The 57671-nt window shown below is 69.0% G+C and carries 44 protein-coding genes and 1 pseudogene (1 of these 45 running past the window's edge); 22 read left to right on the plus strand and 23 right to left on the minus strand.

The annotated features are described in order from the left end of the window. Window positions 1-8: 8 nt before the first annotated feature. From ACFOWZ_RS33785 to ACFOWZ_RS33830, 10 genes are all read right to left on the minus strand, one after another. Window positions 9-1547, minus strand: a complete 1539-nt coding sequence (locus ACFOWZ_RS33785) for a hydantoinase/oxoprolinase N-terminal domain-containing protein (RefSeq protein ID WP_382378010.1) — start codon at window positions 1545-1547, stop codon at window positions 9-11. 15 nt (window positions 1548-1562) lie between these two features. Continuing rightward, entirely contained in the window at window positions 1563-2882 is a 1320-nt protein-coding gene (locus ACFOWZ_RS33790; protein WP_382378011.1) for a purine-cytosine permease family protein, read from the minus strand. 115 nt (window positions 2883-2997) lie between these two features. Then, window positions 2998-3609: a hypothetical protein gene (locus ACFOWZ_RS33795; RefSeq protein ID WP_382378012.1), complete on the minus strand. Its 612-nt coding sequence runs from the start codon at window positions 3607-3609 to the stop codon at window positions 2998-3000. Window positions 3610-3706: 97 nt separating this feature from the next. Further along, the gene (locus ACFOWZ_RS33800; RefSeq protein WP_382378013.1) at window positions 3707-5395 is read right to left on the minus strand and encodes an NAD(P)/FAD-dependent oxidoreductase; all 1689 of its coding nucleotides are present in this window, start codon (window positions 5393-5395) and stop codon (window positions 3707-3709) included. 317 nt (window positions 5396-5712) lie between these two features. Further along, window positions 5713-7035 (minus strand): DUF2786 domain-containing protein, encoded by a 1323-nt coding sequence (locus ACFOWZ_RS33805; RefSeq protein ID WP_382378014.1) that lies wholly within the window; start codon window positions 7033-7035, stop codon window positions 5713-5715. A 40-nt stretch (window positions 7036-7075) separates the two neighbouring features. Continuing rightward, the gene (locus ACFOWZ_RS33810) at window positions 7076-8290 is read right to left on the minus strand and encodes a TIGR02679 family protein (protein WP_382378015.1); all 1215 of its coding nucleotides are present in this window, start codon (window positions 8288-8290) and stop codon (window positions 7076-7078) included. After that, window positions 8287-12336 (minus strand): TIGR02680 family protein, encoded by a 4050-nt coding sequence (locus ACFOWZ_RS33815; protein ID WP_382378016.1) that lies wholly within the window; start codon window positions 12334-12336, stop codon window positions 8287-8289. Before ACFOWZ_RS33815 ends, ACFOWZ_RS33810 begins: the two co-directional genes overlap by 4 nt. Further along, on the minus strand, window positions 12333-13655 hold the full coding sequence (locus ACFOWZ_RS33820) for a TIGR02678 family protein (protein ID WP_382378017.1): 1323 nt from the start codon (window positions 13653-13655) through the stop codon (window positions 12333-12335). Before ACFOWZ_RS33820 ends, ACFOWZ_RS33815 begins: the two co-directional genes overlap by 4 nt. Continuing rightward, window positions 13655-15109: a TIGR02677 family protein gene (locus tag ACFOWZ_RS33825; protein WP_382378018.1), complete on the minus strand. Its 1455-nt coding sequence runs from the start codon at window positions 15107-15109 to the stop codon at window positions 13655-13657. The genes ACFOWZ_RS33820 and ACFOWZ_RS33825 overlap by 1 nt, the downstream gene beginning before the upstream one ends. A 33-nt stretch (window positions 15110-15142) precedes the next feature. Next, the gene (locus ACFOWZ_RS33830; RefSeq protein WP_382378019.1) at window positions 15143-16546 is read right to left on the minus strand and encodes a plasmid pRiA4b ORF-3 family protein; all 1404 of its coding nucleotides are present in this window, start codon (window positions 16544-16546) and stop codon (window positions 15143-15145) included. 61 nt (window positions 16547-16607) lie between these two features. Here ACFOWZ_RS33830 and ACFOWZ_RS33835 point away from each other — a divergent pair, with 61 nt between their 5' ends. Beyond that, the gene (locus tag ACFOWZ_RS33835; RefSeq protein WP_382378020.1) at window positions 16608-17306 is read left to right on the plus strand and encodes a helix-turn-helix domain-containing protein; all 699 of its coding nucleotides are present in this window, start codon (window positions 16608-16610) and stop codon (window positions 17304-17306) included. Between the two features lie 72 nt (window positions 17307-17378). Here the strand turns inward: ACFOWZ_RS33835 and ACFOWZ_RS33840 are convergent, their stop codons facing one another. Beyond that, window positions 17379-17933, minus strand: a complete 555-nt coding sequence (locus ACFOWZ_RS33840; protein WP_382378089.1) for a hypothetical protein — start codon at window positions 17931-17933, stop codon at window positions 17379-17381. Between the two features lie 433 nt (window positions 17934-18366). Then, window positions 18367-18600 (minus strand): annotated as a pseudogene (locus tag ACFOWZ_RS33845) (YbaB/EbfC family nucleoid-associated protein); the annotation flags it as partial. Between the two features lie 594 nt (window positions 18601-19194). Here ACFOWZ_RS33845 and ACFOWZ_RS33850 point away from each other — a divergent pair. From ACFOWZ_RS33850 to ACFOWZ_RS33910, 13 genes are all read left to right on the plus strand, one after another. Further along, the gene (locus tag ACFOWZ_RS33850) at window positions 19195-19638 is read left to right on the plus strand and encodes a DUF6346 domain-containing protein (RefSeq protein WP_382378021.1); all 444 of its coding nucleotides are present in this window, start codon (window positions 19195-19197) and stop codon (window positions 19636-19638) included. Next, the gene (locus ACFOWZ_RS33855; protein WP_382378022.1) at window positions 19635-20525 is read left to right on the plus strand and encodes a hypothetical protein; all 891 of its coding nucleotides are present in this window, start codon (window positions 19635-19637) and stop codon (window positions 20523-20525) included. The genes ACFOWZ_RS33850 and ACFOWZ_RS33855 overlap by 4 nt, the downstream gene beginning before the upstream one ends. Before the next feature lie 105 nt (window positions 20526-20630). Beyond that, complete coding sequence (locus ACFOWZ_RS33860) at window positions 20631-21272, plus strand: hypothetical protein (protein WP_382378023.1); 642 nt, start codon at window positions 20631-20633, stop codon at window positions 21270-21272. Then, the gene (locus tag ACFOWZ_RS33865; RefSeq protein WP_382378024.1) at window positions 21269-21505 is read left to right on the plus strand and encodes a hypothetical protein; all 237 of its coding nucleotides are present in this window, start codon (window positions 21269-21271) and stop codon (window positions 21503-21505) included. Before ACFOWZ_RS33860 ends, ACFOWZ_RS33865 begins: the two co-directional genes overlap by 4 nt. 118 nt (window positions 21506-21623) lie before the next feature. Continuing rightward, window positions 21624-22709 (plus strand): SPFH domain-containing protein, encoded by a 1086-nt coding sequence (locus ACFOWZ_RS33870; RefSeq protein ID WP_382378025.1) that lies wholly within the window; start codon window positions 21624-21626, stop codon window positions 22707-22709. A gap of 2 nt (window positions 22710-22711) precedes the next feature. After that, window positions 22712-23803 (plus strand): hypothetical protein, encoded by a 1092-nt coding sequence (locus tag ACFOWZ_RS33875; RefSeq protein WP_382378026.1) that lies wholly within the window; start codon window positions 22712-22714, stop codon window positions 23801-23803. A 56-nt stretch (window positions 23804-23859) separates the two neighbouring features. Then, a complete protein-coding gene (locus ACFOWZ_RS33880) occupies window positions 23860-25380 on the plus strand; it encodes a TIGR02677 family protein (protein WP_382378027.1) in 1521 nt (506 codons plus the stop codon). Next, entirely contained in the window at window positions 25377-26540 is a 1164-nt protein-coding gene (locus ACFOWZ_RS33885; RefSeq protein WP_382378028.1) for a TIGR02678 family protein, read from the plus strand. The genes ACFOWZ_RS33880 and ACFOWZ_RS33885 overlap by 4 nt, the downstream gene beginning before the upstream one ends. A 5-nt stretch (window positions 26541-26545) precedes the next feature. Further along, complete coding sequence (locus tag ACFOWZ_RS33890; protein WP_382378029.1) at window positions 26546-30484, plus strand: TIGR02680 family protein; 3939 nt, start codon at window positions 26546-26548, stop codon at window positions 30482-30484. Next, window positions 30481-31644: a TIGR02679 family protein gene (locus ACFOWZ_RS33895; RefSeq protein ID WP_382378030.1), complete on the plus strand. Its 1164-nt coding sequence runs from the start codon at window positions 30481-30483 to the stop codon at window positions 31642-31644. The genes ACFOWZ_RS33890 and ACFOWZ_RS33895 overlap by 4 nt, the downstream gene beginning before the upstream one ends. A gap of 35 nt (window positions 31645-31679) precedes the next feature. Next, window positions 31680-33071: a TIGR02677 family protein gene (locus tag ACFOWZ_RS33900; RefSeq protein WP_382378031.1), complete on the plus strand. Its 1392-nt coding sequence runs from the start codon at window positions 31680-31682 to the stop codon at window positions 33069-33071. After that, window positions 33068-34144, plus strand: a complete 1077-nt coding sequence (locus ACFOWZ_RS33905) for a TIGR02678 family protein (protein WP_382378032.1) — start codon at window positions 33068-33070, stop codon at window positions 34142-34144. The genes ACFOWZ_RS33900 and ACFOWZ_RS33905 overlap by 4 nt, the downstream gene beginning before the upstream one ends. Further along, window positions 34137-37919, plus strand: coding sequence for an SbcC/MukB-like Walker B domain-containing protein (locus tag ACFOWZ_RS33910; protein ID WP_382378033.1), 3783 nt, complete (start codon window positions 34137-34139; stop codon window positions 37917-37919). The genes ACFOWZ_RS33905 and ACFOWZ_RS33910 overlap by 8 nt, the downstream gene beginning before the upstream one ends. Here ACFOWZ_RS33910 and ACFOWZ_RS33915 read toward each other — a convergent pair. Genes ACFOWZ_RS33915 through ACFOWZ_RS33930 form a run of 4 tightly spaced genes read right to left on the minus strand, consistent with a single transcriptional unit; the run spans window position 37916 to window position 42535 of the window. Next, window positions 37916-38431 (minus strand): hypothetical protein, encoded by a 516-nt coding sequence (locus ACFOWZ_RS33915; protein ID WP_382378034.1) that lies wholly within the window; start codon window positions 38429-38431, stop codon window positions 37916-37918. The genes ACFOWZ_RS33910 and ACFOWZ_RS33915 overlap by 4 nt on opposite strands. Next, window positions 38428-39036, minus strand: coding sequence for a DUF6218 family protein (locus ACFOWZ_RS33920; RefSeq protein ID WP_382378035.1), 609 nt, complete (start codon window positions 39034-39036; stop codon window positions 38428-38430). The genes ACFOWZ_RS33915 and ACFOWZ_RS33920 overlap by 4 nt, the downstream gene beginning before the upstream one ends. Before the next feature lie 47 nt (window positions 39037-39083). Continuing rightward, complete coding sequence (locus tag ACFOWZ_RS33925; protein WP_382378036.1) at window positions 39084-40229, minus strand: exonuclease domain-containing protein; 1146 nt, start codon at window positions 40227-40229, stop codon at window positions 39084-39086. Window positions 40230-40261: 32 nt separating this feature from the next. Continuing rightward, complete coding sequence (locus tag ACFOWZ_RS33930; RefSeq protein ID WP_382378037.1) at window positions 40262-42535, minus strand: LuxR C-terminal-related transcriptional regulator; 2274 nt, start codon at window positions 42533-42535, stop codon at window positions 40262-40264. 249 nt (window positions 42536-42784) lie between these two features. On the opposite strand from ACFOWZ_RS33930, the gene ACFOWZ_RS33935 reads away from it, so the two are divergent. Next, the gene (locus ACFOWZ_RS33935; RefSeq protein WP_382378038.1) at window positions 42785-43837 is read left to right on the plus strand and encodes a cytochrome P450 family protein; all 1053 of its coding nucleotides are present in this window, start codon (window positions 42785-42787) and stop codon (window positions 43835-43837) included. On the opposite strand, the gene ACFOWZ_RS33940 is transcribed toward ACFOWZ_RS33935, so the two are convergent. From ACFOWZ_RS33940 to folP, 3 genes are read right to left on the minus strand one after another with little or no spacing between them, the layout of a single operon-like run. Further along, the gene (locus ACFOWZ_RS33940; protein WP_382378039.1) at window positions 43794-44078 is read right to left on the minus strand and encodes a hypothetical protein; all 285 of its coding nucleotides are present in this window, start codon (window positions 44076-44078) and stop codon (window positions 43794-43796) included. The genes ACFOWZ_RS33935 and ACFOWZ_RS33940 overlap by 44 nt on opposite strands. Before the next feature lie 48 nt (window positions 44079-44126). Beyond that, window positions 44127-45065 (minus strand): hypothetical protein, encoded by a 939-nt coding sequence (locus ACFOWZ_RS33945; RefSeq protein ID WP_382378040.1) that lies wholly within the window; start codon window positions 45063-45065, stop codon window positions 44127-44129. Between the two features lies 1 nt (window position 45066). Beyond that, on the minus strand, window positions 45067-45903 hold the full coding sequence (gene folP, locus ACFOWZ_RS33950; RefSeq protein WP_030468385.1) for a dihydropteroate synthase: 837 nt from the start codon (window positions 45901-45903) through the stop codon (window positions 45067-45069). A gap of 62 nt (window positions 45904-45965) precedes the next feature. On the opposite strand from folP, the gene ACFOWZ_RS33955 reads away from it, so the two are divergent. The 5 genes from ACFOWZ_RS33955 to ACFOWZ_RS33975 all read left to right on the plus strand — a co-directional run bounded on the left by ACFOWZ_RS33955 (window position 45966) and on the right by ACFOWZ_RS33975 (window position 50169). Beyond that, complete coding sequence (locus tag ACFOWZ_RS33955; RefSeq protein ID WP_382378041.1) at window positions 45966-47003, plus strand: DUF2786 domain-containing protein; 1038 nt, start codon at window positions 45966-45968, stop codon at window positions 47001-47003. A gap of 61 nt (window positions 47004-47064) precedes the next feature. Next, a complete protein-coding gene (locus ACFOWZ_RS33960; protein ID WP_382378042.1) occupies window positions 47065-48279 on the plus strand; it encodes a TolB family protein in 1215 nt (404 codons plus the stop codon). 49 nt (window positions 48280-48328) lie between these two features. After that, window positions 48329-48811 (plus strand): hypothetical protein, encoded by a 483-nt coding sequence (locus ACFOWZ_RS33965; RefSeq protein ID WP_035910469.1) that lies wholly within the window; start codon window positions 48329-48331, stop codon window positions 48809-48811. Between the two features lie 62 nt (window positions 48812-48873). After that, on the plus strand, window positions 48874-49146 hold the full coding sequence (locus ACFOWZ_RS33970) for a GlsB/YeaQ/YmgE family stress response membrane protein (protein ID WP_382378043.1): 273 nt from the start codon (window positions 48874-48876) through the stop codon (window positions 49144-49146). 690 nt (window positions 49147-49836) lie between these two features. Further along, on the plus strand, window positions 49837-50169 hold the full coding sequence (locus ACFOWZ_RS33975) for a hypothetical protein (protein WP_382378044.1): 333 nt from the start codon (window positions 49837-49839) through the stop codon (window positions 50167-50169). Here ACFOWZ_RS33975 and ACFOWZ_RS33980 read toward each other — a convergent pair. Continuing rightward, entirely contained in the window at window positions 50166-50993 is an 828-nt protein-coding gene (locus ACFOWZ_RS33980) for an SWIM zinc finger family protein (RefSeq protein ID WP_382378045.1), read from the minus strand. The genes ACFOWZ_RS33975 and ACFOWZ_RS33980 overlap by 4 nt on opposite strands. Next, complete coding sequence (locus ACFOWZ_RS33985; protein ID WP_382378046.1) at window positions 50986-53961, minus strand: DEAD/DEAH box helicase; 2976 nt, start codon at window positions 53959-53961, stop codon at window positions 50986-50988. Before ACFOWZ_RS33985 ends, ACFOWZ_RS33980 begins: the two co-directional genes overlap by 8 nt. Window positions 53962-53991: 30 nt before the next feature. On the opposite strand from ACFOWZ_RS33985, the gene ACFOWZ_RS33990 reads away from it, so the two are divergent. Both ACFOWZ_RS33990 and ACFOWZ_RS33995 read left to right on the plus strand, forming a co-directional pair. Further along, window positions 53992-55458 (plus strand): aromatic amino acid ammonia-lyase, encoded by a 1467-nt coding sequence (locus tag ACFOWZ_RS33990; protein ID WP_382378047.1) that lies wholly within the window; start codon window positions 53992-53994, stop codon window positions 55456-55458. 48 nt (window positions 55459-55506) lie between these two features. Beyond that, entirely contained in the window at window positions 55507-56307 is an 801-nt protein-coding gene (locus tag ACFOWZ_RS33995) for an alpha/beta fold hydrolase (protein WP_382378048.1), read from the plus strand. A 410-nt stretch (window positions 56308-56717) separates the two neighbouring features. On the opposite strand, the gene ACFOWZ_RS34000 is transcribed toward ACFOWZ_RS33995, so the two are convergent. Together ACFOWZ_RS34000 and ACFOWZ_RS34005 are read right to left on the minus strand one after the other, a co-directional pair. Then, window positions 56718-57002, minus strand: coding sequence for a MoaD/ThiS family protein (locus tag ACFOWZ_RS34000; RefSeq protein ID WP_382378049.1), 285 nt, complete (start codon window positions 57000-57002; stop codon window positions 56718-56720). A 34-nt stretch (window positions 57003-57036) separates the two neighbouring features. Next, a protein-coding gene (locus ACFOWZ_RS34005) for a WD40/YVTN/BNR-like repeat-containing protein (protein WP_382378050.1) crosses the window boundary here: on the minus strand, window positions 57037-57671 show its 3' portion. It continues 445 nt past the right edge of the window; only the last 635 of its 1080 coding nucleotides appear in the window; its start codon lies off the right edge, out of view; its stop codon occupies window positions 57037-57039.

A 57671-nucleotide genomic window follows, 5' to 3' on the forward strand; every position in this document is an offset into this window, starting at 1 on the left:
GCGAGAAGTTACGGGAGCACCAGGTCGCCGACGGCCCTCGCGCGCACGCGGCTCGCATTGCCGGGCAGATAGGCCAGCGGGATCTCCTCGACCTCGACGATCCGCACGGTGTCGGCCTTCGCGCCCGCGGCCACCGCCTTGTCCACGGCCTCCTGCCGTGCCGCGTCGAGCACCTCGTCGCGCCGGGCCGGTTCCATCGCGAACACGCGGTCGACCTCGCCGCCGACCTGCGCGATCGCGGCGCCGATGGCGTTGGCGAACGCGTGGTGCGCGGGCCTGATCAGCTCGCTCACGCCCTCGATCTCGTCCGGCACCAGCACGCTGCCGCCGCCGACCAGGACGACGGGCAACGGCGCGGGACACGCGCGCATGCGGTCGACGTGGCTGGAGATCTGGTCGCGGACGTGGCCGAGCACGGAGCCGACCAACGCGCGGTCGAGGTGGCGGACGCGGTCCGGGTCGCCGATGTCGGCGAGGCCCGCCGCGACCGCCACGTCCGTGACGGTGAGCGTGTCGCCGCCGAACACCAAAGCCTGCTGGGACAACCGGAATCCGACGCTGTCCGGGCCCACCTCGATCCCGTTCGTCTGGTTCACGACGCTGCCGCCGCCGAGCCCGAGGGACAGCACGTCCGGCATCCGGAAGTTGGTGCGCACGCCACTGATGGCCACCTCGGATGACGCCTCGCGCGGGAAACCGTTGTGCAGCATGCCGATGTCGGTCGTCGTGCCACCGACGTCGATCACCGCGCACTCGTGGAGTCCGGACAGGAACGCGCCGCCGCGCATGGAGTTCGTCGGTCCGGAGGAGAACGTGGCGACCGGGTAGCAGCGCGCGTACTCCAGCTCCATCAGCGTGCCGTCGTTCTGACTGAGGAAGAGCGGCGCGTGGATGCCTTGTGCCGTCAGCGATGCGACGAGCCCGTCGGCGATCTGGCCGGCGAGCTCGCGCAGTGCGGCGTTGATGATCGTCGCGTTCTCCCGCTCCAGCAGGCCGAGGCGCCCGATCTCGTGCGAGAAGCTGATGACGAGGTCCGGCACCTCGGCGGTGAGGATCTCCGCCGCCTGACGCTCCAGGTCGCCGTTGACCAGCGAGAACACCGACGAGACAGCCACCGACCGCACGCCCTTCGCGGCGATGTCCACGGCCACCCGGCGCAGCTCGTCCTCGTCGAGCGGTGAGATGGCGCGTCCGTCGTACTCGTGCCCGCCGTGGCAGAGGTAGCCGTGCCCGCCGACGACCTGCAGCAACCGCTGCGGCCAGTCGACGAACGGCGGAAGCGCTGTGGTGGCGGGAAGTCCGAGGCGCACGGCCGCGGTCCGGGTGAGCCCTCTGCCCTCGACGACGGCGTTGACGAAGTGCGTCGTGCCGATCATGACGGCCTTGATCGCGGCCGGGTCGAACGCCTGCCGGAGCCCGCCGACCGCCTCGACGATCCCGGTCGTCACGTCCGCGGTCGTCGTCCGCTTGCACTCGGCGAGCACGCTGCGGCCTTCGAGGAGAACGGCATCGGTGTTCGTGCCGCCGACGTCGATGCCGATGTGCATGTGCGGAACCAACTCTCAGGCGGCCGACGCTTCCCCGACCACCTTACGGTTGGTCGCCCGGCGCGTCCGCATGCGCAGCAGGTCCAGTCGTCCGGCCGCGACATAGAGGGCAAACGCGAGCACGAGAGCGTTCACACTGGACTGCCCGAACGGCAGCAGCTCACCGGCGACGGCGGCGACCGGCCAGATGACCACCGTGGCGGGCACCCACGAAGGCGCCGACCGGGGCACGCGCGGCCGCGTGGAGATGATCTCGTTGCGCCAGCGCCGCACGACGTAGTACTCGGCGATCATGATCCCGGCGACCGGCGGGAACACCACGCCCAGCACCGCCAGGAAGCCGCTGAACTGGTGCACGATCCCGGCTGCGGCGAGGAAACTGCCCGCACACCCGACCACGACGGTCACCTGCGCCCGGCTGATCCGCACGTCGAAGACGGCGTCGAAGAAGTTCACGAGCCCGAGCGAAGCCGAGTAGAGGTTCCAGTCGTTGATCTTCAGCACCGCCGTGACGACGACGAGCGCCCCGATCCACCCGCTGGACCGCCCGATGACGCCCATGACGTCGGTGCTGCCCAGGCCGTGCGCGATGACCACCCCGGCCAGGCTGATGACCCACTCGCCGGCCGTGATCCCCAGAACCGTCTGCTTGACGACGTCGGCCTCGGAGCGGTTGAAGCGCGTCATGTCCGGAGCGATGGCCGCACCCACGATGAAACTGCCCGTGACCAGCGTGATCGCCGTCAGCATGCCGATCGGCGGCCCCGGCGCGGGACTCGCGAGGGTCGAGGCCACGTCACCGACGCTGGTCAGCACGAGCCAGACGAGCAACAGCAGAAACGCGGGCACCGCCACGTGAGCGGCCCACGCCATCCACCGCACACCGCAGGCGGCGATGACCGTGACGGCGAGCCCGAAGATCAGCGACCACACCGGCGAGGGCAGCACTCCGGCGACGCCCGCGAGCGTTCCGCCGGCCAGCCCGGTCTGCACTCCGAACCATCCCGTGCACGACAGCGCGATGATCAGCCCGAGCATCGCCGACCCGGCGTGCCCGAACCCGGTCCACCGCGACAGGAGCGCCGTGGACAGCCCCTCCCGCTGCCCGATGACACCGACCGTCACCGCCAGAACGTTGAGCAGCACCGCCCCGATCGTGATGGCGACGAACGCGCCCCAGAAGGTCATGCCGAAGCCGAGCGTCGCACCGAGCAGCAACTGGCTCAGCGCGGTCGTCTGCCCGAAGCGCTGGGTCGCGACCGACCACCACGAGTGCCGGGCCTGGTCGGGGACACGGCTGAGGGCCTGATCATCACGCCCGAGAAGAGCGGCCACTTCTCGTCCCTCCGCCCGTGATCGACATCCCGGACAGTAATGGCCACCCCACCATCGAGCTACAGACAATGTGCACAGTCGGATGAATCAGCACGTTGCGATTCGCACAGCCCACTCAATTCATCGCAAGCCTGATCCGCCTCCGCGCCACCAGCCGAGTCTGGTGCACATCCAGGCTCGCCCCGAGCCCAGGCCGCCGCTCGAACCGGTCGTAACTGCGGCTGAGCAGCCAATGAGCGGCCTCGGCGGTGATCAACTCCAACCGCACCTGCTGCTTGAGCCGCCCGAGCGCCTCCTCGACGTGCCGCGTGAGAAACGCGTGCCGCGTCAGCCCACCACTGATTTCATCGATCATGAAAACCATGGCGTGCGGCGCGTCGTTGTACGCATAACTGCACAGCAGTGCCAGATATCCGGCGTCGATCGACCGGTCCCCGATCCAGCACTCCCCGAACGTCAGTCCGCCGAGATCCCACCGCGGCTGGTCCTGCTGCCGCGCCGCCTCTTCCGCCCACTGCCCAGGCCGACCGGGCAACAGGTGCCCGAGCGCCGTCAGCAGAGCCGCACTGCGCCGGCTAGGCACCTCCCGCAGGTGCCCGACGACGACCTCCCACAACTCCTCGTTGTCCGCAAAAGGCCCGACGAACGCACTGACCTGCAGCTCGACCTCCAGAGGGTCGGTGAGCTGCGGCAACGGGCGCCCGGCATCCACCACCGCCTGCTGCATGGGGGTCAGCCTCGTCCGCACGGGCGGGAGGTTAGCCCGAACGGCGCAACGTGAAGCCTTTCTTGATCGACGCCGCCGCGCGGATCACCCCATCGAGTCAGCGCACCACCCTGCCCAACCCCGGAACCCGCGCCAGCACCTGCTTGACCTCCTCGGCAACACTGAACTCGGCCGGGTGCAACCGGATTGCGGCGAACAACTTGATCGCCTGGGTGAGGTTGCGCCCGATCTCCTCAGGTGCCTCCCTGGCGGCCCACCGCAGCACCCGAGGAATCCGTCCAGGCGTGGCGGTGAAGAACCGGTTGGCAGGATCGACGATGCCGAACTCGGGCGGTGAGAAGTTCGACTCCGCCATGCCCTTCAGCAGTTCAGCGGCCACTACCTGTGGGGATGCGCTTCCGTCGCCGACCGCCCCGGCCCGTGCGTAGGCCCAGGCGAAGAACCGCCGTACCTCAGGAATGTCCGGCAACGACCCGTGCGGCGCCACGTCCTCCAACCGCTGCAGGACCGCCGGATCCCTCGTAGCGCGGAACAGGGCGTAGCTGCGGTTGCACTCGAACAACGCGAGCTGCTCCCCCAACGCCCAGATGCGCACCCACGCGTCCCACAGCTCGAACGACCCGAAGGACGTGAACGCGTTGGCGACCAGCCCGTCGTTGTAATCAAGCAGCTCGCGCGTGAGCCTCTCAACGGGCTCGAAGCGCTCAACGGAGAAGTCGTCCTCCTTGAGCGCATCCAACAGCCGCCAGGCAAAGGCGTTGATCCAGTCCATCGTGAACGACAACCCGCGGGAGAACAGCGGGTCGAGGAACCCGGCGGCGTGCATCGCGAGAGCCCACCGATGCCCGGTCGTTCGCGACGACGAGTACTGCAGCCGATCGGTGGCAACCCAGTCCCGAACCGGCCGCGCTGCGGAGAACTGATCCCGGATGTCCGGATATTGCTCGATGAACTCGGCGAACTCCTGCCCAGCCGGCACATCACGACGGGGATGCTTCCGCGGATCCACGGTCATGCCGACGCTGACGAAGTTGCTGCCCGCCCTGGGGTGGTTGTTGAACGGGATCACCCAGATCCAGCCACCGTCGAAGATGTGGTGCAGCGTGGACTGACTCCCCCGCACCGGCCCAGGATTGCTTGCCGCGACCCGTTCCCACGGCACCACGCCTTCCATGTGCGTGAACATGGACCGCGAGTGGTGCCGAAACCGGCAAGGCTTGTCCCGAAGGTCCAATGTGGACGCCAACACGGACCGGAACCCACTGGCGTCGACGATGTAACGAGCACGCACCGAGCCACCGTCGGTCTTCACGGTGACACCATCCTCACCGAGATCAACACCGGTGACGCGAACCCCTTGCCGGACAACAGCACCGTACTTCTCGGCCACCCGCATGACCCAGTGGTCGAGATCCGCCCGCAGGAAGTGCGTCTCGGTGTGCATGATGCTCGGAATGGGCAACTGGTGCGCCAGCTCAGGATCCTGCCTTTTGCCCGGCTCGTGCCAGTGGAAGTTGAACCCGCGCTTGATCCCGTGGTTGGCCGACACGTTGGCGCGAGCACCGTGGAACGTGGCCAGGTACTTGATCTCCGGCACGTCGTACCGCTCGGCGATGAGCCGGAACAGCGTCGAGGTGTGCGGAATGGTGGACTCGCCGATGGCGAACCTCGGATGGTGCCCGGCGTCCAGCACCTCAACCTTGACGCCGCCGCGCGCCAGCACGGCGGCCAGGATCGTGCCGGCGATGCCGGCGCCCAGAATGACGACGTCGGTGTCCTCGCGCACGGCGCTCCCCCCGATTCATCGGCCACCGAAATGTTCTCAGCGCCCAGGCCCAGGTCAAATAGGCCGGAAGGGGGTCGCGTGCTCACCGACCGTGCAAGCCAGGGCCCCGGCAAAGTCCCAGCCCGCCCGGTCCGCCCGATGAGGGCGTGCACACACGCCAGGTGTTGTTGATGAACGGAACTTTCATCGACCTGAGGTGGATGAAGGTTCCGTTCATCCACCTCCACAGGGCTCATTTCCCGCAGCCAGGTCACGAACGGCCGAGCGACTTTGCCGGGGCCCTGGACCGTGCAGGCCGCGAACCAGGTAGCTCGAAGTCAGGCGTCGACAGCCTGGCGTCCGACGGTGATGTCGGCGCGATCGGCCGCAGCGCGACCCGCGTGCCATCCCGCGCCGTTGGTGACCGCCGCCGACTTGTGGGTGAGGTTGCTGAACATCGTCTCGAACGTCTCCTCGACCAGCCGGGACCGTTCGGCCAGCACCGGAAGCAGTCGCTCGTCCTCGACCGGATCGTGCGCCCGAACGCCGGCCTCTTCGAGCCGTTCCCCGATGCGCGTGGCGTACGAGACCAGGAAGGACTGCCGGAACGACCGGGTGCGCGACGTTCCGCCTCGGGTGACCTGAGTTCCTTCCGCGACCATCGCACGGGTGGCCTGGACCAGCAGTGAGGTGGTGAGCAGCTCGGTGATCTCCACGTCCATCGACTCACCGACCAGCGCGACGAACCCCATCCTGGAGTAGTACACCGACCGGCACCGGTTCGTTCTGGCGATCGCGTCGACCAGATGCGCCTTGCCGTCGACGTACGGCGCATCGAGCCACAACCGCGTCGAGACCGCCGTCTGTTTGCGGTGCTCGTCGGCATCGAGGACGGCACGTTCGAAGGCATGCCGGTTCATCAGTTCCTGCGCCTTGGCCGACAACGCCTCGGCCTCTTCCGGGAACTGAGTGGACTCGGCCTTGGCCAGCAAGGCCCGCACCCGCGCCAGCACCTTCTGGTCCACCCCGCTCGCCGACGCGGACGAGCGCGCGGACGCCGACCCCGGCACCGGAACGATGTGCGGCAGCTCAGGCAGCTTCATCAACCCGGCCAGCAGCGTGACTGCGGTCCGCAGCGCCGAATCCAGGCCCACCCCACGACGGTCCGCCCACTGCAACAGCTGCGGAACGCCGGGCTCCCACCAGACCTCGGCGCCGAGCTCACGCACCTGCGCCGCCCAGCGTTCGTCCACAGTGGCCGCCGAGTACTTCGCGGTGTCGGCGGCCACCACGTCGATCACCAGGCTGCCGACCGCCGCGTCACCGGCCCGGCGAAGGTGCTCACGGACGTCGACAGGCGTCCAGCCCCGCTTCCACGCCAGGTCGATCGTCGCGGCCAGAGCGATGCCGGCACCGATGGCCACGGTCCGGACCGGGGCGACAGGCTCGCGGCCCGCCAGATCCGCCACGGTCCCGTCCACGAACTCCGAGTCGACCTCGTGGGCGTGAGCGGCCTGCACCAAGCCCTCTGCCACCATCTCCGGCGACACGACCGGAGGAGGCGCCCACGGCTCGTCGAAGTCGTACCGGGGTGGAGTCGGGCCACGACTCGCCCTGACCTTCTTCTTCGCAGCGCGCTTCTCGCGGTTGCGCTTGCCCACGCCAACCCTCCTGTCGACCCGCCGCCGCAATTGCTCCCGGTCAGGTGACCAGATCCTCCAGCAGGCGGGGAATGAGTCGTTCCTCCATGATGGCCCGGCCCTGCTCCCTCATGGCGATGGCCAGCCCGGTGTCCCACGGAGAGTCCGCAGGCGGCCCCTTCAGCGGTTCGGAGTCCCCGGTTTCCAGTGCACGCAGGTACTCGTCGACCGTCATGCGCCAGGGCTGCGCCTCATGACGCGCGGCCGCGGCCGCGGTGGTGCGCAGTCCGGTCCAGTCGAAGTCACCGCGCCAATGCACCTGACCTCGAGCCGCGGCGAGGAGCCGGTGACACGCGGCCGACGGCTGACCTTCCGTGCAGACGAGCGTAGCGGAGCGGTCTGACAACTCGCTCGCGGCAGCCCGCAGCACCGCCGGGTTCTCACACACGTAGAGGTCGCACGCCTGGGGCGTCAGTGGATCGACGGTCAGCTGGTGCAGGGTGAGCCGGAACGGGATGCCGCAGGCGGCGGCCTCGTTCAGCCATCCGGCGACCACGTGGTCGTCATCGCTGCGCAGGTTCAGCACGAGCACCTGACTCGCGAGGTCGTCGACGATCACACCTGCGGACTCCCAGCGAGCACGTTGCTCGGCGCGGTTCGTCGGAGCAGGTGCACCGTCGCGCTTCGCCAGTGCGCGCAGCACGAGCGAGGCCAGTGGCGTACCCGTCAACGCCTTCGTGTTGCCGGTGGCCCACTCGGCCAGCACCGGCAGCGGCTTGTCGCCGGTGGGCAACCTGTTCAGCACCTCGCCGGCCCAGCCGAGCACATCGGCGTCACCACGCCGTACCAGGCGGGTGACCGTGCCGTCACCACTGATCTCGTCGACCCACTGCTCGAACCACCGCTCGCCCCGATGGGAGTCGCACCTGGCACACAGGTCCGCCACCGCCGCCGCCTTGGCGAGCTCCTCATCGGCCCGCTCGGCCGCGCGGTCGCGTACCGGGCCGTCCCGGCGTGCGAGAACCGCGAGCAGCCCGATTCCGTGCGCACCGCGGATCGCCTCGTCCACGTCCACCAGCTGGATGCGCGGTGCCGCGACGTCGGCGGACCGGTACTTCCCGGTGATCCCGATGATCAGTCTGCGCTCGGCGTCGGTGGGCTTGCTCAGACCGATGGTTCCGGTCAGCTCACCGCCGTCACGTTCGATCTTGCGCCGAGCGGCGGCCAGAATCCGTTGCCACGCCGGGTCCTCCAGCAGATCGTCCACTGTGGTCACGCGAAGATGTCCGTCCCGTCGGCGAAACGACGACGTGTTCCCGGCGAACCCAGCTCGGTGGCGAGATCCCCGGCCGGGGAGTCGGCGAGGATCTCACTGCCGTCCCACACGACCAGCAGGGCGCTGACCGTGTGCTCGGCGGCCGAGTGCGACAGGTCGTAGTGCGCACACGCGGGCACGGTGGCGTAGGTGGCCCAGAGGTCGTAGCCCGTCATGAACAGGTCGAGGTCGAACTGTGCGGTGAGCTGCAGCAGCTCGCTGCGCCCCTTGTCGTCGACTCCGGCGAACGCCTCGTCCAACGCCAGCAGCCGGGGAGCGTGCTCGGCGGCAGAGCTGAGCAGCACGTGTGCCGCGGCGAACAGCGGCAGGTGCAGCGAGACCGACTGCTCGCCACCGGAAAGCGTGCTGTGGCGCGCCTGGGTGAGGCGTTCCTCCGTGCCGTCGCTCGCCACCAGCGTGAACGCGAACGTCCGCCACTTGCGGTAGTCGAGCACCTCGGTGAGCAGGTCGGTGTAGGTGCGGTTCCCCGGCATCGCGCGGGCGGTCTTGATCCGGCTCGCGAAGTGGGCGCGCATCCTGGCCAGTTCGTCGGGACCGAGGCGCGAAGCGTCCCGTTCGAGCAGCTTGCAGATGTTCCGCTGCCCTTCGTCGAGGGTGTCCGCCAGCTCCCAGCGCACCCCGACGCCCGCTCCCGACGACATCTTCCTGGCTCGCATCTCGGTGTTCATCCTGCCGATCAGGTCGCGGGCATCGACGGTGCGGTCGTGGATCTGCTGCGCGAGGCGGCCGAGCAACGCGTCCTCCAGGATGCGCCGCTCCGACTCGGTCAGCAGCTGCTCCTGGTCACGCCGCGCCGCCGTGATCCGCCGCGCGAAGTCGCCGATCGGTGCGAAGCCCTGAACGTCGGCGACCCGGACGGTGATGACGTCTCCGTCGCTGCCCCACTCGGGCTGGTAGTCGTGGTTGGCCGCGGACAGCTGGGCCTGCAGCTCGCCGAGCGCTGTCGACACCCGTGTCTTGCTCTGCTTGAGCGAGGTCTCGGTGGGCCTGAGGTCGGCGGTGACCGTCGTGATCGACTCGATGAGCCACCGAACCGGCTGCGGCAGGTCGTCGGAGAGCCAGTCCTCCTCCGTCGCCGGCCACAACGGACCCGCCGGAACCTTCAGCAGGTCCAGCAGCTCGGGCCGCGCGTACGGCTCGAGCCTGCGAGCATCCGTCCGTGCCTCGGCCACGGCGGCGGAGCGCTTCGTCTCGGCGTTTCGAACGTCACCCTCTGCCAGTGCCGCCTTTTCGACCGCCTTGTTCTGCGCCGCCCGCGCACCGCGCAACGCGGAGTCGAGTTCGCTGATGTCCTTCTTCGTCGCGGCAACGTCGGCGACGACCTGCACCACGTCGGCACCGACCGACTCTCGCAGTGTCCTCAGGCCTTCCGCGTGCTCGGCGTGCTGCACCTCGGCTTCGGCTGCCTCCTCGCCCAGGCGCTCGGCGTCGCTCTCGGCGACCTCCAGCCGCTTCTCGGCCGCGGCGGCGAACTCGGCCCTGGTGGACTCCTCCCGGCGCACCGAGATCAACCGGGTTCCGGCATCGCGGAACCGGCCGACCGCGAGCGCGACGCGATCGACGTCCTCGGGTGCCAGCGACCGTTCCGCGGCGATCTTGCTCAGCCGGCGTTCGCGGTCGGCGACCGTCGCGATCGCCTGGTCGAGCGCACGCCGGGCGTCGTCCAGCGCGGTGCGGTGGACCCGCAACTCGACCGCGAGCTCCGTCTGCCGCCGCAACGCGAGCACGATGTCCGTCGTGGCGGGCAAGTCGTTGCGGGCAGCGGAGAACGCGTCGATCCCGGCGACCGCCGCGGCGATCTCGGCGACCAGCCCGCCGATCGTTTCCTCAGCAGCGGTGATCGTGCGGTCGATCTCCGCGAGCCGGGCCGCACGCCGACGGGCACGGGCGGTGGCGCCGATGTACTCGGCGTCGGCCTTCTGATGCGCGCCGATCTGCACACCCTGTGCGAACTCACCGCGCTCCGAAACCGTTGGCACGTCAAGCAGTGGCGTGATGTCGGCGATCGCGATCGAGCTGAGCACGGCGGTGATCCGCGCGGCGCTGACCGCGACGTCGTCCTCCGGTACGAGCACGTCGGCCAGCGTCCGTCCGGAAGGCCTGCGGTTCTCCGGCAACGGCACGAGCCACGCGTCGGACGCGGGCGGCTCCGCAGTGTTCTCGTCGAGCCAGGCGTCGAGAAGGTTGGCCGCCTCCAGCGCGGCCTCGACCGAGGCCGCCAGCTCAGCCGGAACGTCCTCGGCGAACCGCACCAGCCGCCACAGCGGCGCACCTGGCCGATCCTCGCGGGAAGCGGTGCGCGCGGCGAACAACGGCGGAGCGTCGTCGTGCTCGTCCGCGACCCGCTGCCGTTCGGCACGCAGACCGTCCAGCCCGCCCTGCGCCTCGTCTTTGCGAGCCTCCAGCTGCCGTGCGGTCTCCCGCAGCTGTTCCACCTGATCGCCGACGAGGTCGTCAAAGGTGGACACCAGCGTCGGCGCGTCCGGCTCACCCACAAGCCGCAACGCGGCGACCAGCTCGGCGGCGTCGAGGCCGTGCCGCACCGACCAGTCCGAAAGCCGTTGCTCCGCAACGGTTCTGGCTGCGGTAACGAGAGCGGCCGCCTGTCGTTCTGCGTCTTCGGCCTGCCCCGCCTTCAGCTCTGCGGCGTCGAACACCTCCTGCTTCTGCCCGCGCAGCTGGTGTGCGTCGCGCACGGCCTGGCGCTCGGCCCTGACCGCGTCGACGTCGTCCTGGCGCTGCTCTACGCGCGCAGTCAGCCGGTCGGAGAATCCTTCGTCGGCAACCGCATCGTTCGCCGTCCAACCGATCGACGCGTCCTGGGCCGCTTCGGCGAGCTGAGCGGCGCCGCGCGACACCTCCCGTTGCGCATCGCTCAGGCTTTCCCGCGCCTTGGCCAACTCATCGGCGCGATCGCCCGCAGCACGACGAGCCCGGTCGGCCTGCTGCTGTTGCAGCCGGGCGGCCTGCGCCAGCCGTTCGACCAGATCACCGAGCTGGTCCAGCTTCTCCCGGTCGTCGGTGTAAGCCTTGCTGCGCTGCAGGGACTCCAGGTGTGCTTGCCGCGTGCGCACGGCCGTCTCCAGCCGCGTGACCTCCGCCTCCGCGTCGTCACGCGCTCGCGCTGTCGCCACCCGTGCGGTTGCGGCGGCGGCGAGTTCGGCATGCGCCGCATCGACCTCGGCCAGCCTCCTCGCCACCACGTCCACCGCGGCGCGCGCGTGCGTTCGCAGATATGTCGTGTAGCTGCTCAGGAACGAGGAAGCGGCCTCATCGGCCCGCACCAACCCGTCCAGGGTGTGCTGCACGCTCTCCATGTCGTCGAACGACCGCGCAGCCTCGGCGATCATGTCCTCGTCGATCGGCCGCAGCCCGTCCGAGAGCGTCCTGGACAGTCCTCTGGGGTCGAGGTTCTTCGCGAGCTGGGGCCTGCGCAACGTCAGCACCAGCGTGAGCAACTGCTCGTACCGCTCCGCGCCGAGCCCGAACAGCCGCTCGTCGATCGCGGCCCGGTGCAGCGGCGGGCTGTCGGTGACTCGGCCGGCACCGATCTGGTCGACGAGTTGCTTCTTCGTCAGCGGCCGGTCGTCCGGGGCGAGCAGGGAGAAGTCGACCCCGACCCGGCCGTCGACCACGAAGTACCAGCGGGCGACCTTGTCGTTGTGCTTCTGCGCCCGCATTCCGACGCCGACCGTGACCGCCTCGCCGCCCCGGCCGAACTCCAGCCACACGTAGGCGTGCGCGGTGTCCTGGCCGCGGTAAAGGAGGTTGGACTTCATCGTGCGCTCTTCGCCCGCGAACGGGTTCAGCCTGCGCGGGTCGATCCGGCCGTCGAGCACGAACGGGAAGAGCACCTCCAGTGCCTTGGTCTTGCCGGAGCCGTTCGGACCGCGCAACACCAGCCGCCCGTCGGCGAAGACGAACTCCTCGTCTCGGTAGTCCCAGAGGTTGATGATGCCCGCGCGGGTCGGCCGGAACCTCGTCACGGCAGGTCCAGATCGAACAAGGTGGGCTCTGCCTTCCGTTTGCGCACTTGCACGACGACGTTGCGGTACCGCGCGAGCAACGGCAACGCGAGCACGCCGCCCTCGACCCGCACCACCATCCGCATCTCGGCGAGCAGGCCGAGCGCGGCGTCGAGCAGTCGCCCCGGATCGGCCCGCCACTGCGCGGCGAAGGTCGAACCGTACCGGTCGACGAGCCCGGACATGGTGGCCGCCAGCCATCCGTTCTCCAGCAGCGGGCAGGCCGGCGGATCAGGTGCCCCCGCCTCGGCGCGGTCCTCGGCATCGGCCAGTTCGTGGAACACGCCGGCTGCAGGCAGCCCGGCGTCCACCTCGCCGGCGAGGTGTCGCTCGTCCGGCGGGACCAGCTCGGCGAGCGGAGGCGAGTCCGGCGAGTCGACGCGGTCGGCGATCTCGCCGATCAGCAGCAACGCGGTCTGCGCCACCGTGCCGGAGCCGGGGAATCGCCGATCCGAGAAGGAACCGGACGTGTCGATCAGCGCGATGCCCTCGGCGCGGCGTTCCACCGCGAGCCCGGTGAGCCGTTCGACGTCGGCGACGGCGTTGCCGTTGCGCAGCACGTTCGCGACGTCCTCGTCGACCTCGGCGAAGTACACGACTGGCCGTTCGATCAACGCCCGCCGGGCTCGCTGACCGATCTCCCGGCGGCGGGTGTCCCGACTGTCCGCGGTCGAGGTCGTCAGCAGCGACGTCACGCCGGGCAGGTGCTGCAACACCCTGGTCGGCCGGTAGACGGCGTGCACGATGTCCCGGTCGATGTCGTAGAGCGCCTCGCCCGCGTCGGGATCGTCAGCCCAGCGGCGCGCACTGCCGTCCGCGAGGGTGAGCGCACCGCGCACCTCCAGCCAGGCGACGGCGTCCACGAACGCGCTGCGGTCGGCGGCCTTCTCAGTGGAGAACGAGAGTCCGTCGATGCGTCCGGCGTCGGCGGCCACGCTGTCGGCCAGCTCGGACAACGACAGCTGGTTGCCACCACGCCCGAGCGCCGCGAGGGTGAGCGCCAGGTAGGCGTAGCGACGCCGGTCGAACGGCCGGTCGGACGCCGTGCGCGCGGGTTGCGTCGCGTCGAGCCGGTCAATCACCCGGATCAGGCGTGCGCTCGTCGCGGAAAGCTCCATCCGGTAACCGAAACTGGCGACGAGGTCGTTCCGCAGCTCGTCCGCCCAGCGCCGGACGAGCGGGAGCGCGTGCACGTCCGGGTACGTCTCGGTGATCAACGGGCTGCTCAGCAACGTCCGCACAGCACGCTGGTAAGAGGCGAGCTCGAACTGGGAGATCATCACTGCACCTGCACCATCAGCCGGTCCAGATGCAGCCGTCCGCGCACGGTCGTCACCGTCGTCGACTCCGGATGTGGCCGCAGCGTGAGCTTGACCCCGTGTGCGGCGCCGCTCGCCGTGGTCCCCGAGACCGGCACACGAGCGCTCAGCGCGAGATCGAGCAGGCTCAGCAGCAGGTCGGTTTCGGCGTCGTCGAGCACGCGGTCGTAGACGCCCTGGGAAAGTCCTTGTGCGGCAACACGTTTGGCCTCTTGCTCGGCGAGCTGACGTTCCCGCAGCCTGCGACGCCCACCGTCGTTGCGGTCGACCTTCGCGGGCGCACCGGGCGCCGCCGGTTTACCGGTCTCCACCAGCGTCCGCGAGATCTCGACGGGCTGCGCCTCCCACCACGAGCGCCGCACGGGGATCAGTTCCTGGTCGGGGTGGGCGACGCTGACGTGCCGCGGCCGGGCCAGGTTGAACGTCGCCGCGTACAGCGCGTGCGCCGCCTCGTCGCTCGGCACGCCGGAGAACCACGCGGCGAGGTGCCGCAGCTGGCTCTCCCTGCTCACCCCACCCCGGCGTGCCTCGGTGACCCGGCGCAGCAACGCGAGCACTGCCGAGATGGCGCTCACGGTGCCCGCCTGCAACCGTTCCGCCTCGCTGTCCGTGGCGTCGGACCGGAACCAGTGCACCAGCCCGTTCCAGCGCTGCCGCCAGTCCGCCAGCCGTTCCGAGGGCGTCCGGAACACCCGCTCGTCCGCAGAGGCCGCGAACTCGACGAGCCGTTCCACGCCGGTGCTCTCGACGTGGGCGATCGCCGCGGCCAGCTTCGGCGTGTAGCGCGCGAGCTCGGTGCTGAACTCACGCATGTGCGCGAGCAGACTGTCCTTGTGCGCCAAGAAAACCTCGGCGCTGGTCTCCTGAGTGCGTGCGAGATCACCGAGCAACAGGTAGAACCGCGCCGCCCGTTCCGCCATGTCGTTCAGCGCGGCATCGAGGCGGGTCAGCTTGCGATACACGACCTCCGCGTCGCCCTCGATGTTGGCCTGCGCCAAGGCGTTCAGGTCGTCCAGCAGCTCCGGGAACACCAGCCGCGAGAGCGTGGCGTCGTCCAGGCGCGCCCCCAGCACGTCCTCGACCGCCCGGTAGGCGCGATACCCGGCCTGGGTGAACTGGTACACGTAGTGCCGGTTGCGGTACTCGGCCAGCGTCGCCGCGCGCGTTCCGTCGTAGCTGCGGTCGAGCACGTTCCAGTGGTAGAGCTGGTCGAGCAGCGGCGTGACGTCCTCGATGCCCGCGTCCACGTCGCCGGCGTGCAGCAACACGACGTAGTTGGCTCGTGCGCGGTCGAACGCCCGCAGCACCGCCAGGTACTCCAGGCGCTTGTCGACCGTGGCGAAGGTGAACAGGCGCAACCGGTCGTCGAGCGCGAACGCGTCGAGCCCGAACGCCTCTTCCGGTTCCACTGCCACGCCCACATCCAACCAAGTGCCCGCCGGCCACGCTCAGTTCGGCCAGGCCCAGTCCGGCCGCGGGGTGGCGGGGAACGGCTCGAGCCCCAGAAAGTCCCGGTAGGCGGCGTGAATCCAGGCCGCCACCGTGTCCGGCGGGAAGCAGACGTCGACGAGCGAAACCTCTCCCTCGCGACACTTGACGAACACACCCCGCAACGGGTCGGCGTAGTCGAACTCCAGCACCTCGATCGGGTGACCGAGCACAGTCGCCTTGATCGGGACCTCGGCCGCGTCCTCGAACACGGTCTGGAACGCGCCGAGTTGCTCGTCCTCGCCGTACGCGTCGACGATGATCATCTCGATGACCTGCTCGAGCATCGGATTCCCGTTCTCCTCCGGTAGCCCGGCCAGCCGCTGGTTGATGTCCTCCTGATCGAACTTGATCGTGCGGTGCCTGCTGTCCTCGACCGGCACGGCTCCGGCACCAGCCACACAGACCGGGTAGGTCATTCCAGGTTCGGCGTCCAGCACCCGTTCGAGCTTGATCTCGTGCCGCCAGTCGTCTCCGAAGTCGTAGACGTACCGGACTGTCTTCCGCGACTTGGTGAACACCTCACCCACCGCGACCTCGTACTCGTCCTCCATGTCGAAGCCAGGATCGCCGTACCGGTGCGACCCGACGTAGAAGGCGTGCAGGTGGTCGTCGTCCCACCGCATCACCGCCTGGATCACCCGGTGCAGCTCGCCCAGGTCGTCGCCCGCCGGAACCAGCACCCGCCGCCAGCACGGCGGCGACATGCGTTCCAGCGAGATCTTGAGCTGGCAGATCCGTTCGGCGGGGATGACCTCCTTGCGCACGACGTCGTCGCCACGCTCGCCCACCTCGTCCAGCAGCCATTCACCCAGCTCGGTGAGCTCGGCGCCCCCACGCACGATCCCGAAGCCCCGGAACAGGTCGAGCAACGCATCCCCCGACCTCTCGTGGCCCGCCGCGTCCAGCAGCTGCCAGTGACCGCTGCCGATATCCCGATGGCGGAGAAGGTGTTGGTACAGCTCTGGACCACTGCTCGGCCCGTGGTCCGAGAGAAACGCCAGCGCCCGTTCCCCGATCCGTGCGGCCCTGACCGATTCCTCGTCCTGACACAACGCCGCCAGCGCCGCCACGAACCCGGCCAGCCACACTTCCCGCGTGACCTCGACGGGCCTGGCCACCACCCGGCCTCGCTCGATCACCAGCATCCCGGCGCCGAGCGCCGCCGACCACGGCACGTGCCAGCCCGGTACGTCGGCCCCCGACCGGAACCTCTCCGGCAGCGCCATCCCGAGCGCCGCGGCGGCCTCGCGCAGGTCGCCAGGCTTGAGCACCCCCTTCGGCGTGACAGGCTTGCCGTCACCGACCCACCCGGCGATCTTCCGCGCGAGTTCGATCATCACGGCCTCGGTGTGTTCGGTCACGCCGCCCATCCAAGCCGACACCCGGAAGGCCGGACGCTGTGCACCCCCTACGATCGGCCGGGTGCAGTCTGATGAGTGTCTGGACCGTGTACGGGCACTGCGGGAGCAGGGACACACGCCCAAAGAGATCGCCCGTGCACTGGGGATCAAGCCCTCCGAGGCCTCTCGCCTCGTGCGCGCCGCCGCGATCCTCGCGCAGGCCGAGGCGCCCGAGCCGCTACTGGTCGGCTGCTGGGTCAGCCCGAACTGGAACATCGGTCTGACCTTCGATGATCGCCCTGACTGGCCGGTGCAGGAGGACCCGCAGCCTGGAATCGATGGCCTGGTCTCCGTACTGATCGCCCGTCGACACCGGCACGACAAGGTCTCGGTCTGCGGCTACCTGGCCGACGTCTTCTGCCTCGGCGTGAAGAACGCGCTCGGCCCGGAGATCATGGACGAACTCGCCCTGCGCGAGTTCGTCGGACAGTACTTCTCCAGCTACAACGACGACCCGCTCGAGGCGCCCGTCGAGCTGGCGCGTCAGCTGGTGTTCGGGTCCCTGGACTACGCACGCGGCCTGGGTTTCGAACCCCATCCCGACTTCGCCGCTGCCGCAGGCCACCTCGGGCCGTGGACCCCGCCCAGCGCCATCACGTTCGGCAGGGACGGCAAGCCCATCTACGTCTCGGGGCCCTACGACAACCCGCAGCCCATCATCCGCAAACTCGAACGCGCCGTCGGGGCGGGCAACTTCGAGTTCATTGCGTCCTTCGGGTAGACCCAGCGCCTGGCCAGATACCGGCACAGTCAACCGCATCGTCGCGACAACTCTCCCGGTGGCGGCGCTGGGTCAGCTCGGCTGGACCGCGACGTAGAACGTCCTGGCCAGGTCCTTGAGCCTGCCCCGGCACTCCTCCGATCTCGGATTCGTCTTTTCGGACGGCTTGTTGTTGAGCAACAGCACGGCGTTGGCGTCGAGGATGATCAGATAGCAGCTGTCGTTGTCCTTGGCGTTCTGCCATTTGGCCTGTTCGCCAACGCCCACATCGGCAGGCCCGTCGTCAACCGGATCCGTGAAGTCGTCGAACCGCTCGCGCGCCTTCGCCTTGCCCGGCTCATCGCGCCACACCGAGATGTCCAGCCCGATACGCGGGAAGTCGGGAATGTTCTGGAACTCGCACCCGGTGAACATGTCGACGAACGGCGACGGATTCTCGTTGCCCGACCGGAACTTCGGCAACCCCTGCACCTTCTGCTCGATCTGCTTGCAGGTCGGCACCGCCTTGTACTTGGCGGCCGGGGGGCTGGTCGGTGTGGTGAACGTCGGCTGCTCGATCGGCCGCACGTTCGTGCCTCCGCACGCGCAGGCACTCAGCGCGAGCAGCAGCACGCCCGCGATCTTCACTGACCGATTCAACTGCCTCCCGGCCCTTTCCACAGGTCCTCTTCCAGGTCTTCCTCGACCTGTGGCAGCCTGCGCGACGGCTTCTTGAACAGCCCGCCGGCGTTGCTGAACGCCTTCGTAAGCCGGCGGCAGGCCTCCAGTGCCTTGTTCGCCCACTTGACTGCGACAGGAATGCACTCGGCGATCGCTCCCGCAAGGCCCGCACCGGCTGCCGCGACGGTGGAGGCAGAGGAGGTGGCGCTTCGTCCTCGATAGCGCCGAGCCGCGGTTGGCCGCTGCCGTACCCACCGCCTCCCGGTACGTACTGCGGCGGGGGTGGCGGCTGGGCGCTGCGCAGTTTGTCCATCATGAAGTGCATCGCCTCGGAGTCGGCACCCAGCATCGGCGCCATGGCCTCCTGCACCGTCGCGGCGACTCGGCTCTGTGCTGCCTGCACCACGCGCAGGACCTCCTGCGCCACACTGTCGCCGTCCCTGCGCTGCAACGCATTGCTCAGCTTCAGATCCACGAGGTTGCCTGCATCGTTGACCGTCACGACGATCTGGCCGTCCGCGCTGCGTTCCATGACACGCAGGTTCGCCAAGCTCTCGCGGAGCGCGTCGCTTTTGCGTTGAGCCTGAGCCAGCTTGCCCTCGTACTGATTGAGGATCTGATCCGGGTCAGTCATCAGCCCACTTGGTCCTTCTCGTTGTGCCGCAATCCAAAGCCGGCCGAACGCTCTGCTTCGGCCGGCAACCGGAGGTGACTCTCTATGCCGCTACGAAGTCATGGCCCAGGTACCGAACCGCAGGCCGACGACGAACACCCCCGCGCATGACCTCACACCCTCGCTAACGCACCGTCGCCGAACGGTAACAAGTAGTTGCAGTCCTGGCTGGGTGAATGCGACACATCGCGCACGCTCCAACCGACGCTCGGCCATGCACGCATTGTGCCGAACCGTGCGCGGAGAGTCCGACCGAATGGGATCATTCGCCCGTGACCGATCCGCTCCAGTACCACGACGACTTCCCCGCTCCAATCTCAGAGCGAAGCGACTCGGTCATCGTCACCGTGGGCTCCGGCAGCCGCATCGAGGTCGCTCCAGCTGACGCCACGCGGACGACCTGGGCCATGCCGCCCTGGCCGCACGATCATGGACACCACGCGCCGTGCCCAGGTCGAACAGGGCATCGCCGTGATCGACCCGGCGGGCACGGTCGAGGAGCCGGATGAACAAGGCCGAAGGCGGCGGCCACAAGGACCCCGAGGAAGGCCAATGATGAAGACGAGGCGCGTCGCCGTCGCCGCAGTCCTGTGGATCGTCGCCCTCTACACCGCCCATGCGGGCACACTGTTCTTCGACGGCGAGGCGGGCTCAGGCGGAGAGCCGAAGGGCTACGCGGAGAACGTCTCGTGCAAGCGCAACTGGTGGGCCTTCGGCGCCCTCTGGTACTGCGACGCCACCATCGTGGCCGATGACGGCAAGCGCTATCCCTACAGCAGCAAGAACTCCGGTCTCACACCCGCGGACATCGGCAAGCAAGTCCCGATGACCAACAACCTCGTGCGATCTGGAAGATCGTCACAGGCAAGCCCGACATGGGCACTCGCCGAACGCAGGGAACCGAACAAGGTCGCGTACGCGCTGTGCCTCATGGGCCTGCCCGGGATCGCGCTGTTCATCACGTTCCGCCTGTTCCGCGACAAGAAACCGGTGCCGTGAAAGGACATCACCAGCGCTGGCTGGCGCTGGCGTGGCTCGCCCTGTGCGCGTACGGCGCGGCGTTCCTCATGCTCTTCTGGGAAGACCACGGCCCCAGGGGCAGCCCCGTGGCGCGTGCCGACGACATCCACTGCGAGCGCAACTGGCTCCTCCTCGGGACCCGCTGGAGCTGCACCGCGATCGTCACCGACCAAGGCGTACGGCACCGCCACACCAGCGACTCCTCCCTGCTGACTCCCGCCGACACCTCCGTCCCCATGCAACGTCTCGCCCCGCACCACTTCGCCCCTGCCCGCGCATCCTTCAACCCCACACCGTGGCCCACCATGGGCGCTGTCACCCTCGTCGCCCTCGGCCTCGTCGGCGCCGGTGTGCTGTGGCAGAACAGCCGCGCGAAACGACCGGCCGCCAAGGCTGAGGCGCGGCGCCTGCGCGCCCAGGCTCGTTGGTACGTCGGCGCGGGCATGCTCGCCTTCCTCGCTGCCCACTTCACCCACGGCCTGTTGATCACCGCCCGCGCCGACGTCTGGCCGCGACGGGCCGAAGGCACGGGTGTGGCCACATCGTGTGAGCGAGATTGGCGCTACCTGGGAGCCCAACGGCGTTGCGATGTCGAAATAACCGCGGGAACCGGCCAGAAGCTCACGCAGACGATGAGCCACTCGCAGTTCACTCAGGCGGACATCGGTGTTCCGAAGCCCGTGACCGCCATCGGTGTCAGGTGGGAGGCCGTCGACCAGCCCTATGAACACAGGTTCGCCAAGGCGCTGTTCGTCCTGCTGCTCGCCGGCGGCATCGCGTTGCTGACCAAGCCGACTTACGACCTGGCGAGGATCCGGGAGCTGGAGAACCCGGACCTGCCGGCGCGGTTCCTCCGCGTCAGGTAACCGGGTGGTGGCCGAGCGAGCAGGAGTCGCTCGGGCAACATATGGGACCGGCGACGGCGGTTCGACCGCTCGCCGCTCAGGGTCACCGTCCGGGGAAGGTTCCGCATGCCGGCCACCACCAGCCAACTCGACCGCGCCGCCGAGCTGAAGCGTCTGCTCGTCACGTTCGGGCGGACCGGCCGTCTCGAGCGGGAGTTCGATCGCACACTCGCCGAACGCCAGGCCGAGACCGACCTCGATGCCGTGACCCTCACCGACAGGTTCCTGTTGCAGCACAAGCTCGACGACGGGCGCACGGTCGTCGAGCACTTCGTCGGTGCGCATCCCGAACTGTCCGAGGACGACAGGGCGATGGTGCTCGCCTGGCAGGACGTCGTCGAAGGCATCTTCGAGATCGAGCAACGCGACGGGGAAGCGCTCGTCGCGGTCAACCTGTCCGACGACCTGACCTACCGGATCCGCTCCAACAAGGGGGCCTCGCTTTTCGACCCGATGCCCGAAGGCTCGTTCCTGGCCTGCCGCATCGTGCCGATGGCCGACGAGTGGATGCTCAGCGGCGTTTCCAGGCCGATACCCGCGTCGAGGCGGCGCGAGATCTACGAAACGGTCATGCACTCGTTCGCGACCCACAAGGCGTCCATCTTCCGCAACAAGGAGAAACTGGAACTCGCCTGGAAACTGCAGCGTGAGGACCGCGAGTACTTCCTGTCGTTCTTCGGCACCGACGCACACACCGCAACCGGGTGAGCCTCTATCTGAAGGACGACTCCATCCCGCCGGTGGTGTTCCGGCGTCTGGCTGACCGCGATCTCACGAAGGCGGACCAGGTGTTCCGGCATCTGCTGAACAAACCCCGCTTCTCGTGGGAACGTGACGGGGAGTCGCTCCTGCGACGCAACAAGCGCGCCCACTTCGAGAGGCCTGCCTACCCGAGCATCACACCGGCGAGCGAACGACTCACGAAGTACCTGCGCGGCTGAGCACTCGGGCGTCAGGTCCCGGAGACGGACGTCAGGTTGATGCTCTCGCCGCGAACGCCGTGCGGCGAAGTAATGTTGCCGTCGTTCGAGCCAGGGGACACAGGAGCCGGGGACGCGCATGGGCATCATGGACAAGATCCGCGGCGAGTTCATCGACATCATCGAGTGGACGGACGACAGCCGCGACACCATCGTGTGGCGCTTTCCCCGACACGACAACGAGATCAAGATGGGCGCCAAGCTCACCGTGCGCGAGTCGCAGGTGGCCGTCTTCGTCAACGAGGGGCGCGTCGCCGACGCCTTCCCTCCTGGGATGTACACGCTGCAGACGCAGAACATGCCGGTCCTGTCCACGCTGAAGGGCTGGAAGTACGGCTTCGACTCGCCGTTCAAGGCCGAGGTGTACTTCGTGAACACCCGGCAGTTCACCGATTTCAAGTGGGGCACGCAGAACCCGGTCGTCGTGCGCGACGCCGAGTTCGGCATGGTGCGGCTGCGCGCGTTCGGCGGGTTCACCGTCCGCGTCGTCGAGCCGGTGGCGCTGCTGTCCGAGCTCGCTGGGACGGATCCGCAGTTCCGCACCGAGGAGGTCTCCGAGTACCTCCGCCGGATCGTCGTCGGCAAGCTGGGCACCGCGCTCGCGACGGCCGGGGTGCCGGTGCTCGACCTCGCGACGCACCAGGAGCAGATCGGCGACAAGCTGGCCGGTGTGCTGAGTCTGGAACTCTCCTCGGTCGGCATCTCGATCCCGAAGTTCGTCATCGAGAACATCTCGCTGCCGCCGGAGGTCGAGGCGGCGATCGACAAGCGCAGCCAGATGGGCGTCGTCGGCAATCTGGACCAGTACACGCAGTTCCAGTCTGCGCAGGCGATCGAGGTGGCCGCGCGCAACCAGGGCGGCGCTGGCGAGGGTTTCGGCATCGGTCTCGGTGTGGCGCTCGGCCAACGCGCGGCGGGAGGCGGGCAGCAGCAGGTGTCCCCGCCTCCGCTGCCGCAGGGCGAGCAGTGGTTCATCGGCGCGGGCGGCCGGCAGCTCGGGCCGTTCGACCGCGGGCAGCTCGTGCAGCAGGTCTCCGGAGGTGCGCTGGACCGGGACACGCTGGTCTGGAAGGCGGGCATGCCGCAGTGGACGCCGGCCGGGCAGGTGCCGGAGGTGGCGCAGCTGTTCGCCGCGATCCCGCCGCCGCTTCCGCCGCAGGCCTGACGATGACCGACCCGAGAGGTGTCGCCTCTCAGACGTATCCGTGCGGTGGCTGCGGCGCACGCCTGGAGTTCGCGCCCGGCTCGACGGCGATGCGCTGTCCGTACTGCGGGTTCCAGCAGGAGATCCACGCCGTCGACCGGCAGGTCCGGGAGATCGCGTACGCCGATCTCGCGGTGCTGCCGCGCAAACCCGTCGGCACCATCGGCGCCTACGTCTTCCAGTGCCCGCGCTGTGCCGCGCGCACCGAGACGAACGAGACGGCGACACTGTGCCAGTTCTGCGGTACGCCGCTGGTGATCGACGACGCGGCCACCGGACAGATCGTGCCGGAGGCGGTGCTGCCGTTCCTCCTCGACCGCGCCGCGGTCCGCGAGGCGATGCGCGGCTGGACGTCGTCACGCTGGTTCGCGCCGTCGGCACTGAAGAAGGTCAGCGAGATGGAGTCGACGAAGAGCACGTACGTGCCGCATTGGACGTACGACTCGCAAACCGTCTCGCAGTACCGAGGGCAGCGCGGTGAGTACTACTGGGTCACGGAGTCCTACACCGACGGCGACGGAAACAGGCAGACCCGGCGGGTGCGCCGGATCAGGTGGCGTTCCGCGCAGGGCACCGTCAGCAGGGCGTTCGACGACGTGCTCGTGCCCGGCAGCTTCGTGCTTCCGGTGAAGCACGTCGACGAACTGGCACCGTGGCCGCTGCTGGAGGCGGTGCCGTACCAGCCGCAGTTCCTCTCCGGGCACTCGGCGCTGCGCTACGACGTGGAGCCGGAGGCCGGTTTCGAAGAGGCGAAGAACAGGATGGCGCCGGTCATCAACGACGACTGCCGCCGCGACATCGGTGGCGACGAGCAACGGGTGGGCTCGGTGAACACGCAGCACCACGACGTCACCTTCAAGCTGATGTTGTTGCCGATCTGGGTCGCGACCTACGTCTACGCGGGCAGGAACTGGCAGATCCTGATCAACGGCCGGACCGGTGAAGTCCAGGGCCAACGACCGTGGAGCAGGACGAAGATCGCCCTGGCAGTGATCCTGGGCATCCTGCTGGTGGCCGCGGTCGCGTACCTCCTGTACCTCCGCGACGTCCTGTAGACCCGTACCCCCGTTCGGTTCCGAAACTGTCGGACCCTCCTGGCAGACTGACCCGCATGCCGGACTATCAGCCGTTCGCGCACCTGACTGCACCGAACGTCGACCTCTATCGCGCCGTGATGGGGGAGTTCGTCCGTGCCAAGCGGCGGTTCGTCGTGCACCTGCGCCCCGAGGACCTGGAGCTGGAGGCGGACCTCGCAGCGGTCACGGACGCGCTCGGCAGGCTGAAGGACTGGGGCAACCTGCGTGCCGACCCGGACACCAGCCGCGTGACCACGGTCGAAGACTTCCACCGCGCCCGGTTCCTCTACCAGCTGACGCCCGCAGGAGAAGCGGCTGAGCAGGCACTTCAGACATTCGATGAGGCACTCGGCCGCCGCGGCGCACTCCAGGCAGTGGCACTCACCGACATCGTCACGCAACTGCGGGCACTGCTGGAGCTGGCCCGGCATGAAGCACCCGATCCGGCCAAGGTGCACCTGCTGCTGCACGGTCTGGTCGGCAGGTTCTCGGACCTCGCGGACAACGCCCAGGCGTTCATGGGGTCGCTGCAGCGGTCGATCGACCTGCACGACGTCGACGTCGACGCGTTCCGGGCGTACAAGGACCAGCTGATCGACTACCTCGAACGGTTCATCAAGGACCTGGTCACCACCGGTGCGGAGATCGCGGGTCTGGTCACGGAGATCGACGACACCGACGCCGAACGGCTGCTCAGGACCGCGGCGGCACGCGAAGCCGAGGACGCGGCGCCTGGTGCGGACGAGTCCGAGGAAGCCCAGTTCGAACGAGGCCTCGCGCTGTGGCGGGAGCGGTGGCTCGGGTTGCGGCAGTGGTTCGTCAGCGGACCGCAGCACCCCAGCCAGGCGAAGCTGCTCAGGGCTCGGGCGCGGGCGGCGATTCCGGCGCTGTTGCAGGTGGTGTCAGCGCTCAACGAACGGCGCGCGGGGCGGTCGGATCGGTCGGCGGACTTCCGCACGCTGGCGCGGTGGTTCGCGCAGGCGCCGGACGAGGCCACGATGCACCGGTTGTGGCGGACGGCTTTCGGGTTGTCGTCGGCGCGTCATCTGACGGTCGATTCCGACACGCTGGCCGAACGGGAGGAGCAGCCTGTCGCGCCGAGTACGCCCTGGTACGACGCGCCGCCGTTGCTGATCAGCCCGCAGCTGCGCAAGACCGGCAGCTACGAGCGGCGTGGCAAGCCCAACCGGATCGTCGACAGGTCCGACCAGCGCAGGATCCTGGCGGAACGTGCGGCGCGGCAGGCTGAGGAGACCGAGCTGGCGCGCAAGCGGCTGGTGACGCATCGGCCGACGAGACTCAGCGAGGTCGGGACGCTCGACCCGGCCGAGTTCTCCTTGTTCCTGAGCTTGCTCGGGGACGCGCTGGCGGCTCGCGGGCCGCGACAGAGACACGTTTCCACGGCCACGTCCGACGGCACGCTGGAGATCAGGTTGACCGCACTCGACAAAGGCGTCGCGGAGATCCACACGCCGGCCGGAACGTTCCGCGGGCCCGACCACGTCATCGAGATCGTCGACCTGACCGCGGCCGAACCCGAGGAGTGGTCGGCGTGAGCCGGTTGTCGGACACCCTCACCGCGTCACAGGCTGACGACCGGAGAAGAGCAGCGCGGGCGTTGCTGCGGCGGCCGTTGCTGCGGGCGAGCGCGCAGGCCGAGGAGTATCGGCTGGTCCGCAAGCACGAGACGGAACTGCGGGCCTGGTTCGACCTCAACACCGGCTGGCGGCTGGTCGTCGACAGCGAGGTGGCGCGGCTGGTGAAGATCGCGGCGACCACGGACGACCCCAGCCATCCCGCGCGGGACACGCGGTCGAAGCTGCCGTTCACGCGTCGTCGGTACGTGTTGACCTGCCTGGCCTTGGCGTCGCTCGAACGGGCCGATGCACAGATCACGCTGGGCCGGCTCGCCGGGCAGGTCGTCCTCGGGGCGGCCGATCCCGAACTGGGAGTCGACTTCACGCTCACCGGCCGGGAGGAGCGCTCGGACCTGGTAGCCGTGGTCCGGCTGCTGCTCGACCTCGGCGTGCTGAGCAAGGTCGCGGGTGAGGAAGACGCCTTCGTGCGGGACACCGGTGACGTGTTGTACGACGTGGAACGGCGGGTGCTGGCCACGATGCTGGCGACCCGGCGTGGCCCGTCCACGATGGACGAACTTGATTTCACCGAGCTGACCGCGGACGTCGTGCCGGACAGCGACGAGCTGCGCAACCGCGCGATCCGACACCGGCTGACCCGGCAGCTGCTGGACGAACCGGTGCTCTACTACGACGAGTTGAGCGAAGACGAGCTGGCCTACCTGACACGTCAGCGTGCCGCGCTCACCAGGCAGGTCAGCGAACTCACCGGCCTGGTCGCCGAGATTCGTGCCGAAGGCATCGCGATGATCGACCCCGCCGACGACCTCACCGACGTGCGCATGCCCGAGAGCGGGACCGAGGGACACGTCACGCTGCTCGTCGCCGAACACCTTGCGGCACAGGTGGAAGTGCGCATCGAAGACCTACACGAACGGGTGCGTGTGCTGGCGCGGGAACACAAGTCGTACTGGCGCCGCAACGCCACCGAACCAGGTGCCGAGAACGAGTTGGTCGAGCAGGCTCTCACGCGCCTCGTGGCTCTGCATCTGGTGAGCCGGGAGCACGACCGGGTCCGTGCCCGACCGGCGCTCGCCCGCTACGCACTCGCCGAACCGACCATCACCACCACGAGGTGACCGACGTGCTGCCCCTCCCCTCCCGCGAGCGCTGGCAACCACTGCGCGCCGGGCTGGTCGACCTCTTCTACTACGACCAGGAAGAGTTCCGGTTCCGCGACGGACGCTTGTTGCTCCGTGGCAACAACGGCACCGGCAAGTCGAAGGTGCTGGCGTTGATGTTGCCGTTCCTGCTGGACGGCGAACTGTCGCCCCATCGCGTGGAACCGGACGCCGACCCGAAGAAGCGGATGGAGTGGAACCTCCTGCTCGGCGGCGCGCACCCGCACCCGGAACGGCTCGGCTACACCTGGCTGGAGTTCGGCCGGCTCGACGACGACGGCACGGCGGAGTACCGCACGATCGGGTGCGGGCTGAAGGCGGTGTCCGGCCGCGGCATCGCGAGGCACTGGTTCTTCGTCACCCACCAACGGATCGGGCAGGATCTCTCGTTGGTCGACGCCACGACCACCTCGCTCGCCCGGGATCGGCTCGCCGACGCACTCGGTGAGCACGGCACGGTCTACGACAAGGCCCGTGAGTACCGGCGGGCGGTGGACGAGGCGTTGTTCGGGCTCGGCGAGCAGCGCTACGCCGCCCTGGTCGACTTGCTGATCAACTTGCGTGCACCGCAGTTGTCCAAGCGCCCCAACGAGAAGGCGCTGTCCAACGCGCTGACGGAGGCCCTGCCGCCCCTGGACCAGGCTGTCATCGCCGACGTCGCGGAGGCGTTCCGCAGCCTGGAGGAGGACCGCGACACCCTCGCTGCCATGACCGAGGCACGTGACGCGGCGGAGTCCTTTCTCGGCCACTACCAGCGCTATGCACGGGTGGCGTCACGCAGGCGCGCAGGGCAGCCACGCAACGCGCAGTCCAACTACGAGCGCGTCAACCGCGAGCTCACGGCGGCGCAAGAAGCACACGCGCAGGCACAGCAGGCACTCGACGCGGCCGAAGAGCAGCTCAACCAGCTCGAACAGCACGCCGCACGCCTGCGGGCCCGAGACGAAGCGCTGCGGGCCAGCCCCGAGATGCGCAGCGCACGAGAGCTGGAACGGGTTGCCCTGGAAGCGCAACGGCTCCGGCGTGAGGCGGGTCGGCTGGCGGTCGAAGCCACCAAGGCCGCCGACACGGTCGGCTATCGCACCAGACTCGCGAGCGACGCGGCCGCGAGCCTCCAGGAAGCGGCGGAAGCGCTGGAAGGCTGTCGTGCGGTGGCAGCCGAGGCCGCTCGTGCGGCGCTGCTGGACGAAGCGGTGCTGACCGACCGCACCGAAGCGGATCGCGCGGCCGAACGCCAGCACCGGGCGGTCCGGCACGTCGACGGGCTCATCACGTCCGTGGAGCAGGCGAAGGCGAAGCTCGACCAGGCGAGACAGCGGGTGGACGAGCTCGCGGCGGAAGCCGATGCCGTGGCCCAGCGCCGAGCCGAGGCCGCCGATGCCGTCGAAGAACAGGGCCGGGCACTGGTCGCCGCGGCTCACCGGCATCTGGCGAGCACGGTCGAGCTGCATGCCGAAGTGCCCGCCGAACTGGACCTGTGGGTCGAGACGCTCGACGGGCCGAACCCGGTGAAGACCGCGGTGGACATCGCCGGGCACGTCGCCGGCGCGGCACTGGCGGACGCCGAAGCCGACACGAGGACGCGTGAGTCCGCCGCACGGCTTCGCGGCACCGGTCTGAGCGAGGAGATCACCAAGCTGGAGGCGGGAGAGGACAGCTTGCCACCGGTCCCCCACACGCGCCGTGCACACCGTGACGGCAGGCCTGGCGCTCCGCTGTGGCAGCTGATCGACTTCAGCGACGAGCTCTCCGGCGACGAGCGTGCGGGACTCGAAGCCGCGCTGGAGGGCGCGGGGCTGCTCGACGCGTGGGTGACCCCGGACGGTGAGCTGATCTCGCCTGACACCGAGGACGCCTTCCTGCGTGCCGCCGAGGCCGAACCGGCGAACCTGACTTCGGTGCTGCGGGCGGACGACCAGGTGTCCGCCATCCTCGCCACCATCGGTGTCGGCGGCGGGAAGAACTGGGTCGATCTCACCGGCCGGTTCCGCATCGGGGTGCTCGAGGGCGCGTGGCACAAGCCCGCGGCGGAGTTCATCGGCCGCAGTGCCCGCGAGGCCGCCCGGCTGGCCAAGCTTGCCGAGTTGCGAGCCGAACTCCTTGCCGTGCAGGAGGAACTGGCCACGATCGCGGCCGAGCAACGCACGGTGCGCGAACGGCGGGCGACCCTCGCCGCCGAGATCGCGGCATGCCCGGACGACACCGCGCTGCGCAAGGCCCACGCGGCGGTGCACGCGATCGACGGCGAGCAACACCGCCTCGTCGAACGCCGGCGCATCGCGGAAGAGAAGCGAGCCGAAGCCCACACCGCGTTCAACGCCACGGAACGCCGGCTCGTCGAGGAAGCCACCGAGGTGGGCTTGCCCTCCACTCGCGGCGAACTGGAAGCGGTGTCAGAGGCCCTGGCCCGGTACCGAGTCGCCATCGCCGCTCTCTGGCCGGCCCAGCGCCGCCACAGCGACGCGATCCGTGACGACGAGCGCGCTCGCGGCGAACTCGCCTCCGCGACCGAGGACCACGCCGCACGGCAGGAGCAGGCCGCGGAAGCGGCGTTGGCGAGTGAGGCGGCCGCCGAGCACCACGAGACGCTGGCCGCCACCGTTGGTTCCGCGGTGGCAGAGCTGCAACGTCAGCTCGCGGAGGTGGCGGAGGCGATGCGGCAGTGCGGCGACGATCGCAAAGCCGCAGACGGCCGTCGCACCGAGGCACTCACGAACCGGGGCAAGGCGGAAGGACAGCTCGAGACTCTCGGCGCGCAGTTGGACGAAGCGACAGCCAACCGTGCCGAGGCGGCGGAAGCACTGCGACGGTTCGCCACGACCGGACTGCTCGCGGTGGCACTGCCCGAGCTGACGACTCCCGATCCCGCAACGCCGTGGGCGCCGGACCCGACCGTGCGGCTGGCCAGGCTGATCGACCGTGAGCTCACCGACCAGGCCGACGACGACCAAACGTGGGAACGCGTCCAACGCAAGGTCAACGACGAGCTGAAGACGTTGATGGACACGTTGTCGCGGCACGGGAACTCGGCGACAGCACGGTTGCTCGACGACGGCATCGTCGTGGACGTCCTGTTCCAGGGCCGCACGACGAGCACACCGGAGCTCACCGACGCGTTGCGCGCCGAGGTGGCCGACCGCAGCCGGATCCTCGATGAACGCGAGCGCGAGATTCTGGAGAACCACCTCGTCAACGAGGTCGCCAGCACCCTCCAGGAACTGATCTCCGCCGCCGACGAACAGGTGGCGCGGATGAACGCCGAACTGGACGGCCGCCCGACCAGCACCGGCATGCGGCTGCGTCTGAGGTGGTTGCCGGTCGAGGACGGTCCGACCGGACTGGCCACGGCCCGCGAACGCCTGCTGCGCCAGACCTCAGACGCCTGGTCGGACGAGGACCGCTCGGCCGTCGGCGAGTTCCTGCAGGCCGAGATCGCGAACGTGCGGGCCCGCAACGCGGCGGGCACGTGGCTGGAGCACCTGACGGAGGCCCTGGACTACCGCAAGTGGCACCGGTTCGTCATCCAGCGCCACCAGAACGGCCAGTGGCGCACCGCGATCGGCCCGGCCTCCGGTGGTGAACGCGTGCTGACGGCGAGCGTCCCGCTGTTCGCCGCGGCGTCCTCGCACTACGCCTCCGCGGGCAATCCGCACGCGCCCCGGTTGGTCACCTTGGACGAGGCGTTCGCGGGTGTCGACGACGACTCACGAGCGAAGTGCATGGGTCTGCTGGCGGCGTTCGACCTGGACGTCGTGATGACCAGTGAACGCGAATGGGGCTGCTATCCCGAGGTGCCGGGGCTCGCGATCGCCCAGCTGTCCCGGACCGACGACATCCCGGCCGTGCTGGTGACTCCGTGGGAGTGGACCGGTCACCGCCGCATCAGAGTGGCTGCCGGATGACGCGATTGCACCGCCTGCTCGGTGGCGAAGACCTGGCCTGGCTCGTCGCTCGGGTGCGCAAACGCCTTGAACGCGCTGAACCGCTCGACATCAGCGTGACGCTGCCGAACGCGACGGAAGCTCAACGCCAGGCCGTGCATCGCCTGCTCGGTCGTGCACCACGCCCAGGCCGGGCGTTGAGCGTGTCGTTGCCGTCGGTCGACGACCTGCTGCGCCGCTCCGGTGCGCACCCGGACGGTCTCGCGTCGGCGGTGCTGGAACTGACCGGCCCGCTTCCGGACGCGGTCGACCTGGAAGCCCTGTGGGACAAGGCGTTCGAGCAGCTGACAGATCCACGCCTCGCCGAGTGGGCGCTGTCGTTGCGCGCCGGCGGCCTCGTCAAACGCCTCGCACCGGCCCCGCAGGCTGCGGACCTGCTGGCCACGCTGAACGTCGTCGTGCGAAACCTGCCGTCGCAGGGCGAGCCCATCGGCAGGTTCGCGGCACGCACGACAGGTGACGCACACGCACTGGACGATGACCGGCCACTGGCGACATTGGCGCTGCGGGCCGCCCGTGTCCTCTCCGGCCTGCCGGACGGCAGCGGCGCGGAATGGCGGCGCGAGGTCTGGGCATCGGTCGGCCTGATGCGGGACGAACTGTCCACCACGGTCATCGCCCTGGGCCTCACCGGGCACCGAGGTCTGGAGGCGTGGCGCGGCCAACCGGTGCATCTCACACTGCGCCAGCTCGTCCGGGATCCCCCGCGTCTGGCCCCAGTCGACGTCTTCGTCTGCGAGAACCCCGTCGTCGTGGCGGCGGCCGCAGACCACCTGGGACCGTCCTGCCCGCCGTTGGTCTGTACGAGCGGCCAGCCCGGCGCCGCCGTGATGCATCTGCTCCGCCTGATCGTCTCCGCGCACGGGACGTTGCACTACCACGGCGACTTCGACTGGGGCGGCCTTCGCATCGCGAACGTGCTGCACGGTCGCGTGCCCTTCACCCCGTGGCGCTTCGACACCGCGTCGTACCTCGCCGCGGGTGACGTCGGGCGCCCGCTCACCGGGACGCCGGTCGAAGCCCTCTGGGATCCGGCACTGGCACCGGCCATGAGCCAGGCAGGACGTCGCGTCGAGGAGGAACTGGTGCTGGACGATCTCCTGGAGGACCTGTCGGCCTGACGGCCGTGTCACCCGAAGGAAGTACGGTGACACAGGTGACGACGTTTTCTCGGGTGCCCGCGGACCTGTTCCGCTTCACCACGACCGACCACGCGGAGCTGCACACAGCGGTCCTGCGCGTGTTCGGGGTGGCGAACGGGCGCCTGGAGACCGTTCTCACCATCGACGACGTGCAGCAACGACTGAGGCACGTCGGCTGGACCGAACAGGTGACGGAGGACGAGCTGGCCGCGTCGCTCGCTGCTCTGCGTCAGTGGGGGTTGCTCGACTCCGCGCAGCAGCGGTACGGGCTCACCAAGCTCGGTGAGGCGGCGTACGCGGGAGTCGAGCACGCGCTGAGCACGCTGACCAGCAGCGGGTCTTTGCAGACCGCGGTGCTCGACGCGATTTCAGATCGGCTCGACGAGCTCGCGGAGACGACGGATGACCGGCGCGCGTTCACGGCCCTCATGGAGCTCGAGGCACACCTCGGCGCCCTCCGGGCCAACACCACGCGGTTCAACGCGGATCTGCAGCGGCTGCTCAGGGATGAGCAGACCGATCTGGCCACGTTTCAGGACGTCAAGCGCACCACGGTCACCTATCTGCGGGACTTCGTTGCGGACCTCGACGCGCGCAAGCAGCACGTGCGCGCGAAGATCAGCGACATCGACGTCGTCAAGTTGCATGAACGCGCGCGCAATGGCGCTGATCTCTACCAGGACGCGCATTGGCTCGATGAGCGTGCACGGGCGTGGGACGGCCTTAAGGCGTGGTTTCACAACGTCGACGAACTGCAGGATGTTGCGCGGAGGGCGATTGTGCAGCTGCTGCGTGTGCTCGACCGGATCAGTGAGCAGCGCAAGAGGCCGACCAACACCGCCGCCGACTTCAGGGCGCTGGCCAAGTGGTTCGCCAGGACCGAGTCCGAGGACGAGGCGCACGAGCTGTTCAACGCGGCGTTCGGGTTGTGGCCCGCGCGGCACGCTCACATCGCGCACGCCGACGGGGAGTTGATCCCGAGCGCTGAGCCGTGGCACAACACGCCGCCGGTGGCCGTGTCGCCGCAGCTGCGCACGACCGGCAAGCAGGACCACCTCGGCAGCACCGGCAAGGTCCGCAACGTCGACGAGGTGCGACGCAACCGCCGTGTGCAGGCCGAGAAGGAACGCGCCGAGCTCGAACACGCGTGGCGGCAGATCCAGACCGACGGGCCGATCCGGATCTCCACGCTGACCAACCTCGACCACGACACGTTCCACCGGCTGATCGACCTGGTCGGGCGGGCTCTCGGCAGCGATCCGGACAGCACCGGAACGCGCACGGCCGGCACGAGCGACGGGCGGATGCAGATCAACCTCCGCAACGCCCGCGGCTGGGCGACCATCACCACCCAGAAGGGCACCTTGAGCGGGCCTGACTACGTGATCGACGTGCAGAGCCGATGAGCCGAACCGGAAACCAGCTCGCACGGTTGGAGAGCGAGGAGGTGGCGCGCGGTGTGCGGTTGTTGCTCGCACGGCCGTTGGTCTCCGCTGTGTACGACCACGACGGTTTCGATCTCATCAGAAGGCGTCGCGAACCGATCGTGAAGTGGTTCGACTACTACTGTGGCTGGCGTGTGCATGTGGAGCCACGCGCTGGATACGCGCGTCTCTTCAAGACGACGCAACGGCCGGATTGCACGCGACCGCTGTTCGACAGGCGGCGGTACATGTTGTTGTGTCTCGTGTGTGCCGAGTTGCTGGCGTCTCCGACGACGACCGTTGACGTGCTGACCACGCGCATCAAGCAAGCCGCCGCCGCGGACGGGCTCCCGTCGTTCGACCTCGACCGGCGCAGCGACAGGACGGCGCTGGCCGACGTGCTGACCTTCCTCGAGGAGAACGGTGTCATCGAAGGCGGCGAACACCTCCGTGCCGACCCGTCGCTCATCACCCGGCTGCTGGCCGCGCCGGTACCGCCCTCCACAGTGGACACCATCGAGGACCTCACTCGCGAGACCCGGTACGAGAGCGCGCACCGCAGCCTGTGGCAACGGCACTCCACCATGCGCCGGCTGATCGACGATCCCGTGGTGTACCGGGACGAGCTCACCGCGAGTCAGCTCGCGTTCCTGACGTCTCCCACCGGCCGCAAGGTCGTGCAGACCGGCATCGGGCTCGCCGGCTGCACACTGGAGGAACGCGCCGAGGGGTTTCTCGTGGTAGATGCTGACGCGATCGCCACGGACACGAGGTTTCCGGACGACGACAGCAACGCGAAGGTCGCGGCGTTGTTGTTGCTCGACCGGTTGGCACAAGGTCCCGCACGGTTCGAGGACCTCGTCGAAGAAGCACGCGAACTGCTCACGAAGTTCCGCAACTGGGCCACCGCCTACCAGTCGGACGGTGGTGCGGGCAGGCTCGCGGCGGAAGGGCTCGCGCTGCTGGAGGCGTTCGGGCTCGCGCGCACGGAGAACGGCACCGTTCGCAGGCTGCCCGCGGCGGCCAGGTACGCGGTGGAGGAGCTGCATGACTGACCGGTGGCAACCGAGTCGCGCCGGGATCATCAACGTCTGGCGCTACTACGACGAGATCTTCTCGTTCTACCAGGGCAGACTGTTGCTCAGAGGTCCCAACGGCACGGGCAAGTCGAAGGCGCTCGAGCTGCTGCTGCCGTACCTCTTCGACGCGAACCTGCGCCCGCACCGCCTGTCGACGTTCGGCAGCGCGGACCGCACCATGCACTGGAACCTCATGGGCGAGGGCAACCAGGGCAGCACGCGCGTTGGTTACCTCTGGCTGGAGTTCCAGCACGGCGAGGAGTGGTTCACCTGCGGTGCGCGGCTGCAGGCGACCACGAACACCTCCAACGTCACCGCGACGTACTTCACCACGTCGTTGCGGGTGGGCGACCTGGCGCTGGTGGACGAAGCCGGTCGACCGTTGACCAAGGACGATCTGGTTGCGGCGATTGGTGAACACGGCGTCGTGCACGCCTCACCAGCCGACTACCGCCACACGGTGCGGACGACTTTGTTCCCTGGCGTGAGCGAGCAACGGTACGACTCGCTCATCACGGCGTTGCTGCAGCTGCGCACGCCGAAGCTGTCCGAACGGCTCGACCCGGGCATGCTGTCCTCGTTGCTGTCCAAGGCGCTTCCGCCGCTGGACCAGTCCGATCTCACCGAGATCGCCGAAGGGTTCGAACGGCTCGACCACCAGCGAGAGGAGCTGCGGCGGCTCGACGAGGACATCGCCACCGCCGAACGGCTCGCGGGCGTCCAACGCACCTATGCGCAGCGCGTTCTCGGTGCGGCTGCCCATGCGTTGTCGTCTTCTTCTGAGCAGCTCGAAGACCTGACGCGGGCCGCACGGATGAGCGAGCGCCGTTACCAGCGGCAGATCGCGCTGACCGACGAAGCGTTCGAGCAGCTCACGGCGCTGGGACGGGAGGCGAGCGCGGTCGACGCCGAGATCGCCGGCATCTCCGACCTGCCCGCCTACCAGGAGGGCAAGCAGCTCGACCTGTTGCGGCAGCAGCTTTCTTCCGCGAACCTTCGCGCGTCCGAGGCGGCCGCGCACGCGGCGAAGCTCCGTGCTCGGGCTGTTGCCGAGGACGAACAGGCCGAGCAGGCCAAGGCAGATGCCGCTGCTCGCGCTGACGACCTGCGGCGTTCGGCCGCGGAGGCCCGAGAGGCTGCCGAACGGGCCGGTATGCCGTCGGTGTTCGACGAGATCGACGCGGACACCGACGCACGTGCGGGCCGTCAGCTGCTCACGGCCGCTGTGGACGCACGCACCGCAGAGATCAGCTCGGTCCAGCGTGCCGTTGCCGCCCACGAAAGAGCAATCGACGCACGGGATGCCGCACGCCAACGGCTGGAAGAGACTCGTGAAGAGCTCGAACTGGCCACGGAAGCGGAAGCCGTGGCGCAGCAGGCGTTCGAGCAAGCGTTTGCGAAGTTCGGCGCGGACTTCGAAACGTGGACGCACGGCTGTTCTGAGCTGCGCGTCTCCGAACACGACGAGGTAGCGGAAGCCGGCGCCCTCGCCCGTGAGGAATTCAGTCGCATCGAGGCACGCCTGCACGAGACGCGCACGGCGTTGAACGGCCAACTCGCGCAGTACAACGCCATCCGCGAGAAGCTCGCCAATCAGGTCGACGTGCCGCCGCCCGCGCCGTACACGCGCAACGGCGAATACCGTTCTTCTGCCGGGGGCGCCCCTCTGTGGCGTTTGGTCGACTTCCGCCCTGGCACGCCACCGGCCGTGTGCGCCGCAGTCGAGGCGGCTCTGGAGGCGTCGGGCCTGCTCGATGCCTGGTTCACTCCGGGCACGTCGTTCGGCCTCTCCGACCACGACCGCTTCGCAGAACCACTGCTCGCCTCGCCCGCTCCCGGTCGCACGCTGCTGGAAGTGCTCGTCACCGACGACGACCGCTGCCATCGTTTTCTCCAGGGCATCGCGTTCGGGGAGACGGCCACCGGCCACACCGCCGCCATCGGTGCGGACGGGACGTGGCGCCTGGCCATCGTCCACGGCCGCTGGACCAAGCCCGCCCCCGCCTACATCGGCGCGGACTCCCGCAAACGCGCACGAGCGGGCCGCATCGCCGAGCTCACCGGCCTGATCGAGCAGCTGGCGACCGACCTGTCCGGGGTGGACGCCGCGCTGAACCAGATCGCCGTGCGCCGAGCGACCTTGGCGGGCGAGCTCTCCCGGCAACCGTCGACGGACCCGATCGAGATCGCCGAGGACCAGCGCACCAAGGCCCAGTTGCGGTGTGCGGCGCGGAAGGACGCCGTGGCCGCCGCGACCCGGCGGGTGGCGGAGACCGAGGCCACCGTGGCCGAAACCCTCCGCGCCATCGACACTGATGTGCCGGACACGGAGGAGGTGTCGGCGTTCCGCAACGCGGGTCACCGTTGGCTGGATGACCGCCATGGCGCGTTCACGGCAGAAGCGATCTCTCACGACGCTTTGAGCCGCGCCGCACTGAGCGGTTCGCTCGCCGACGAGGCCGAGGAGACCGCCGCCGCTCGCCAGCAGGAAGCCGCCGACCTCGCCATCACGCTGGAGACCGTCGAACGCTCCGCGGGCTCCGAGTTCCACGCGCTGGACCAGCAGCTGATCTCGTTGCGAACCAAGGCACTCGCTCTGGCCGAGGAACGCGAAACGCTGCAGTACAAGCAAACTGGGCTGGCGCGCACACTCGGCACGCTGGAGGAGAAGCGCAAGATAGACACCGCACGTGCCGCGGAAGCCACCGTCGTCCGTGACGCGGCCGAAGCACGCTATCGCCACCTCACCAGCGGCCACCTGCCCACCGACGCGGGTGACGTGCCGGAGGGACCTGTCGATGCACAGCTGATCCGCGACGCCGAGTCCCGCCTCGGTATGGCGGTGCACCAGGCACAGCAACAGCTGGCCGGCCGCATCGACCTGTCCCTCGACCCCGACGACGACGTCACCGTGCTGAGCGCAACCCTGGACGGCGCGCGCATGGGCGCCAACGCGCTGTTCCAGGCGTTGCAGGCCGAACGCGAACGCATGCGCACACACATCACCGACGGCGAACGCGATCTCTTCGACCAGACGCTCACCGGTGACACCCGACGGCACATCGCCCAACGGATCCAGGGCGCCTCCGAGCTCGTCGAAACCATGAATCAGCACCTGGAGCGCGTCCAAACCGCCTCAGGCATCCGCGTGCAGCTCGTCTGGCAGGTGGATCCCCAACTCCCACCAGGCACCCGCGAAGCCCGTGACCTCCTGTTGCGCTCGGACCTCGACGCCGAAGAACGCGCGTTGCTGCACCAGTTCTTCCGCGAGCGCGTAGAAGAGGCACGCGCACACGACACCGCAACGGGCTGGGAACAACAACTCGCCCAGGTGCTGGACTACACGACGTGGCACCAGTTCGTCGTGAAGGTGGATCGCGGCGAAGGCTGGGTCCCGGTGACCAAACGCGTCCACGGCGCGTTGTCCGGCGGTGAGAAGGCCATCGTGCTGCACCTGCCGCTGTTCGCCGCGGCAGCCGCCCACTACCACGCCACACCGAACTCACCCCGCCTGATCCTGCTGGACGAGGTGTTCGTCGGTGTCGACGCCACCAACCGCGGCCAGCTGCTGGAGCTGCTGGTCAACTTCGACCTGGACCTGGTGCTCACGTCGGACCACGAGTGGTGCGACTACCAGGAGCTGACCGGCATCGCGATCCACCAGCTCACGACCGGAACCGATGGCGACGACGCCGTGACGACGGTCCGCTTCACGTGGGACGGCCACAGCCTCAGAGCAGACGAGGACTAACCGGCGAAGAGGGCCAGCATTTCGCGTTGCTCTTCAGTCACGGGGAACGCCGGGTTGCGCCGCGGATAGATCTCCGCGGCCTCCCACAGCTCACCACGCACGCTGGACGCAACGCCGATCTTGCGCCCACGCGCGCGTAGATCAGCCACAACAGCAGCGGCGTCGAACAGGTAGACGGCGTCCACGACCATCGGCCGCACGGTGCCGGCCGAGCTCTCCGCCGGCGCCCGCGGCCCCGTCAGCACCAGGTAGAGCTCCGGTCCGTCCTCGCGCAGGTCGAGCAGGTTGTCCCGCTTCAGGTACCACCTGATGTTCACGGTCCGCCCGTCGGTGAACCGTCCGTCGACGCCCCTGGCCGTCGTGCCCTGCTCCAGCTCGATGCCGAAAACCTGTGCGGCGATCCAGTCACCGAGGTGTCCCGGCAGCGCCGGTCGCCGGATGCACGCCGACAGCGCGGCATCGACCCGGTTGCGTTCGCGGATCAGCCTGGCCACTCGCGTCACGTCGTTCACGCGCGCCCTCCCACCAGTCGCCTGCGCAGTCCCGGATGATCCGCCATCGCCTCCGTCATCGCGCGGAACCAGTGCGGTGGAAGCACTTCCGGTGTTCCGAACTCTTCCTTCAGGTAGCTGCGCCGTTCCATCGCCGCCGCTGTCTCCTGCCAGCGCCGCACCGTCCACCGCACCAGGTGGCACGCCCGCAGCACCCCGGCCGCGGCACCCGGAGCGAACGAGGGAGGACGGAGCCTCGCGTACCGGTGCATCTCCTCCTCCGTGGCGGGCAACGGATCCGGGATGTCGACCTGCCACTCCAACGGCACGACCGCCGGGTTCTCCGCGCGGTGCTCCTCGACCCGTTTCTCACAGGCGGCACGGATCTCGCCGATCTCGGCCAGCGCGTCCGAGATCGACATCGCCACCCAGCGCCGCGGCGGCGTGCCCGCGGCCGACTCCAGCCTCCGCACCAGGTCGAGCGACGGGTCCCAGCCGATCAGCAACCGATCCGCGCACAGGTCCACCAGACGGCGTGCTGTGGTGCGGTAGGTGAACGCCTCTTCCGCCGGCACGATCCACGCGCCGGTGTTCACGCCATCGGGATTCACGTACCAGAGCGCCACAACGTCCTCATGGTCCGTTACGACGTGATGCAACACGAAGTGGCCGATCACAGCGCACCGCCCGTGAGCTCACCGAGCAGTCCTGCGAACAAGTCCTCGGACACGACAGGAATGCCGTACGCGCGCGCCTTGTCCGCCTTGCCCGACATGGTGTCCGGATCCGCCGCGATCACCAGCGCCGTGCGTTTGGTGACGCCGCCCTTCACCGTGAGCCCCGCCGACGACGCGCGGCTCTCCCACACGTCACGCGGCTCACGCATCTCGCCGGTGAAGACGACGAGGTCGCCCAGCGAGAGCCGGACAGAGGGCCGCAACACCTCGGCCACGTCGACCCCGAGCAACGACGCGACCAGCCGGAGATCGGCTTCCTCGTCGGCGGACAACCGGCCGTCCTCCCACGCCACTTCGGCCAGCGCGGCGAGGTAACCGCGGTGCAGCTCCATCACCTGTGGCAGGCCGAGGTCGAGCGCCTGAGCCACGTCGAGCAGCTCCTCCTGCTCGTCCACCGAGAGGTGCCGGTCGACCAACGCCCGGTCCAGCACGTCGAGGTACTCGTCGCCCCACGGCGTCTCCACGCGGGGCAGCAGTCGCACGAGCTTCGCAAGAAAGTGTTGTTCGGCCCCATGAGCGCGGGTGCGTTGCACCGCGAATGCACCGGTTCGCGGCAGTTCCAGCCGCACCGGCTCGACGTCACCCACGCGGTCAAGGCAGCGCACGAGCAGACCCGCGGACGCGCGCGCGTCGTGCAACGCGGAGTGCGCGACGCCCATCGGCACTCCGGCCACCGAACAGCACGCGGCGAGCGAACGCGACGAAGCACCGAGGTACCGTCCGGCGAGTTCCATCGTGCACACGCCCGACGCGGGGAGCTCGTGCCCCAGCCGGGCAAACTCCGCCTGCAGGAACCGCAGGTCGAACGACAGGTTGTGCGCGACGAGCACCCGGCCGGAGAGCCTCGCGGCGAGCTCGGGCGCGATGGCGGCGAAGTCCGGTGCACGGCGTGCCTCGGCCGCGGTGATGCCGTGGACGTGCTGGGCCCCGAGGTCACGTCGCGGGTTGACGAGCGTGCACCACTCGTCGACCCGGCGACCGGTCTCGTCGACGTGGACGACGGCGACCTCGATCACCCGGTGGTGGTGACCAGGTGAGAGCCCGGTGGTTTCGACGTCGACGACCGCGTACGCGTTGCCCATGCCGGGCCTGTCGTTCGGACCCGTGCTTTCTGTTATCCGCTGTCATCCGATAGGACTAACGCGAGCTCGCCGCGGGTCGTGATGCCGAGCTTCGCGTAGGCGTTCGAGAGGTGGTTGTCGACGGTGCGCACGGAGATCACCAGCGACTCGGCGATCTCCCGGTTCGTCAGTCCTCGCGCGGCCAGGGCGGCGATCTCGCGCTCCCGCCTCGTGAGCGCCGGTGCCGTCATGAGGGCCAACGCGGGCGTGCGCGCTCCTTGGCAGAACGCGACCAAACGGCTGAACAACGCACGATCCCCCGATGCCGCAGCAGCTTCCGCCGCGTGCAGCATCATCCCGGCCTCCTCGAACCGGGCCGCCACCGCGACCAGCGCCGCGGAATCGTTGCGCACCAACGCATCCGCATGCGCGGCGTAAACCGGCACCAGCAACCCGGTGGTCGTCTCGGCGAGCTCACGAAGCCGGGCGGCCGCACCATCCGCGTGCCCGAGCCGCACGGCCTCGTACAGCATCAACGCCTCCGCGGCGAACTCGCCGTGCGCGCGGAAGTCTGCGGCGGCTTCGAACGGCGACGTGCCGCCCGCCCAGATCCGCGCGTCCCACAGCCCGTAGCGGGACGGTCGCATCCCTTGCGGTACTTGCTTCTCCGCGGCGGCGAGCAACTCTCTCGCGTCGTTGCCCAACATCGCCTCTATGGACGCAAGTAAGCACAACTGGGCGAACGGCCGCACGGTTCGAGCTTCTCGCAGCAACCTGCGCGCGTCTTCCAGCTGACCACGCGCCCGTGCGATCCCAGCCCGCGCGACCGCCCATGTGGACCGCATGGAGTCCCACTCGGACTTCTCCTCATGCGCTTGCACGGCAATGCGTTCCGCGCCGGCCAGGTCGCCGTGCAACGACAGCGCGAACACCTCGGCGAACCGCGTGGTCTCCCACGCCAACGTGTGGTCCTCACGCTTCGGCACCTCGGGAAACGGTCCGACGTACCGGCCCTCCACCGCGTCGATCATCGCGAGGATGGCGGCCTCTTCCGGTTCCTCACCGGTCAGCATCGCGCGCGCTTCGGCGTACTTCCCCGCGTCGAACAGCAGGTTCACCCGTGCGGCGTTCATCTCGAGCATGCCGGCGGCCTCTTCGACGCGCCCGAGCCCCCAGGCCAGGTTCATCGCGCGAATGGCGCGCACCACGGGTGAGTCGTCGTCGGTGGAGACCATCGCGAAGACCTCTTCGGCCTCCGCCGGCCGGTCGCTGAACACCAAAACCTGCGCCAACAGCAGACCGGCCTCCACACCACCACCAACCGCCCATGCGGCACGTGCGAGTCGTTCTGCCAGTGCAACCGCACCTCTCGCAGTGGCCATCTGCGCGGCGGTCAACAGCAGGGACGGGTCGTCTGCCGTTCCGCTCTCAAGACGCAACACTGCAACACGGAGCGGATCGTCGAGCACCGAAGCCAGATAGCGCTGATGGTTCCGCTTGCGCAAAGGCGGGCACTGCGCGCGCAACACCTCGCCGTACAACGGATGCCCCAGCCGCAGTCCGTCGTCCGTCACGACGACAAGGCCGTCCAACGCTTCGGAGGCGGCCAGGTCGAGCGGCTCGCCGAACGCGAGCAGCTCCAGGACGCGGCGATCCTCGTCCGGCACCGCGGCGAGGTGCGCCTCGATCAGCTCCACCAGGCGCGGCGAGAGGGGCAGCGGGCCTTCCAACGACCAGATCCCGTTGCGCTCGACCCACTCCGCCGCGAAGTGCATCTCCCGCAGCAGCAACATGTTGCCCGCGCAGGCAGTCCACAGCCGTTTTGCCGACGTGCTCTCCACGGCACCGCCCAGCACGGTGGACAGCACCTCGGTCACCTCGGCCTGCCCGAGCGGTGGCAGCTCGATGCGCGGCAGCAGCTCGTCCTTCCACAGCGCCACGACGGGATCCGGCATCCGTTCGCCCGACCGCAACGTCGCCACCACCACGGCCTCGCGGTGCTGAACGAGCATGTGCAACAAGCCTGCCGACGCGTCATCGAGCAGATGCATGTCATCAACAACTACAACGCGCCCCCGCAACACGTCGTGCGCTGCGTGCAGCATCGCCAACGGCGAGGGCTCCACCGACGGCAAGAAGGGCGCCATCACGCCGAGCGGAATCACCGACATCGCCGCGGTGGCTCGCAGCCGGACGTCGCACGCCACCTCATCCACCAGGCGCGTCTTGCCGACACCGGCCGATCCGGCCACGATCAGCCCGGCGCCGCGCACCGCACGCCGGACCGCGACGAGTTCGGCGTCCCTCCCCACGAACGGCCACCCCATCCCGCCAGGCTAGTGCCGCAACCGGCAACCTTCACCGCGTCTTCCGGCGCCCAGCAGGGCGCCTCGCGGCACCGGCCCCACGCCCACAGCCGACCAGGATGAGGACGCGGGGCCGGCACCACGATGCACCCGTCTGAACGTCGAAATACGGGGCAAAGGCTGCCGGTTGCGGCACTAGGTGATCCGCGACCGGGAGATGGGTGATCGCCTACTCATGCCCCTGAACAGCCCAAACGCCACGCTGAGACCATGAGCTTCTTCAGCGATCCGATCCCGTACTTCGACAAGTGGCTCGAGCAGGGACCCGCGCTGGTCGAGACCCCGGACGGCCAGACGTCGTGGATGATCGCCCGCTATGACGACGTCGTGCAGGCACTCAGCCACCCCGGCCTCAGCAGTGCGTTCATGCCGGGCGGAATGCTCAACCACACCGACCCGCCGGAACACACACGACAGCGCAAGCCCATCGCGCGCGCGTTCTCCACACGGCGAGTGGAGGCGCTACGGCCGCGCATCCAGCAGATCACCGACGAGCTGTTGGACACATGGGAGACCGAAGAAGAGGTCGACGTCATCGGCACGTTCGCCTACCCGCTGCCGATCGCCGTCATCTGCGAACTTCTGGGTGTGCCCGCACAGGACAGGAACCTGGTCCGCACTCTCTCGTCCGAGCTGATCGCACCGGAGACGATGGTCGACGCCTACGGCCGGTTCGCCGTGTACGTCCAGAACCTCCTGGACACCAAGGAGCCCGGCGACGACGTCATCACCGAGCTCCGCGACGAACCGAACCTCGTGGCGAACCTCGTGTTGCTCATCACAGCGGGCCACGAGACCACCGTGCAGCTCATCGGCAACGGTCTGCTCGCGCTGCTGCGCGATCCCGCCATGAAGCGGAGGCTGATCGACGACCCGATCCTGATCCCGGACGCCGTCGAGGAGCTCCTGCGCTTCGACGGGCCGTTCCCCACGGGGCTGATACGCGTCGCGACCTCCGACGTGGTGATCGGAGGGGTCACGATTCCGAAGTCTTCACAGGTCATGATCTCGCTGGGGGCAGCGAACCGGGACCCGTCCCGGTTCGCGGATCCTGACGTGTTGCAGCTGGGCCGAAACGCACACGTCGCGTTCGGGCACGGGATCCACTACTGCGTCGGGGCGCGGCTGGCTCGCATCGAGGGCGAGATCGCGTTCAGAACGCTTCTTCGGCGTTTCCCGGAACTCGCGCTCGCCGCTGAGCCCGAGTGGCGGGAGTCATTCATCCGAGGCTTGGCATCATTTCGCGTGCGACCGAAGCCCTGACGGCGGCACGGGCCGCCGACAGGTCGTCGACGGCGTAAATCTCCGGGCAGGACGCGATGACGAGGTCCTTGTCCGACGCGACGGTCAGCAAAGAAGCTTTCTCCGTCAACGACTTGGCTTGCCGGACAACTCCCTTGGCATCGACGCGGATCAACGTGACCCACGTCTCTGACCAGGGAAAGTCCGCGACGGCGCTGGATTTACGCAGGCCTTCCACATCGAACTCGGCAAATCTGGGCATGACACCAAGATAACGAGTCGAGGTTGCGGAAAGTCAAAGATCACCCTTTCACCGCAATGCCGCCAGCAGATGAGACAGGTTGACACCAACGGCGTCGGCCAACCGGCGGACGACTTCCGGAGCAGGTGCCAACGGGTGTGTCTCGCGGGTGAACGGCAGGCCTTCACCACCCGAAAACTTCGATTGCGGAGTAACGGGCGCGAGGATCGGGTAGACGCGCCAGCGCGGCACCTTCGAGTCCGCCATGGCGAGCGTGTTCTCGTGCCACAGCATCACGGCGGATTGCCGCACATTGCGCGCGAGAACGCATCCGTAGCCGGTCAGCGTGATTGCGCGCGCGGCGGCCCGCACGGGGTTCCGGAAGTCCCCGTCCACGACCCACACGCCGTTCATGACCTCCGCGGAGAGGCCCTCCGCCTCCAGCGCCGCGAGGGTCTCCGCGTGCTGGTCGTCCGCGGCCGCCGTGGCCAGTTCGACGACCTCCTGGACCTCCGAGGCCGTCACAACGCGCGCGCCGGCCTCCGTGGAGGCGTGCAGGAGCCGTTCGACGTGACGGTCCTCCGCGTAGGCCGCCCACTCCTGCGCCTTCTCCCACGCCGACCGTGCGATGACGTCGGCCTCGGAGCCACCACGCAGCCGTGCGTCCTGCAGCAGCTGTGCGAGCACCACGGCGATGACCGAGCTCAACAGCGCGTCGTCGTGCGACTCGTCGTCCTCGGGCACGAGAGAGACGACGAGGTCACGCAGTTCAGCGCGCCAGCTCTCGTCGCCGGCCCACACGCCGATGGCGAGCAGGTTCAGGTAGTGGTCCGCCATGGCCATCCGCACGAGCAACGGCTGAGAGGCCGCCTCACGGGCGTCGCGGCGCGCGGTCGCCTTCACCTGCTGCCGTTCCGCGGGGTCGATCACGCTCACACGGATCTTGTCGAGCTCGTCGAGGAAGTCGTCCCACCGGTTCTCCGAAAACCGGGCGAAGACGTCGTCCACCTCATACCTCCAGCGCAAGTCGAGCGACGGACTCGAGTACTCGTCTGGTGCGCGCCACTTCGTGCGCGCGGAACACCGCGGCGCCCGCCAACGCCGCGATCGCCGTCGCGACGAGGGTGCCCTCGACGCGCTCGTGCAGTTCTACGCCGAGGGTCTCCCCGACGAAGTCCTTGTTGGACAACGCCATCAGCACCGGCCACCCGGTCGCGACCAACGCGTCCGTGTGCCGCACCAGCGCGAGGCTGTGCCATGTGTTCTTGCCGAAGTCGTGTGTGGGGTCGATCAGCACGCTCTTGCGAGGCACACCGAGTGCGACCACCCTCTCCGCGTGCGCGGTCGTCTCCGCGATGACGTCCGCCACGAGGTCCGGGTAACTAACCCTATGCGGCCGCGTACGGGGTTTCACACCGCCCGTGTGCGAGCAGACGTAGCCGGCGCCGTACTCCGCGGCGACCTCGGCCAGGTGCGGGTCGGCGCCCGCCCACGTGTCGTTGAGCAGGTCGGCACCGGCCTCGCAGGCGAGCCGGCCGACGTCCGCACGCCACGTGTCGCTGCTGATGATGAGGTCCGGGTACGCCTCTCGTACGCGCGCGATGAACGGCACGACGCGACGCACTTCTTCGTCGGAGTCGACGAGGTCGCCGGGGCCCGCCTTCACGCCGCCGATGTCGACGATGTCCGCGCCCTCGTCGACGACGCGGTGGACGGCCTCCATCGCGACGTCCTCGGCGTAGGTGGCGCCCTTGTCGTAGAACGAGTCCGGGGTGCGGTTGATGATCGCCATCACCAGCGCGTGGTCGCGGACGACCGTCCGGCCGCGGAACTGGAGCTCGATCACATCCCGTGTCTACCAGGTGGTCCCCGACCTTGGCACATGGCGGACGTCTCATACTGCCTGTCGTGGAACTGGTGAAAGCGGTCGACGGGCTGTGGCAGCGGGGCTGGCTGCCCTACGACGTTCGCGAGATGGTGTCGCGTTCGCTCGACGAGTCGGCCACCTCCCTCGTGGTGGACGTGATCGCTTTGTCCTGTTCGCCTCATCCCGCGGCGACCGTGCACCCGCGCTGGCAGCGGCAGCTCGACGAGATCGGCGCCTCCGTGTGGTGGGAAGGACCGTTGCTGGAGGCGTGGGCCGAGCGTCATATCGAGACACTGCCGTTCGCGTCACGCACGGCCTCTGAGCTGTTGGCGTACCTCGTCCGGTTTCCCTCGTTGCCACGCATCCTGCCGTTGCCGGGCGACGGGTTGATGTCGGCCGTGCGCGCGGGAGTCGACCCGAAGGTGCTCAACCGCGTACGCGGGCTGTTGGCGAAGGCCGAGTCGACCTCGTTCCCCGAGGAAGCGGAGGCGTTGTCAGCGAAAGCCCAGGAGCTGATGAACCGGCACGCGCTCGAAAGGGCGATGCTGGACGCGGACCTGCCGGCGCTCGCGACGTCGCGGCGGATGTGGCTCGACAAGAGCTACTTCAAGGAGAAGTCGCAGCTCGTGCAGGTGGTGGCCAAGGCGTTCAGGTCGCGTGCGGTCGCCTACGACGGGTTCGGGTTCGTCGCGCTGGTCGGCGACGAGGTGGACCTGGAGAGCATCGAGCTGCTGTCGACGTCGTTGCTGGTGCAGGCGACGCGGGCGATGGTCGCCGCAGGTGGGCGTGCGGGCAAGGGCAGCGAGGCGCGCTCCCGGCCGTTCCGGAAGGCGTTCCTGGTGGCCTACGCGTCGCGGATCGGCGAGCGGCTGGAGGACGACGCTCCCGTCTCCGACGAGCGGTTGCTGCCGGTGCTGGCCGATCGCAAGCAGGCCGTGGACACGTTGTTCAACGAGATGTTCACGCGTACGCGCACCTCGCGCGTGACGGTGCGGTCGGCGGCGGGGTGGGGCGCGGGCCGTGCCGCGGCGAACGTGGCCGACCTCGGAACCGGTCGAAGTTCCGTGACTTCGGGCTAGGCTGGTGTCGCCGCCCCGCGACCTAGGGTGGTGCACGTCCGTGTTCGGCAAATCTCTCGTTGTGACCGCTGTGCTCGTGGTGGGCCTGTCGTCGTCGGCTTCCGCGTCGTTCTCGGTGCTCAGACCTCTGACGCGCGGCAACGGCGACTCCACGACACCGGTGATCAGCGCTGACGGGCGCTATGTCGCCTTTCCCTCTCTCGCGTCGAACCTCGTGCACGGAGACCGCAACGGTGTGTCCGACGTTTTCGTTTCGGACTTGCGGACCGGTGTCGTGCGGTCCGCGTCGCGTGGCGGGAACGGGCCGTCGTTCGACCCACCCGCGTTGAGTGCGGACGGACGGTTCGTGGCGTTCGTGTCGTCGGCGTCGAACCTCGTCCCCGGTGACACCAACGGCGTCGACGACGTGTTCGTGACGGACATGCGCACCGGACGCGTCGAGCGCGTGAGTGGTGGGAACGGTCCGGCGTACGGCAGTCCGGCTATGTCCGCCGACGGGCGTTACGTGGCGTTCCGGTCGGAGGCGTCGACGTTGGTGGAGGGGGACACCAACAGCGTGGCGGACGTGTTCCTGACAGATCGCTCTTCGGGGAGGGTGACGCGCATCAGCACGTCGGCTTCCGGTGTGCAGGGCGACAAGCTCGTGCACCACGGCCTCGCGATGAGCGCCGACGGACGGCTGGTCGTCTTCCCCTCCGCCGCGACGAACCTGGTGCCGGGTGACACGAACGGCAGCGTGGACATGTTCGTGAAGGACGTTGTTTCCGGTGCGGTGGAACGGGTCAACGTGTCTGCTTCAGGTGCGCAGACCTCCTCCTACACGTTGATGCCGGCCATCACGCCTGATGGTTCGCGCGTGTTGTTCGTGGCGTGGGGCGACACGTTGGTGCCCGGTGACACCGAGGACACACCGGACATCTTCATGAAGGACCTGCGCACCAAGGCGATCACGCGGGTGAACACGCGTCCTGACGGGACGGTGTCGGACGCGCAGCCGTACCAGCCGTCGGTGAGCGCGGACGGCCGGTTCGTCGTGTTCTCGTCGCTGGCCTCGAACCTGGTGCGACACGACACCAACACCGTGGACGACGTGTTCCTCAAGGACGTGGTTTCCGGTGCCGTCGTCCGCCTGAGCGAGCGCTTCGGCAGGCAGGGCAACAACTTCTCGGTGGCGCCGACGATCAGCGCGGACGGCTGCACCGTGGTGTTCGCGACGCTGGCGAAGAATCTCTGGGCCACCCCTTCGAGTGAACTCCTCGTTCACAACCGCCTCTGAAGCCCCCAACCCGGAAAAACCGTCAGACCCCCTCCCTAACGTCGACCCCATGACATCCACCTTCCACAACGAGATCAAGCTCGGCGAGGTCAACTACCGGCTGAGCGCGACGACGGACTCGGACGAGTCCCTGGTGCTGGACCTGCTGGGATCGCTCGACTCGGGCGAGGTGATCGCGGACGGCCGCCTTCGCATGCCCGTCGAAGGCGGCGCCACGGTCGGCAAGCTCCTGTCCCGCGTCCTGGGCGCCCACACGCGCCTGCGCAGCCGCCCGAGCCGCCACGCCAACGCCAACCAGCCCTGGACCGAACCCCTCGACACCGAACTGCGCACCGCCTGGCTCGCCCCGATCGACAACAACCCGACCGCACTCATCAAGTTCCTGGCCGAAGAGATGCAACGCTCCGCCACCGCCATCCGCGCCCGCCTGGCGAGGGTGGGCTGCGACCCGGACGTCCCGGGCCGCGAACTGTCCCCGGCGGCCGCCGCGCTGCTAGGGGGAAAGTCAGGGACCACTCAGGGAAAGACCTGATTCGCCAGATCCCTGCCCGGCGGACCCTGGAGTAGCAAGCACCAGAGTCTCAGGGGGTAACAGTGGAAATCAGCGGCTTGTTCACCGCGCTGCTCTTCGGAGCCGTCATCGGCGGTCTGGGCCGGCTGGTGGTCCCGGGCAGGCAACACGTGTCGCTGCTGGCGACCATCCTCGTCGGCATCGTCGCCGCCCTCCTGGGCACCGCGGCGGCCACCGTCCTGGGCGTGGCCGACACACCGGGCATCGACTGGATCGAACTGGCTCTCCAGGTAGGCCTCGCCGGCGCCGGTGTGGCCCTCCTGGCCAACCGCTCCAGGCCAAAACTCCCCCACTGACCCCACCGTGCACGGGCGGTCCCCGCCGCCCGCCCACCCCGGCCGACCCCACCACCCGTCACGCCGCGCCCGCCGATCCGACCCGAGCCGCCCTGCCCACCGCGCCACCGCGCCCGGTCCGCAGCGCCCCAACGGGTCCACGGCCCTACCTCGTCCGCAGGCGTCCAGCGAACGGCCATCACGCCCAGCCGCACCACGCACGCATACCTGCGACACGCTGGCAAGCATGCACACGAGAAGCTGTGCTGCACCACACGGCCAAGAACCCGAGCCGTCCTGTCTTCCGCCTCCCACTGCAGCCGGACCGCAGGCGAACCAACGGGGAAGGCTGGCCGCCGAGCAAACCGGCTCACTGCCCGCAAACCGTTGCGCGGACAGCCGCCGGCTCCAACTGCGCCGCGCTCGCGAGCATTCATGGCGCCGCCGAGCACTTCGCACCAAAAGCCTTGTGGTGGCAGGCCGTCAACGACCGAGTCGCCGTGTCTCCATCAACCAGCCCTCCAACCGCACCGTGTTGGCGTACATCCACTACTACCCGCAGCCACCTCCTGTCCGCACTCCACCCGATCAACAACCGAAAGGGCCCATCCCTATACGCACCAACACATCTCATCTGAACCGCTGACGCCGCAACGGCGACCTGATCACCCCACCCGCCGTCCAAACACAGTCCCGGTGCCAAGATGCGGCATGACTGATCACCGGCACGCCGTGCTGGAGGGAACCCGAATCCGCCGCACCACGACCCCGACCGATGCCGAGGTCGAGTCGGCGGTCCTCGGCATGGCCCGCGACAGCGTCGTGGTCCTGTCCGAGGCGGGCGACGACCACACCTACATCCAGGTGTGGCAACGCCCCGACGGTCTCTACCAGCTCGAGCACCGCGCCGGCTCGCCCGTCGAGCACTTCCAGACGATGACGGTGTCGGCCGAGAAGGTCCACACGGCCTTCGTCGGGTGGCTGCGCGACGGCCAGGGCTGGGCCGACGCGTTCACGTGGAAGGAGATCAGCGAGCTGTTCTAGTCGGTCGGCTTGAGCGCCTGGTAGGCCGGGCGCAGCAGGTCGACGAGGTTCGACTGACGCACGGTGATCGGCACGGCGTCGAGCTGGTCGAGCACCGCGTCCGGCCGCACCTCCGCCGTGGGGTCGCCGAGGGTCAGACTCGACGTCGTCTGCTTCTGCCAGAACGTGTCCAGGCACTTCGTCAGGGGTGGTGCTTCTTCGCGGGCCGCCACTGCTCGGGTGGTGCCGCGGAGCGTGCGGAGGCGTTCGAGGAGGTCCTCGCGGCTGCGGCCGCGCCAGGCGAGGATCTCGAACGGGTCGTTGTCGAACGACTCCGCCAGCAGGTAGCAGGTGGCGGCGAGGTGCTTGCACGGCACTTCCCAGTCCGGGCAGGTGCAGTCCATCGTCATCTCGCGCTGCGTGGCGGGGAAGAGTTGGAGGCCGAGCGAGGCGAACAGGGTTTCGATGTCGGCGGGCATCTCGCCTGCCAGCAGTTTGGCCGCGTACAGGGCTTTGCCCGCCAGGGCGTGTTCGATGCGCTGCCATTCCGGGGTGGTGAACGCCTTGATCGCGATGCGCGCCTTGTACGGCGTGGGTCGTGAGCCCTGCACCAGGGCGATCACCATGCTGGTGGAGAGGGAGAGTGACAGCACCTGGCCCTGGCGCGCGTAGTTGCGGCCGCGGCTGAGGCGGCCGCCCATGCCGAACGACTCGAGCACCTCGATGAAGCGGCGCGACCACCACGTCGTGCCGATGTCGCCACGTTTGCTCTTGGCCTTGAGGCCGTTGTCGACCTTGATGGTCTTGCCGTAGCGGGGGCGTTCGCCGGACCAGTGCTCACTCACCGACGGCCTCCCCGGACAGGGTCAGCAGGTCGCGCAGCTGGGCGGTCGACAGCTCGGTGAGCCAGTTCTCGCCCGCGCCGACGACGAGTTGGGCCAGTGCGCGCTTTTCCTCGATCATCGTGTCGATGCGTTCCTCGAGCGTGCCGATGCAGACGAACTTGCGCACCTGCACGTTGCGGCGCTGGCCGATGCGGAACGCGCGGTCGGTGGCCTGGTCCTCGACGGCGGGGTTCCACCAGCGGTCCAGGTGGATCACGTGGTTGGCCGCGGTGAGGTTGAGGCCGGTGCCGCCTGCCTTGAGGGACAACAGGAACAGCGAGGGGCCCTTGCTGTCCTGGAAGCGTTCGACCATGCGGTCGCGCGTCGCCTTGTTCGTGCCGCCGTGCAGGAACATCACCTCGGTGTCGAAGCGCGCGGCCAGGTAGGGCACGAGCATGCTGCCGAACTCGGTGAACTGCGTGAAGCACAACGCTTTGTCGCCTTCGGCGAGCACCTCCTCCAGGACCTCTTCCAGACGCGCGAGCTTGCCCGAGCGGCCGGCGACGCGGGAACCGTCGCCGAGGAAGTGCGCGGGGTGGTTGCAGACCTGCTTGAGTTTGGACATCGTCGCGAGCACGAGGCCTTTGCGGCCGATGCCTTCGGCTTCCTCGATCTTCTCCAGCATGTCGTTCACGACGGCCTGGTAGAGCGAGGCCTGCTCGGTGGTGAGGTTGCAGAGCTGGCGCATCTCGACCTTGTCCGGCAGGTCGCTGATGATGCGCGGGTCGGTCTTCACGCGGCGCAGCACGAACGGGTTCGTGATCTTGCGGAGGCGGGCGGCGGCGTCCTGGTCGTTGTGGCGTTCGACCGGGACGGCGAAGCGGGCGCGGAAGGTGTTGATGGTGCCGAGCACGCCGGGGTTGGCGAAGTCCATGATCGACCACAGCTCGGCCAGGCGGTTCTCGACGGGCGTGCCGGTGAGGGCAACGCGATGGCGCGCCTTGAGTCCGCGCACGGCCTGGGACTGGCGGGTCGCGCTGTTCTTGATGTTCTGGGCCTCGTCGAGGACCACGCGGTCCCAGGTGAGATCACCCAGGGCATCTGCGTCGCGGGCGGCGAGCGCGTAGGTGGTGAGCACCAGGTCGTGGCTCTCCACGGCCTCGCGCAACGCGTCGCCGTCCAGGCGGTCCGCGCCGTGGTGCACGTGCACGGTGAGCTCGGGGGTGAACTTCGCCGCCTCGCGCTGCCAGTTGCCGACGACCGACATCGGGCAGATCAGCAACGTCGGCGGGCGCTTGCCGTGGGCGCGGTTCAGCGCTTCGAGTGCCAGCAGCTGAACGGTTTTGCCGAGGCCCATGTCGTCGGCCAGGCAGGCGCCGAGGCCGATCTTGTCGAGGAACGCGAGCCAGGCCAGGCCGCGCTGCTGGTACGGGCGCAGCCGCGCGCCGAAGTTCGCCGGCGGTTCAACGGGTTCGAGCTGTTCGTCGGCCTTGCCGGACAACAGGTCCCCGAGCCAGCCGTCGGCCTCGACCGAGGTGAGCGGAAGCGGCAGGCTCTCGTCCTCCTCGGTGAGTCCGCTGTGGAGCATGACCTCCGCCGCGGTCATCTGCCCGCCGCCGCGCTTGAGGAACGCGAGACCCGCGGCGAGGCGCTTCTGGTCCACCTGCACCCACTGGCCGCGCACCTTCACCAGCGGCACCTTCGCCCTGGCCAGTTCGGCGAGCTCGGCGTCGGTGAGTGAGTCCTCGCCGAGAGCGAGCTCCCACTTGTAGTCCACAATGGACTTCAAGCCGATCTCGCTCTCCTTGGCCACGGTTCCGGCCGTGCCGCGGCTCTTCGTCGTGAGCTTCAGGCCCAGCTTCGTCTGCTGCTGCCACCACGACGGCAGCAGCACGCCGAACCCCGCCTGCGCCAGCACCGGCGCCGCCGTCAGGAACCGGTAAGCGCCTTCCGCTCCGATCTCCATCTCGGCCGGGTGCGAGCTGCGCAAGGCCTCGTCGAGGTCGGGGTGCAGCCTGCTCGCCCGGCCGAGGTCGGCCAGCAGGTGCTCCTGCGGTGCGGGGATCCAGCGGCGCAGCACGCCGTCGTCCGCGAACCACACCTGGTGCGCGGGCACCAGGACGCTCGGCTCGTCGACTGCCTGCAGGAGGAACTCGACGGCCCACTCGTCCTCTTCGCGCTGCTCCGGCGAGCGCAGCCGGAAGCACGTGCGCACAGGGCTCTCGTTGCCCGCGCTCGCACGCCACCGGTCGAGCTGCTCGCGCAGCTCGTAGAGCTCCACCGGGTCCGCGTCGAACGCGGGCTCGCTGGTGAGCGCGGCGAGCCACGCTTCCGCCGTCGTCGCGCGGCCACGTCGTTTCGGTGCGAGATCCAGGCCGTTCAACCGGTCGCGCACCTGCTCGTCGACCGCCGTCGTGAGCGCCGCGCGCACCAGTTCGGCCGGGTCGCTGACGATCTCCTCGCATCGGCAGGCGGGCGGCATCGCGGTCTGCAGTGCCGCGAACCGCGCCGAGTCCGTCCCCGACAGCACCGGAACCCACCGGGCGACGGCCTGGTCCGGTGCGACCGACGGCAGCACGCGTCCGCGATCCACGAGGTCGGCCGCGAACTTGAGCACGTCGAACACGAACCGCGCGGAGTCGCTCAGCCGCACCTCGGCACTGCGCTCCGGCGTGCCGGTGAGGCGAACCGTGGGCACGCCCCACTGCCGCAGCTGCACCTTGCCCCGCTGCGCGCGCCCGGCCGTCAACGGATCGCGCACCAGCTCCGGCGACGCCATCGGCCCCGACGGGAACGACGGCAGCAGCAACGCCCGCGTCGTCGTCTTGAGGCCTTCCTGCCCGAGCGCGACGGCCAGCGATTCGGCCGTCGCCGCGAACGGGTGCGGCGCGTCCCGGCGCGTGCTCTCACTGCGTGCGGGCAGCCCGGAATCCTCGGCCCACAGCGCGAGGACGCCGTCGGTCGTGCACAGGCCATGCAGTACGAGCACCTTTGAACCCTATGTGCTCACATTGGTGCCATGGTCGATGACTCCCCTGTCGTGCTGGACGGTCAGTCCCTCGGCGCCGACGACGTGGTGCGCGTCGCGAGGTACCACGCGCCGGTGGCCCTGCACGACGACGGACTCGCGCGGCTCGACGCGTCGTGGCACGCGAGCCAGCGCCTGGTGGTGCGCCGCCAGGTCTACGGCCGCACGACCGGTGTCGGCGCGAACCGCGACCAGATCGTCAGCACGGCGGGCTGGGCCGAGCACGGCCTGCGCCTGCTGCGCAGTCACGCGGGTGGCCTCGGCGGCATGCTCCCCGAGGAACAGGTGCGCGCCATGATGGTCGTGCGCCTCAACCAGCTCCTCGCAGGTGGCGCCGGCGTGCGCAGAGCCGTGGCCGACGCCCTGCTCGCCGCCCTGAACAGCAGCTGCTACCCCGGCGTGCACGAGTACGGCGCCATCGGCACGGGTGACCTCACCGCGCTGGCCGAAACCGGCCTGACCCTGCTCGGCGAGCGCTACTGGCTCGGCTCCACGCAGACCCCGGACCCGATCGAGCTCGACTCGGGCGACGCACTGGCGTTGATCAGCAGCAACGCCCTCACCATCGGCATGGCGGGCCTCGCCTGGCAGGACGCGCACCAGCTGCTCAAGGCCACCCACGTCATCGCCGCCCTGTCGTTCCTCGCGGTCGACGGCGCCGTCGAGGCCTACGACGAACGCGTGCACCTGGGCCGCCCGCACCCCGGCCAGGTCGCCGTCGCCGCCGAGATGCGCCGCCTGCTCGGCGCCCCCTCCCGGCCACCGGCCCGCATCCAGGACCCGTTCGGCTACCGCTGCTTCCCGCAGATCCACGGCCCGGCCGTCGACGCCGCCACCGACCTCGGCCGCGTGCTCGACGTCGAGTTCAACGCCGCGGCGGAGAACCCGTTGATCGTCGCCGACCACTTCGGCCCGGAAGACGACGCCGCCTACCACCACGGCGCGTTCCACAGCGCGTACCTCGGCCAGGCACTCGACCGGCTGAGGCTGTCGATGCTGCACACCGGCCACCTGTCGACCGCCCGCCTGGCGACGCTGGTCGAGCCGAACTTCACCGGCCTGCGCCCGTTCCTCGCCGAGGGCGTGCCGGGCAGCTCGGGCGTGATGATCCTCGAGTACAGCGCCAACTCCGCGCTGGCCGAGGTCCGCACCCTCGCCGAACCGGCGAGCATCGGCAACGCCGTTGTGTCGCGGGGCCAGGAGGAGAACTCGAGCTTCGCCTTCCAGTCCGCGTCCCAGGCCCTGCGTTCACTGGGTGCGTTCCGTCTGGTGCTGGCGTGCGAGGTGGTCGCGGCGGTCCGAGCCCTGCGACTGCGCGGCATCACGCCGGACACACCTGCACTGCGTGCGGCCTTCGAAGCCGCCGAGTCGAAGCTCAATCCGGACATGTCCGACCGCCAGCTCAGCCCGGACGTCGAGGTCGCTTCGAGCCTCCTCGACGACTTCGCCTCGTACTGAGATTCAGTTGAACAAGGGGGGCTCGGGCACCATGTGATGATCCTCTTCATGGGTATCGCTCATGACGAACTCGGCGACGGCGCCCCACTGCTCGTCGTACCGGGAGGCCCGCTGCTCGCCCCGTCGTACCTGGGCGACCTCGGCGGAATACCTGCCCGCCTGCACCTGCTGCACCTGCGCGGCACGGGGAGGTCCGGCCCCGCGGACCCGTCGGAACTGCGCTTCGACCTGCACGTCGACGACGTCGAGGCCTACCGCTCGGCCGCAGGTTTCGACCCGGTGGACGTGCTGGCGCATTCGGCGGGCGCGTCGATCGCGATCCGGTACGCACTGCGGTACCCGTCGCACGTGCGGCGGTTGGTGCTCGTGACGCCGAGCCTGCGAACCCTCGGCATCGGCGCGGACCTGACGCAGCTGCGGGCGAGCGCGGAATCCCGGTCTGATGAGCCTTGGTACCCCGAAGTCAAGGACGCGGTCGAGGCCGTGCTCGCCGGCAGCACCGCGGGAAGCGACTGGGCAGCGGTGACTCCTTTCTTCTACGGACGTTGGGACGACACGGCGCGAGAGCACGCCCGCGCGTCCGACGCCATGCGCGTGCCCAACGCCGCCACCGCCTACTACGCGGCGGGTGCACCGGTCGTGACGCCGGAGGAGTTGGCGGGGTTGGACGTACCGGTGTTGTTGCTGGCCGGAGGAGTCGACGCGCTGCCTTCACCTGCGGCGGCGGAGTCGGCGGCGCGGTTGTTCCCGCGCTGCAGCGTCGTGGTGCAGCCCGGTGCTGGGCACTACCCGTGGATGGACGACGCCGCGTACTTCCGGGGTGCGATCGCCGACTTTTTGGCGGGATAGCCCTTCGGGACTGGTGGGCGGTGTTGCTGGGCTGTTGGTGGTGGGGTGTTGATAGTGGCCGGTCGGTGGCGACGGCGGCCCGGCGGTTGGTGGCTGACGGCGGTGGTGAATGAACGCGGTGGCGGCCGCCGATGGAGGCGATGGCCGGACGGGGCGGCTGCTGACGGGAGCGGTCGCTGGCGGTAGTGGTGACGGTGGTCGGTGGTGGGTTGTCGCGCTGGGTCATTGGTGGCCAGCTGTCGCCTGGGTTGTTGGTAATGGGAACGGCAGCAAAACGGCTGGTACCGGCGCTCCGGCGTCGACGGCCGGGCGCTGGTGGGACGGTGGTGGGCGGGTGCGGCGCCCATCCCCCGGCACGTTGGTTGAAGTGGCGAGGCCGTGGGTGCGCTGGCTGGGGTGTGGTGCGGGGGTTAGCCTCCCGCTACTGAGGGGAGGATTTGGATTTCGGCGTCGGGCGGTAGTGGGGTGGCTGGGCCGGAGAGGCGGCGGCACTCCTCGCCGTTGACGTAGAAGTTCACGTAGCGGCGGAGGGTGGAGCGTTCGTCTCGCAGGCGGCGGTCCAGGCCCGGGTAGGTGTTGGCGAGCACGTCCAGGGCGGCGCCCAGGGTGGCTGGTTCGGGGACGTCGACGTCTACGTGGGAGGCGCCGTCGGTTGCTGTTCGGAGGACGCCTGGGATCAGGACTGTCACCTTCATGTCGGCACCGTCCTCGCCGGCGCGGGGTAGCGGGTCACGCTGGGATCACCGTTGCTCGGACCGACATCACGTCTGGGAGGTGGGCGGCTACCTGGTGCCAGGTCTCGCCTTCGTCGGGGCTCGCGTAGACCTCGCCTGAGCGGGAGCCGAAGTAGACGCCGGGGACTTGGGCGTTGTCGGTGCACATCGCGTCGCGCATCACGGCGGTCCAGAAGTTGTCCGGCAGGCCTGTGCCCAGGGGGTGCCAGGTGGTGCCTGCGTCGCGGGAGCGGTAGACGCGGCACTTTCCCTCCGGTGGGAAGCGGCGGCCGTCGGCTTCGATCGGGAACGTGAAGATCGTGTCCGGGTCGTGGGGGTGGACGACCATCGCGAAGCCGAAGTCGGTGGGCAGGCCGTCGGCTATGGACTGCCAGGAGTCGCCGCCGTCGTCGCTGCGGTAGACGCCGTGGTGGTTCTGGGCGTAGAAGCGGGACGCCTGGGCCGGGTGCTGGGCGACCTTGTGCACGCACTGGCCGAACTCCGGCCACGGGTCCGGGAGGAAGTACGCCTTGATGCCCTTGTTGCGGGCCTCCCAGGACTTACCGCCGTCCGCGGTGCGGTAGACGCCGCCGGTCGACATCGCCACGAGCACTCGGTCCGGGTCGACCGGGTCCGGCACGATCGTGTGGA

It is taken from the genome of Lentzea rhizosphaerae (genome assembly GCF_042649515.1).
GTDB lineage: Bacteria > Actinomycetota > Actinomycetes > Mycobacteriales > Pseudonocardiaceae > Lentzea > Lentzea aerocolonigenes.

Coding starts and splice junctions, on each gene's coding strand:
- ACFOWZ_RS33785 (WP_382378010.1), bottom strand. CDS start 1,547: ATGCACATCGGCATCGACGTCGGCGGCACGAACACCGATGCCGTTCTC.
- ACFOWZ_RS33795 (WP_382378012.1), bottom strand. CDS start 3,609: ATGCAGCAGGCGGTGGTGGATGCCGGGCGCCCGTTGCCGCAGCTCACC.
- ACFOWZ_RS33820 (WP_382378017.1), bottom strand. CDS start 13,655: ATGATCTCCCAGTTCGAGCTCGCCTCTTACCAGCGTGCTGTGCGGACG.
- ACFOWZ_RS33850 (WP_382378021.1), top strand. CDS start 19,195: ATGAAGACGAGGCGCGTCGCCGTCGCCGCAGTCCTGTGGATCGTCGCC.
- ACFOWZ_RS33860 (WP_382378023.1), top strand. CDS start 20,631: ATGCCGGCCACCACCAGCCAACTCGACCGCGCCGCCGAGCTGAAGCGT.
- ACFOWZ_RS33870 (WP_382378025.1), top strand. CDS start 21,624: ATGGGCATCATGGACAAGATCCGCGGCGAGTTCATCGACATCATCGAG.
- ACFOWZ_RS33875 (WP_382378026.1), top strand. CDS start 22,712: ATGACCGACCCGAGAGGTGTCGCCTCTCAGACGTATCCGTGCGGTGGC.
- ACFOWZ_RS33880 (WP_382378027.1), top strand. CDS start 23,860: ATGCCGGACTATCAGCCGTTCGCGCACCTGACTGCACCGAACGTCGAC.
- ACFOWZ_RS33895 (WP_382378030.1), top strand. CDS start 30,481: ATGACGCGATTGCACCGCCTGCTCGGTGGCGAAGACCTGGCCTGGCTC.
- ACFOWZ_RS33905 (WP_382378032.1), top strand. CDS start 33,068: ATGAGCCGAACCGGAAACCAGCTCGCACGGTTGGAGAGCGAGGAGGTG.
- ACFOWZ_RS33910 (WP_382378033.1), top strand. CDS start 34,137: ATGACTGACCGGTGGCAACCGAGTCGCGCCGGGATCATCAACGTCTGG.
- ACFOWZ_RS33925 (WP_382378036.1), bottom strand. CDS start 40,229: ATGGGCAACGCGTACGCGGTCGTCGACGTCGAAACCACCGGGCTCTCA.
- ACFOWZ_RS33930 (WP_382378037.1), bottom strand. CDS start 42,535: ATGGGGTGGCCGTTCGTGGGGAGGGACGCCGAACTCGTCGCGGTCCGG.
- ACFOWZ_RS33935 (WP_382378038.1), top strand. CDS start 42,785: ATGAGCTTCTTCAGCGATCCGATCCCGTACTTCGACAAGTGGCTCGAG.
- ACFOWZ_RS33940 (WP_382378039.1), bottom strand. CDS start 44,078: ATGCCCAGATTTGCCGAGTTCGATGTGGAAGGCCTGCGTAAATCCAGC.
- ACFOWZ_RS33965 (WP_035910469.1), top strand. CDS start 48,329: ATGACATCCACCTTCCACAACGAGATCAAGCTCGGCGAGGTCAACTAC.
- ACFOWZ_RS33975 (WP_382378044.1), top strand. CDS start 49,837: ATGACTGATCACCGGCACGCCGTGCTGGAGGGAACCCGAATCCGCCGC.
- ACFOWZ_RS33990 (WP_382378047.1), top strand. CDS start 53,992: ATGGTCGATGACTCCCCTGTCGTGCTGGACGGTCAGTCCCTCGGCGCC.
- ACFOWZ_RS33995 (WP_382378048.1), top strand. CDS start 55,507: ATGGGTATCGCTCATGACGAACTCGGCGACGGCGCCCCACTGCTCGTC.
- ACFOWZ_RS34000 (WP_382378049.1), bottom strand. CDS start 57,002: ATGAAGGTGACAGTCCTGATCCCAGGCGTCCTCCGAACAGCAACCGAC.